Raw genomic sequence first — 56142 nt, 5'->3', positions numbered from 1 at the left:
TCAAAATCAACTATCACTCTTTTGATTTTTGCAGTATTAGTATAAATATGATATAATTAATAAAGAAGTTCGAATAAGTGATTCGGAGTGAGCATTGATTGCTCACTCTTTTTATTACGGAGGAAAGTACTTGGCGAAAGTTAAAGAAGCTGTTCTTGCAGAAATTATCCCAATTATAAAGTCACGTGGAGATGAATTGGTAGATAGTGAATATGTGAAAGAAAAAGGACAAAATTATTTACGCATATATGTGGATCGAGATGATGGAATTGATATGGATGAAATTGCTGGGCTTAGTGAGCTGATTTCTACTAAGTTAGATGAATTAAGCCCTGATCCATTTCCTGACCCCTATATTTTAGAAGTTTCTTCTCCTGGTATTGAGCGACCAATAAAAACTAATAATGATTGGCAAAAGGCTTTGAATAATTACATTCATATTGCACTTTATCAAAAAATCGATAACCAAAAAGAATATGAAGGTATTTTAAAGTCATATACTAATGACGAGATAAAATTGGAAATTAAAATTAAAACAAGGCGGAAGCAGTTAACTATTCCCCGTAAACTAGTTGCAAATGTTCGATTTGCAATTGAATTTTAGAAAGGTTGATTAAAACTTATGTCTAAAGAAATGCTAGAGGCGTTTGCTACTTTAGAAGAAACAAAAGGTATTAAGCAAGAGGTAATTGTTGAAGCAATTGAAGCAGCCCTCGTTGCAGCATATAAAAAGAATTATAACCAAGCAACTAATGTTGTAGTTAAATTTGATGAACGTAAGGGCGACTTTAGGTTAATGACTGAGAAGGTTGTTGTGGAAGAAGTTCATGATGATCGACTAGAAATTAGTTTAAAAGATGCTTTAGCAATCAACCGTGCATATGAATTAGGGGATACAATTCGCTTTGAAGTTGCACCAAAGAACTTCGGTCGCATTGCAGCTCAAACAGCCAAACAAGTTATCATGCAACATTTACGTGAGGCTGAAAGAAATCAGATAATTAGTGAATATTCAAAGTACGAAGATGAATTAATTACTGGAACAGTTGAAAGACGTGATAATCGCTTTGTCTATGTTAAAATTGGTAATGTAGAAGCTGTTATGCCTCGCAATGATCAAATGCCAAATGAAATTTATAATCCTCAAGATCAAATTCGTGTACTAGTAACTCATGTTGGTTCTGATTCCAAAGGAGCTCAAATTACAGTTTCACGAACTGCACCAGATATGGTTAAAAGATTATTTGAACAGGAAGTCCCAGAAATTTTTGATGGTACGGTTGAAATCATTTCTATTGCGCGTGAAGCTGGTGATAGAACTAAAATCGCGGTAAAATCAAATGATCCTAATATTGATCCTGTTGGAACCTGTGTTGGTCAACGTGGTACACGTGTGCAAAATGTTGTTAATGAACTTGATGGTGAAAATATTGATATTGTCAATTACGAGCAAGATCCGTCAGACTTTATTGCTAATGCCCTAAATCCTGCAGAAGTTATTGCAGTTCAATTTAGCGATGAAGCAGATGAAAAAAGTGCATTGGTAATTGTACCTGATTATCAATTATCACTTGCTATTGGTAAGAAGGGGCAGAATGTTCGCTTAGCTGCACGCTTAACTGGCTATAAAATTGACATTAGACCAGAATCTGAAGTTGAGTTTGTTGATGAAGTAAATGACAATACAGAAGAAAGCACTGACTCTGTATCAAATGAGAAGCAATCAGGTACTGACCATGAAGACCAATTGAGTGATATACAAGAGACTAAGCAAAATTTAGAAATAAATGAGCATATTGATAATGAATAAGGCAAGGAGGAATTTTTTTGAAAAAAAGAAAGATTCCAATGCGAAAAGATTTATTAACTAATAGTATGCAACCTAAAAAAGAGTTAGTTCGCATTGTAATTGATAAAGAAAAAAATGTTTTTGTTGACCCAACTGGTAAAAAGCCAGGTCGTGGTGCTTATGTTTCATTAGATCCTACTAAAATTAAGTCTGCACAAGAAAAAGGCGTGTTAGATCGCAGTCTCGGAACTAAAATTTCAGCAGCATTCTATGACGAGTTATATGCTTATGTCGATCATCAAAAGGCAAGAAAAGAATTATTTGGTGATAGTTAGATTTGCAAAGTAGACAAAAAGCGTTGAATTTGCTAGGTCTTGCGGAGCGAGCTGGGAAAATAATTTCAGGTCAGGAACTTGTTCTTGTGGGGCTCAAAGCAAAGAAAATCAAAGTTGTTATTTTGGCTAATGACTGCCATGAAGGTACAAGTGAAAAGATCAATAGAATTACTACCAAAAGTGGGATAAGTATTATTTCTGCTTTTAATAGTGATGAAATTTCACATGCAATTGGCAAAAAGCGTAAAGTATTAGGTATTACTGATATTGGTTTTTATAAAGCATTAGTACAAAAGATTAATGAAGGAGTGTGATTGGATGACTAGAACAAGAATTTATGAAATTGCAAAAGAGTTAGGCATCGAGAATAAAGTTGTGGTTAATAAAGCGAAAGAACTCGGCTTCGATGTAAAGAATCATATGTCATCATTGGAAGATTCAGAAGTGAATCAGATAAAGGGTAGTTTTCAAAACCCCGCTCCCACTAAAAAGGAAGAGAAATCCGCTTTGAAAAATAGTAAAATCAAAGTTTCTGTAACTTCAATTCGTAAAAACGAAAAAAAGGTTGATGAAAAAAAGACTACCAAAAAGCGGAATACTAATCGTGTAAATGATCAGGTTCATCGTGATCAAGCAAACAAAAAGCAAAAGATCAAAACAAATCATAATGAAAAAGCGTCTAAGCCGGCAGCACAAGACTTGCTAAAGCAATTAAAGCAAAAACAGCGAGTTGAAGAAAATTCATTAAATCAGCAAACAAAACAGGTTAGTCGGCATGATTTTGAAAAGTCAAATGAAGAAAAGCCAACTAAAAAAATAGAAGAAGTGAAAAAAATAAGTTCAAATGAAAAGCAAACTGTTAAAAAAGTAGCAGTTACTCCTAAGACAGTCGGTCCTAAAATAATTAAGCCTTCGCCAGCAAGAATGAAACAAAATCAGGCGTCTTCTTCGGTTAATAAGCACCGAGTTATTGAAGATAATACCGCGATAGAGCCTGTGAAAGATGAGAATCGGCGTGGTAATGGTCATACTCGCAATTCTGGTAAGCCTGGCCGTAAGGGAAAAAGCCAAAATTACGCTGGCAATAATTTTTCAAAGCATCAAGAAAAACGCAAAAATAAGGGTAAAAAGCGGCAATTTGAACAATTACCTAAAAAACAACCAACTCAACGCAAAGAGCGCCCATTGCCAGAAACTTTAGTTTATGAAGTCGGGATGAATGCTCAAGATTTGGGTAAATTATTGCATCGTGAGCCAGCAGAAATTGTTAAAAAATTATTTATGCTTGGAGTGATGACCAATCAAAATCAATCATTAGATAAAGATGCAATTGAGTTGATTGCGGCTGAATATGGGATTAACGCTGAAGAAAAAATTCATGAAGATATTTCCGACATTGATACTCTTTATGAAAAACAAATGGAAGCTTCGCAAAATTCGAAATTACAAGTTAAACGCCCACCAGTCGTTACAATTATGGGACACGTTGATCACGGTAAGACAACTTTATTAGATCGCTTACGCCATACACAAGTTTCAGCACACGAAGCTGGTGGTATTACTCAAAAAATTGGAGCTTATCAAGTTAAAATAGATAATAAGCCAATAACGTTTTTGGATACTCCAGGTCATGCGGCATTTTCAAATATGCGTGAACGTGGTGCAGAAATAACAGATATTGTTGTTTTAGTTGTTGCAGCTGACGATGGAGTAATGCCACAAACTATTGAAGCAATTGATCATGCTAAAAGTGCAAAAGTACCAATAATTGTTGCAATTAACAAAATGGATGTGCCTGGTGCTAATCCGGAACATGTTACCGAACAATTAATGAAATATAATTTAATACCAGAAGATTATGGTGGAGATACCATTTATGTTCAAATATCTGCTAAAACTGGTGAAAATGTTGATGAGCTTTTGCAGATGATTTTACTTCAAGCTGATTTAATGGAACTAAAGGCTGATCCTAAGCAAAAGGCTATTGGTACAGTAATTGAAGCTCGGTTATCTCGGGGACGTGGTCCAGTTGCTGATTTATTAATTCAGCAAGGTACGTTGCATACTGGAGATCCGATTGTTGTGGGGAATCGTTTTGGACGCGTTCGGGTAATGACCAATGATCGTGGACGTCAAGTTGAAAAAGCTACCCCATCGATGCCAGTTGAAATTACTGGGCTAAATGATGTGCCAGAATCTGCTGATAAGATAGTTGTCTTTGATGATGAAAAGACAGCACGTAGTGTCGGCGAACAGAGGGCGCAACAAGCATTACAGCAATCCAGGGAAAATGTACAACATGTAACCCTTGATAATCTTTTCGATACAATGAAGAAAGAGAATATGAAAGAAGTTGGTGTTGTCTTAAAAGCTGATGTTCAAGGATCTGTTGAAGCTTTACAACAATCATTTGAAAAAATTGACGTTGAGGGTGTCCGGGTTAATATTATTCACGCTGGTGTTGGTGCAGTTAATGAATCCGATGTAACATTAGCTGCCGCATCGAACGCATTTATTATTGGTTTTAATGTTCGTCCGACTGTAACCGCTAAGTCGCAGGCGGAAACAGATGGCGGAGTCGACATACGTTTATATAGTGTTATTTATAAAGCAATTGATGATGTTAAAGCCGCTATGCAAGGAATGCTTGAGCCAACATATGAAGATAAAGTTGTCGGGAATTTGACCGTGCGTGAAACATGGAAAGTTTCTAAAGTCGGCACTATTGCTGGAGCTTTTGTTGATTCAGGCTATATCTCACGTGATGCGGATGTTAATTTGATTCGTAATGGTGTTGTAATCTATACTGGTAAAGTTGGTTCATTAAAACGGTTTAAAGATGATACCAAAATTGTTAAGCAGGGCTTTGACTGTGGTTTAACAATCGAAGGTTATAATGACATTAAAATTGGCGATGAGCTGGAAGCAGTTGAACAACAGGAAGTTAAGCCACAAAAATAGTGTGATTAGGAGCAAAGTATGAAACATAGAATTGGTCGTGTTGAAGGCGAAATTCTGCGTGAATTAACTAAAATTTTACGAAAAGATATTCGTGATGCACGTGTTAAAGATGTAACGATTACAGCAGTTGAATGTACCAATGATTTGTCTTATGCTACTGTTTATTACAGCATTCTTTCTGAAAATCCAAAAAAGGAAGAAGAAACGGCTATTGGTTTGGAAAAAGCTAAGGGAATGATGCGTCATCTCTTAGGACAAATTTTAACTGTTTATAAAGTTCCAGAATTAATTTTTAAACGGGATAATTCAGTTAAATATGGTAGTAAGATTGATCGTTTAATTGCAGAAGTAAAAAAGCAAGATGCAGATCGCAATAATTAAGAAAAGCGCTGGTTAGCGCTTTTTTAGTAGGTAGGGAAATGATTAACGGAATATTAGTAATTGATAAAGAAAAGGGTATGACGAGTGCAGATGTTGTTTACCATTTGCGTAAAGTACTGCATATTAAAAAAATTGGCCATGCGGGAACTTTAGACCCTGATGTAACTGGAGTTTTACCGATTGCAATTGGACAAGCAACAAAATTGATTGAATTAATGCATCAAAAAAATAAAAAATATTGTGGTGCAGGCCTGTTAGGTTATGCCACGGATAGTTATGACACATCTGGTAAAGTGCTCGAAACTAAACGTTTAACAACGAAAATTAGTAAAGATACTCTGCAAACAAGGATGCAAGAGTTTATTGGAAAAATAGAACAGGTTCCACCAATTTACTCAGCTGTACGTTTAAATGGCAGGCACCTCTATGAATATGCACGCGAAGGTATTGCGGTTGAACGACCAAAGCGATCAGTTAAAATTTTTGCATACAACGCGGTTGATGAGCCTCAATTTGACTTAGAAAAGGGACAGGAAACTTTTAATTTTGAAATTGAATGTAGTAAAGGCACATATGTGCGTTCACTTGTCAATGACCTAGGCGAAAATATAGGTGTTCCGGCAGTAATGCAAACCTTACGAAGGACAGCAAGCTCAGGCTTTAATCTCAGTCAAGCTGTTAAACTAGATGAAATTATTAGCAATCCAGCTATAGCTGAAAAAGCAATACAACCAATCGAAGTATTTTTCAAAGATTATCAGACAATTGACTTGAACGAAAATCAATGGCTAAAGGTAAAAAATGGGGCAGCAATTGCTTTGAAAACGAATGCAAAAAAAGTTGCATTAAGGTACAATAATAAAGTTAAGGCGATTTATCAAGCCAGAGGTACAATGTACCGTCCTGAATTAATGCTTTTGCAAAATAATTAGATGAAATGAAGGTTCAACAGTGCAAATTATTCATTTATCTTATCCAGTTAAAAAGAATATTGTCCCGGGTAAAATTGTATTGGCTCTCGGCTTTTTTGATGGTGTTCATCGTGGACATCAGCAGTTAATAAAGGTCGCAAAGAACACTGCCAATAGTAAGGGCTTACCCTTAGTGCTAATGACATTTGATCGGCATCCTAAGGAGGTCTATCAAAACCAAGTAGTGAGTTATATTGATACCCTAGATGAAAAGATATATAAAATGCGGCAGCTTGGAGTAGATTATTTGTTGGTGATGCATTTTAATGAGCAATTTAGCAAAGTAAGTGCTCAAGAATTTGTAGATAATATTATTGTTAAACTTAATACTGAGACTGTTGTTGCTGGTTTTGATTATACCTATGGACCTAAAAATATTGCCAATATGCAGAATTTACCTAAATTTGCGCAAAACAGATTTGAGATTATTACAGTTCCGGAACAAACATACAATGACCAAAAAATTGGCTCAACAGAGATTAAAAGAGCTATTAAAAATGGAAAAATGGACTTAGTTAAAGACTTACTTGGCACACCTTATGTCATGTCCGGTTATATTGGGCACGGACTGCGTAATGGTCACAAGTTGGGCTTTCCAACTGCTAATTTAGTTTGGGATGAGAATAAGGTGATTCCTAAAGTTGGCGTTTATGCTACGAGGACAATGATTAATGGTAAGTGGTATGAATCAATGACTAGTGTAGGCTATAATGTAACAATTAACAGTGCCCAAAAAATATATATTGAATCTAACTTATTTGGTTTTAGTGAAGAGGCTTATGACCAAAAGATAATAATTAAGTGGTATAAGTATACACGCGGAGAAATAAAGTTTGCTAATTTAAATCAACTAAAAGAGCAAATGAAACAGGATAAATTAAAGATTACAGACTATTTTGAGCAGTACAGATAAGTTAAAATTGTTGCAAAAATTTATTTCAAAATAATTAGCACTCAGCTTGACATTCTGCTAAATACTAGTATCATAATAATTGTTAGCACAAAGCAAATAAGAGTGCTAAAAGTGAGGGCGATATTTATGTTGACCGAACGTCAAGAATTAATTTTAAAAACAATTATTAATAATTTTACACAGACACATGATCCTGTCGGTTCAAAAACTGTAATGAACCAACTGCCAATTAAAGTTTCCAGTGCAACTATTCGTAATGAAATGGCTCTTTTAGAAGACAAGGGCTTAATTGAAAAAACTCATTTATCTAGTGGCCGTTTACCATCAACTGATGGCTATCGGTACTATTTAGATAATTTAGTTGAGCCATTACGTTTGCCAGCATCAGTATATGATAGAATTATGCTACAATTTAGCCAGCCATTTCATCAAGTTAATGAAATTGTTCAAGAGGCGGCCAAAATTTTATCTGATTTGACTAATTATACTGCTTTTGCTGAAGGACCAGAGAGTAATTCTTTAACTATTACTGGTTTTCGAATTGTTCCATTAGTGAATAGGCAAGTTATGGCTATTTTGGTTACCAGTGATGGGAATGTTCACAGTCAAGTTTATCGTTTACCCTATAATATTGGTGGCGATGAAGTTGAAAAAGCTGTGCGAATGCTAAACAATGAATTGGTAGGTAAGACTTTAAACGAAATAAACCCGAGTTCATTGAGTCAAGATTTAAGTGAAAAATTTGGTCTTCATCATATCACTGAATTAATTGAATTGGTTGAAGATGTGGTTAAAGAGGCTACTAGTGAGCAAATGTATGTTGACGGGCAGCTAAATCTTTTAAATAACAGTTCACTAAGCGATGCTTCAAGTTTGAAATCGCTCTATGAATTACTGGGTCATGAAGATTTAGTTTCGAATTTAATGACTAATGTAATGAACTCAAGTGATAGTCACTCACCCATAAGAGTTAGTTTAGGTTCGGAATTATCTAATGATTTATTGAAGGATTATAGTCTTCTTACTGCAGAGTACAGTGTAGGGTCATATGGTAAAGGTATTATTGCTTTACTTGGTCCTAATAATATGCCGTATTCGCAAGTGATTGGCCTACTAGAATATTTTAGAAATGAATTAGCTAAAAAGCTACTGGAATATTATGGCAGATTTAAATAAAGGAGGTTAACTGTGAGTAAAGAAAAACAGACTAATGAAAAAGATTTTATAGAAAATCAACCGGCAACGGATGAAACGAAAGATTTTGAAGCTCAAGTAGATGATCAACAAGCATCTGAATCTGAAAAAGATAAAATCAAATCAGAGTTAACTAGGGTGCAGGAACAAAATAAAGATTTAGAAGATAAATATTTACGTAGTCAAGCAGAAATGCAAAATATGCAAAATCGTTATAATAATGAACGTGCACAATTGATTAAGTATGAATCTCAGTCTTTAGCTAAAGACATTTTACCGGCAATGGATAATTTAGAAAGAGCTTTAGCAATTGAAGTAGATGATGAAGCTTCAAAGCAGCTTAAAAAGGGTGTTCAAATGACTCTTGACTCCTTAATTAAGGCGATGAAAGATCATGGAATTAGTGAAATCGATGCTGAAGGTGTAGAATTTGATCCAAACTTACATCAGGCAGTTCAAACGGTTGCTGCTGAAAATAATGAGCAGAAGAATTATATCGTTCAGGTTTTACAAAAGGGTTATTTATATAAGGATCGCACATTAAGACCAGCAATGGTTGTTGTTGCACAATAATTGAAAGGAAGTTTTATTAATGTCAAAAGTTATCGGTATTGATCTTGGAACAACTAACTCTGCAGTTGCAGTTCTTGAAGGTAAGGAACCAAAAATTATTACTAATCCAGAAGGTAACAGAACTACTCCTTCAGTAGTTGCCTTTAAGGATGGTGAAATTCAAGTTGGTGAAGTAGCTAAACGGCAAGCAATTACTAATCCTAATACTATTTCTTCAATTAAGCGTCACATTGGTGAGGCTGGTTATAAAGTCAAAATTGGGGATAAGGCCTATACACCACAAGAAATTTCTGCAATGATTTTACAATATATTAAGAAATTTTCAGAAGACTATTTAGGTGAGAAGGTTACTGAAGCAGTTATTACGGTTCCAGCTTACTTTAATGATGCTCAACGTCAAGCTACTAAAGATGCTGGTAAAATTGCTGGTTTAGAAGTAAAACGGATTATTAACGAACCAACTGCTTCATCACTTGCTTATGGTTTGGATAAAGATGCTGAAGATGAAAAAGTTTTAGTATATGACCTTGGTGGTGGAACTTTCGATGTTTCTGTTTTGCAACTAGGTGATGGTGTCTTTCAGGTATTATCCACTAATGGTGATACACGTCTTGGTGGTGATGACTTTGATAATAAGATCATTGACTGGCTTGTTAAAGGCTTTAAAGATGAAAATGGTGTGGACTTATCAACTGATAAGATGGCACTACAGAGATTAAAAGATGCTGCTGAAAAAGCTAAGAAAGATCTATCTGGCGTATCTTCAACTCACATTTCACTTCCATTTATTTCTGCTGGTGAAGCCGGTCCATTACACTTAGAAGCTGATTTGACTCGTGCTAAGTTTGATGAATTAACGGCTGATCTTGTTGATCGAACTAAGATTCCATTTGATAATGCACTAAAAGATGCAGACTTAACTGTTAATGATATTGATAAGGTTATTTTAAATGGTGGATCGACTAGAATTCCAGCGGTTCAAGAAGCAGTTAAGAAGTGGTCTGGAAAAGAACCTGACCACTCAATCAATCCTGATGAAGCTGTTGCCTTAGGTGCTGCTATTCAAGGTGGTGTTATTTCAGGTGATGTTAAGGATGTCGTTTTACTCGATGTTACTCCACTTTCACTTGGTATTGAAACCATGGGTGGTGTCTTCACTAAATTAATTGAAAAGAATACCACAATTCCAACGTCTAAGAGTCAAATCTTTTCAACTGCTGCTGATAATCAACCTGCTGTTGATGTCCACGTTTTGCAAGGTGAACGTCCAATGGCTGCTGATGATAAGACCTTGGGTCGTTTTGAACTGACTGATATTCCTGCCGCACCTCGTGGTGTTCCACAAATTCAAGTAACCTTTGATATCGATAAGAATGGAATTGTAAACGTTTCGGCTAAAGATATGGGTACAGGTAAAGAACAAAAGATTACCATTAAGAGTTCATCTGGTTTATCCGATGAAGAAATTCAAAAGATGCAAAAAGAAGCTGAAGAGCATGCCGAAGAAGATAAAAAGAAGAAAGAAGAAGTTGACTTACGCAATGAAGTTGACCAATTAATTTTCTCAACTGAAAAGACTTTGGGTGAAGTTAAGGATAAAGTTTCTGAAGACGACATTAAGAAGGTTCAAGATGCGCTTGATGAATTGAAGCAGGCACAAAAGGACAATAACTTGGAAGAAATGAAGACTAAGAAAGATGCACTATCAAAAGTTGCTCAAGACTTAGCGGTTAAGTTATACCAAGCTAATGGTGGAGCTCAAGGACAACCTGGTGCTGAAGCTGATGGTCAAAATGGCAATGCAGGTGATGGTTCAGCTAGCGATGGCGAATTTCATAAAGTAGACCCTGACAAGTAATGGGTTTATAATTGAATAAATTAGAAAAGAACTGCCATGAAAGTAGTTCTTTTCTTTTGGAAAGTAAGGAGCTTTTAGATGGCACAAGAAGATTATTATAGTGTGCTAGGTGTTGATCGAAATGCCAGTGATAAAGAAATTAATTCTGCTTATCGTAAATTAGCTAAGAAATACCATCCTGATATCAATCATGAACCAGGTGCAGAGGAAAAATACAAAAAAATAAATGAAGCTTATGAAGTTCTTCATGACCCACAAAAGAAGAGTCAGTACGATCAATTTGGTGCAGCTGGTGTGAATGGCCAAGCTGGCTTTGGTGGTGCAGGTCAAGGCTACGGTGACTTTAGTGGTTTCGGTGATTTTGGTGATATTTTTAACGATTTCTTTGGTGGCGCTTCTAGTGGACAGCGACGAGCAGATCCGACTGCACCAACACGCGGCGAAGATTTAGACTATACCCTAACTATTGATTTCATGGATTCTATTACTGGTAAAAAAACGCAAGTTTCATATACTCGTAGTGAAATTTGTGGGACATGTAAGGGAAGTGGTGCTGAAAAGGGTACCCATCCAATTACTTGTGACAAATGTAATGGAACAGGTTATATGACGGTTACACAGAAATCGATGATTGGGATGATTCGACGGCAAACAGTTTGTGACAAATGTAATGGACGAGGGATTATTATTGAACATCCTTGTGGTACGTGTCATGGAAATGGTGTTGTAGATGGTAAAAACACTATAGAAGTTAATATTCCAGCCGGAATTGACAATGGTCAGCAGTTACGCTATGAAGGTCAAGGGGAAGCTGGTAAAAACGGTGGGCCTTATGGTGATTTGTATATTTCATATCGAATAAAACAGTCCAAGGACTTTAAACGAGAAGGGAATACAATTTATACAACGGTGCCAATTTCATTTGCTCAGGCTACTCTTGGGGATGAAATTACAGTTAAAACTGTTCATGGGGAGCAAAAATTAAAAATTCCTGCTGGTACCCAGCCTAATAAAAAATTCACATTAAGAGGTGAGGGAGTTCCATATTTACGTGGTAATGCATGTGGTGACCAGATAACGACAGTTGAAGTACAAATTCCTAAAACTCTTAACGAAAAACAAAGAGCAGCCTTGGTTGACTTTGTTAAGGCTGGCGGGGGATCCATTAACCCACAAGAAAAAGGTTTCTTTGAAAGATTAAAAGAAAAACTGCAATAATTAAGAAAACGCAATTTAGTTATTGCGTTTTTTTATTCTGCTAAACTGTCAATGAAAATCATAGCATTTAAAAATGTTTGCTAGATAATTAATTTAATTGATTTTAGTAGTAATAATTACTTAAAAGTTAATGTTAAGACTTTATTCTGAAACATAGGTCTAACGTGCAGTTATTTTTTCAATATGGGGGTATGGTATAATTGTCTTACACAGAAAGAAGAAAGTAGTCTTCACAATAATATAGTAAATAATTATTAATCTGAAAGTAATTAAGAAATAAAAATTGCATCAATCAGCATTAAAACGTTGATTGGTCAATGACAGAAAAAACAAAAGGATGCAAATGATTTATGGATCTAACAAAATTAGAAGATTATAAAAAACATATTCGCAACTTTTCAATTGTTGCTCATATTGATCATGGTAAATCAACGATTGCTGATCGAATTTTGGAGTTAACCGATACGGTTTCAGAGCGGCAGTTAAAGAATCAAATGTTAGATGATATGCCACTTGAGCGTCAACGAGGAATTACAATTAAAATGAACTCAGTTGAAATTAAATATCATGCTCAAAATGGTGAAGATTATATTTTTCATCTTATTGATACACCAGGCCATGTTGATTTTTCTTATGAAGTTTCAAGGTCACTAGCTGCTTGTGAAGGAGCGCTTTTGGTCGTTGATGCTTCTCAAGGTGTACAGGCACAAACCTTAGCCAATACATATTTAGCCATTGATGATGATTTAGAGATTTTGCCAGTCATTAATAAAATTGATTTGCCGTCAGCAAATCCCGAGCAAGCAAAAGAAGAGATTACCGAGATGTTAGGATTAGATGCGTCTAATGCGGCTGAAGTTTCAGGTAAAACTGGGCAAGGTATTGGTGATTTATTAGAAAGAATTGTACAAGATATTCCTGCTCCGGATGGTGATTTAGAGGCACCACTTAAGGCTTTGATTTTTGATTCAAAATATGACGACTATCGTGGGGTCGTCTTATCAATTAGAGTCGAAGATGGAATGGTTAAACCTGGTGACCATATTAAAATCATGAACACGGGAAAAGAGTATGAAGTAACTGAGGTTGGTGTTTCTAGTCCGCATCCCGTGAAAAAAGATCTTTTAATTGCTGGAGATGTTGGCTATCTAACAGCTAATATTAAGTCAGTTCGTGAAACTGGGGTGGGAGATACAATTACTTCAAGCGAAAATGCGACAGCTGAACCACTTCCTGGCTATCGTCAAATCCCACCAATGGTTTATTCGGGTATGTATCCAGTTGATAACTCAAAATATGACGATTTGAAAGAGGCACTTCAAAAATTACAATTAAATGATGCTGCACTGGAATTTGAACCAGAAACTTCTACTGCATTAGGATTTGGTTTTCGTTGTGGCTTTTTAGGTCTATTGCATATGGATGTGGTTCAAGAAAGATTAGAGCAAGAATTTAATTTAGATCTAATTATGACAGCCCCTTCAGTCGATTATCATGCAATTATGAACGATGGCTCTACAAAAGTGATTGACAATCCATCTGATTTGCCTTCAGCTGGAGAATATCGTGAAGTTCAAGAACCTTATGTTAAAGCAGAAGTAATGGTACCAAATGACTTTGTAGGTCCGGTAATGGAACTTTGTCAACGTAAACGCGGTGAATTTGTTACAATGGATTATTTAGATAAATACCGGGTTAATGTAATTTATAATATGCCTTTAGCCGAAATAATCTATGATTTCTTTGATGATTTAAAATCGTCTACTAAAGGATACGCGTCACTAGACTACGAAATTACTGGCTATCGTGCAACCGATTTAGTCAAGATTGATATTTTGCTAAATAAACAAGTTATCGATGCCTTGAGTTTTATTGCTCATCGCGATGAATCACAAAATAGAGCAAGACAAATGACTTCAATGCTAAAGAAGCTGATTCCAAGGCAAAACTTTGAAGTTGATATTCAAGGAGCAATTGGAGCAAAAATAATTTCGCGAGCAACAATTAAGCCGTATCGTAAAGATGTTACTTGGAAAATTCATACAGGTGACCCTGATCGTCGGGCAAAGTTACTTGAAAAACAAAAACGTGGTAAAAAGAGAATGAAGGCTGTTGGACAAGTTGAAGTTCCCCAAGATGCGTTTATGGCAGTTCTAAGAATGAATGACGATGATTTAAACTCAAAATAAATTTTAACAAGATATTTTAATTCCAAAGATTTAATATGGTACTGTGACAATTTTTAAGTTCCAGCATCGCAATATTTAACTTTGGAATTTTACTATTTTAGAGAAGGCATAATTAAGTAAATGATAAAGTGGAAAGAGCGCACTAGTAAAGAATTAGCTCCTGAATTAGTTGAAAAATATCAGCTAAAACCCATTGCTGCAAAATTGTTTGCATTGCGCAATCTAAATACAGCAGAGAAATTAGAATATTGGTTAAATGCTACCGAAGAAGATTTAGCTGATCCTAATTTAATGCATGATATGGCTAAAGCAGTCGCACGTATTAATTTAGCTATTGAGGATAATGAAAAAATAACTATTTATGGCGATTATGATGCAGATGGAATAACAGCTACTGCTATTATGATGGAAACACTGGAAATTTTAGGGGCTGATGTGCACTATTTTATTCCTAATCGTTTTGAAGATGGTTATGGGCCCAATTTAGCGGCATATAAGAAAATAGTTGCTAATGGGACTAATTTAATTATTACCGTTGACAATGGTATTACTGGAGTAGAAGAAGTAGCTTATGCCAAGCACAAGGGTGTTGATACAATAATTACGGATCATCACAAAATGCAAGAAAATGTACCCGATTGTTATGCCCTAGTGCACTGCAACTATCCGGGACAAAAATATCCGTTTGATGATTATTGTGGCGCGGGAGTTGCTTATACAATTTGTCGTGAATTGATGCAAGATCCGATGCCTGAATTATTAGAGCTTGCGATGATTGGCACAATTGGCGACATGGTGAAAATTTCAGGTGAGGGGCACATTGTTGTCAAACGTGGTTTAGAAGTACTAAATCAAACCGATAGACCTGGGCTGAAGGCACTAATTAAAAATTCAGGATTGCAAAGTGGTCAAATTGATGAGAATGATGTTGGCTTTAATATTACTCCCAGATTAAATGCAGTGGGAAGACTCGATAATGCTAGTTTGGCAGTTGAACTATTGTTGTGTGAAAGTGAAGCTGAAGCGCAAAAAATAGCCGATAAGATTGAAAACCTTAATGAACAGCGTAAAGATTTAACAGCTAAAGTATATAAGGCATGCTTACAGCAAGTAAAAGTAAATAATTGGCAATCAAGAAAAACACTTGTTATCTATTCAGCTGACTTTCACGAAGGTGTCTTAGGACTGGTAGCTAATAAAATTGCCGAAGAGTTACATAAACCAACAATTATTTTAACTAAAAATAAAGCAGGAATTATCAAAGGTTCAGGACGTTCAGTTGCAAATTTTAATATTTTTAATGCGTTAGATAGCTTAAAACAAAATTTATTTCTTAAATTTGGTGGTCATGACTTTGCTTGTGGGCTATCAATGGAAGAAAGCAAAATTGCTACCCTTAGAACCGAATTTGAAGCTAGTTACGATATTCATGAAAGTACAATAGTTAAGTATTATGATTTTGAATTACCATTTACGCATCTTTCTCTTGATATTATGCACCAAATTAATCAAGTTGGACCCTATGGAACTGACAATGTAAAGCCAATTTTCAGTATTTCTAATTTAGAAATCAGCAGTTGCTTTTTTATGGGTAAGGATAAGAACCATATTAAATTAACATTAAGCCAAAAAAATAATAAATTAGAGGTAGTGGGCTTTAATAAAAAATACATAACTAAAGGTTTATTACCATATATAAACCAATTGTTTATCCAACTTGGTGAAAATAATTATCGTAATCAAGTTAAATTACAGGGAATAATCGAAGGAATTGTTTTTTCAGCACCTAAATTTTTGTTTTCAACTCCAGTAATTGATTTGCGTCAAGAAAAGCATGTAATGGGCTTTGCTGATCGCTATCTTTTATTTGACAAACAAAACTTAGAAGTGGCAAATAATAGTTTTGATATTGATTCTAAAAAAATCACCCTAATTGATGAATATGATAATGACAGTGATCGTGAAGTTGTGGTCTTTCTTGATACACCTCATAATCAGGCTGAATTGGATCAAGCCTTGACTAAAAATTATAAACAGCTTTATTTACGCTTTCTGCTAGATCAATTACCAATTAAATTAATGCCGGCAAAGAAATATTTTGAAGTGCTTCTTAAATATGTATACCAGCATCCAGGATTAGAAATTAATGAATATCGACAGGTGGCACCATTTTTAGGTATTGATTATCAGAATATACTATTTATTATGCGTGTTTTTTATGAATTAAAATTTATTACAATTAAGCAAAATAAAATTTGGGGTATTAAAAATCCAGAAAAAAAAGCCTTGACTGCTTCAAAGTATTTTTGTGCTATTCAATCACAGCTTAATTTTATTCAACAATTACGACAAATGCCAAGTGAAAAGTTGCTAATGTATGTTAATCAGCAATTAAAGAACAATAATTAATAGCATTTAATGCTTTTAAGATAAAAGTCTGGTAGAATAGATAAGTCAAAGAAGCTGTAGCAAGCAATTGAATTTGGAGGTTTTTTTCTTCTTATGGCAAACGTTTTTGAAGATCATATTGCAAGTGTCAAGGATTTCCCGAATAAAGGAATTACTTTCCGCGACATTACACCCATCTTGCAAGATGGGAAGTTATTTCGAGAAGCTACTCACCAATTGGCGGAATACGCTAAAAGTAGAGCGGCTGATGTAATTGTAGGCCCTGAGGCACGCGGTTTTATTGTTGGCTGTCCAGTAGCAACTGAATTGGGCTTAGGTTTTGTTCCCGCCAGGAAGCCACAGAAACTACCACGTGAAGTTGAGCGCGCATCCTATGATTTAGAATATGGTTCCAATATTTTGGAAATGCATAAAGATGCAATTAAACCCGGACAACGAGTAGTCATCTGTGATGATTTGCTTGCTACGGCTGGAACTTTAAGAGCATGTAAGGAACTTGTTGAAGAACTAGGTGGCGAACTAGTAGGAGCTGCTTTTTATATTGAACTACCTGATTTAAAGGGTAAAGAGAAGTTGCCAGGCTTAGATGTCTTTTCTCTTGTTCAGTATCATGGAGCTTAAGAACAATAAAAAAGGCTTGATGCACAAGTGTATCAAGCCTTTTATTTATAGGACTCTGGTATTTAAAAGTAGGGATCAACTTAATTTTCTTAAACAGAACGTAATCATCGCAAACTTTTTTTAATTTTAGAACGAAATCTTTTTACAAATAGTGTTCAAGTATTTATAATGGTACGGTATCTCAAAAAAAGGAGCATAAATAATTTGAAATTAAGAAAAGCAACCATGGCTGATTTTGACCAAATTATGACGATTTTGAAAGATGGCGCTAACCAGTTAGCTGAAAGAGGAGTTGATCAATGGCAAGGAGATTATCCTTCTAAAGCTCAAATTAAAGAGGATATTGAACATGGTTCAGCATACCTAGCTTCTTCAGCAGATAATGAAACAATTGGGGCAATTTCTATTGTAAACGCTCCTGATCATGCTTACGATAAGTTAGTTGGTCAGTGGTTATGTAATACTGGTAAATATGTAGTCATTCATCGAGTAGCAATCCATTCAAATTATGCAGGGAAGGGCTATGCAACAGAATTATTAAGTTCTGTTATTAATTATATTCTCGATAATAGAACAGATATTGATTCAATTCGCATTGATACTCACGAAGATAATAAGGCAATGCAACATTTAATTAATAAGATGGGCTTTACTCGAGTAGGTACTTTGCATGGTGTATATAGATCAAATGAAACATCTTATGTGTATGAATTAAAGAGCAATAATTAATAAAAGGTTCCGTTAACTTTGGGAATCTTTTTTAATTTATTGTTGTTTTTTTAGCTAGTTTTGTAGTATATTTAAATAAACTGTTTAAACAATAACTACTAAAACACAAATTATATATTGATTTATTGCAAAAAACAAAACAGTTAAAGCTTATTAAATTAAAACCGTATAACTCGATAAAATCAACAATTTTAAGGGGGTGGTTAGAGGGTCATTGATATATTATGATTTATGTTAATGATTCAAATTTTAAATAAACTAATTAAATTTCCTGATTAATTAAATATTTTTTCCTATTTTTAATTTTTATAACCAAACACATATACAAACACATATACAAACATATTTTATTAGGCGAGGATAGTCAGGAACGCCTGATAATCTTTAAAAGCTGAGTACGTCAAAATAGCGTGCTCAGCTTTTTTAATTATTAAAGAGGCAACAAGAAGCAGCTCATATTTGAGAGACAATAAAAATCGCTCCCAAACTTATCACAAGAGATATTTGGAGCGATCTACTTCAATTTTAGTTATTTATTTTTCATAATTGGTTGATAAAATAAATCAATTAAGATTGCTGCTATTAAACTAATAAAAATAGTAATTAGCAAATTTATCCAATTAATCTGAGTCATCGCAATTCCGCTCAATGCAAGCACAATTGTTAGAATAATATCTCCCATTTGCGTTAATCCAACGGCTTTAGAAGGATAGTCTTGCCAAAAGTAATGCTTTGTTCGAGTTATTAAAATAATAAACATTGCACTTAAAACTAGATATACATAGACCATAGTTGAAATAGTACCATGACTAAAGTTATGGTTATTTAAGTACCATATACCTGCTATGCCAATTAGGGTCCAGCCGAATGCTAGTGAAAAAGCAATTTTAGCTAACTTAGCCATATCCCAATTTTCTGGTTGGTAAGTGATGTGGGTGCGATCAGTACCAATCATCATTGTAACCATGTTATTCATAATGGTATAAATAACCATTGCATTTAAGGCCATAGGGATATAATCGAAAAATAAATAGCCAAAAGTAAGTAGCATAGTGAGTTGAGCAGTTCTAGCTAATTTTGTTAACGACCAGGTAGTCATTCGCTGATATACCCGATGTCCAGCGTCTAGAATTTTAACAATGGATGTTAAGCCATCATCAAGAAGAACCATCTTACTGGATCGTTTGGCAACGTCGGCTGCATTTGAAACAGCGATTCCAACCTCGGCTTGTTTTAATGCAGGAGAATCATTGACACCATCCCCAGTCATTCCTACAATATAACCTTTTTTTTGAAAAAATTTGACCATTCGTAATTTATCTTCTGGTAAAACGTCAGCAATTCCAGCAAGATGTTGAATATCAGTTTGATCATTAAAATCATGAATAGAAATAACTTTTCCGCTTAAGTTAACTTGTTTTGCAACAGACTGAGCGGTTTTTTGGTTATCACCAGTTAGCATAATTGGCAGAACACCACGTTTTTTAAGTTCAGCTAGAGCAGCTTTTGAGTCAGATCTTACTTTATCTTCTAAAATAAATACTCCCGCTAAAATATCATCAATTAACACAGCAACTGACCGTCCTGAACTAAAATCAACATCTTTAACTTTGGTTAGGGCAGTTGAATCAATTAAAGATAATTGCTTGAATGACCCTAATTTAACATTATGGTTATCAACATTGGCCATTGAATAGCCTCTTGCAGAGGTAAAAGGAGTAAAGTCCTTACTAGTTTTAATCTGTAAGTTGCAGTTGGAAATATAATCGGTAATCGCAGTATCAATAATTTTTTTATTTCTTTGATCAATGGCGGCAGAAGCAAGTTCTAATACCGTATCATTGCTCATCTCACTAAAATTAGTCCATTGAGAAACAGCTGTTTTATTTTCGGTAATTGTTCCAGTTTTATCTAATAAAATCAAATTTAAATTAGCTGCATCTTGAATACCGGTTAAATCAGATGTCAAAACCCCCTCTTTGCTTAATCTAGTAGCTTCAAAGGAATTGGAGAGGGCAAAGGTTGAAGGCATCGCAACAGGTATGGAGGCAATAAACATCATTGCCAAAAATGGTAGCATATCAATTAAATTCTTCAAATCACCACCTTTAAAGAAGGAAGCAATCACGATTACTAAAGTTAAAATTCCATCAAGGATACAGAGATAATAAATAATTTTAGTTAATAGTTGTTGCAAGTGACCTGGAGCAGCTGAATTATTAATTAAATTAATGGTTTTCCCAGAACGTGAATTTGCCCCAGTTGCGGTTACACGAGCTAGGGCACTTCCTTCGGTTACAGTGGTACCCGCAAAGGCGATATCTGTAATGTTCTTTTTTACGGTTTTTGCTTCACCCGTAATAGAACTTTCATCAAAAGAAACTGGACTATCAAGTATTTGAACATCTGCCGCTAGCACATCGCCAGATTGGATACTAATCAAATCGCCTGGAACTAAATATTTGGAATCAATAGTTTTCCAAATTCCATCGCGTTGAACTGATACCAGCGGGGTTAATTTATGAGAAATAGTGTTTAAAACACGGCGAGATTGCTTTTTCTTTGAAGCACCATTCCAAGCAGCAAATAGTAACATTAATAAAACGAAAAAAGATTGGATCCATTTGCCTAAGAGACACTCAAGAAGTAAGGCAGCTTCTAAAATCCAGGCGGATAGATTCCATAATTTAGCTAAAAATTCTTTAAAAAAGTTAAATTGAGGTTCGGGTACTTCGTTTAACCCATTTTTTGTTAGTAATTCATCTGCTTCGGCTTGACTTAAGCTAGCAATTTTTTCAGACATAATTTTCCTTCCTTAACAAGTAATTCTTTATTTAAGTTAGCATAAATATGCCCCGTTTTCTAGCAAATAAAACGGCATGGTTTTACTTACAACAAATAGGGCACAAAAAAAGCTTGCTTATAGGCAAGCTTTTTTATGATAAGACTAATTAGTCCTTGTTAACGTTATCTGGGAAAGTAGCTAAACGTTCACCTGCACCAAGTTCTTCTTCGATTTCAAGTAAACGGTTGTACTTCTCAACACGTTCTGAACGAGCTGGAGCACCAGTCTTCAATTGACCACCATTAATTGCAACAGCGAAGTCAGCAATGAAAGTATCACCAGTTTCACCTGAACGGTGAGAAATCATGGTGTTGTAACCATTCTTACGTGAAAGACGAATAGTTTCCAAAGTTTCAGTAACAGTACCAATTTGATTCAACTTAATTAATGATGCATTACCAGCACCTTCCTTAATAGCTTTAGCTAAAAGTTGAGGATTAGTACAAATGAAGTCATCTAAAACGATTTGAATTCTATCTTTGTGAGTTTGAGTAAATTTAATCATTCCTTCAACATCATTTTCATCGTATGGATCTTCAATTGAAATTAATTCAGGGAATTCATCAAGTAACTTGTCGTAGTATTCAGCTAATTGATCGTCGTCAAAGACTTTACCTTCAAAGTGGTATTTACCATCTTCTTTGTTGTAGAAGTATGAAGCAGCACAGTCACAAGCAATTGCAATATCTTCACCAGGCTTATAACCGGCCTTAACAATAGCATCGTGTAAAGCTTGCAAAGCTTCTTCAGAGTTCTTCATGTTAGGAGCGAAACCACCTTCGTCACCAAGACCAGTTTCGTAACCCATGTCTTCAAGAACCTTCTTTAATGTGTGGTAAGTGTTAACAATCTTTTCAAAACCGTCACGGAATGAAGTCTTTTTAACTGGGGTAATCATGAATTCTTGAACATCGATACCGTTGTCAGCGTGCTCTCCACCGTTAATAACGTTGTGGAAAGTTTGAGGCATTTCAAGGTCAGTTCCACCAAGGTAACGGTATAAAGGTTGATGAGTATCTTTAGCAGCAGCAGCAGCAGTAGCCATTGATACACCCAAAATTGCATTAGCACCAAGCTTAGCCTTGTTAGGGGTACCATCTAATTCAATCATAACACGGTCAATATTTGCTTGATCGTGAGGATCTAAACCCTTTAAAGCTTCGGCAATCTTAGTATTAACGTTTTCAACGGCTTTGGCAACACCTTTACCGCCAACACGATTATCACCATCACGCAATTCAACAGCTTCGTTTTCACCTGTTGAAGCACCAGATGGAACTTCGGCCTTGCCTACAACACCATTTGAAAGCGTAACAAATGCTTCAACAGTTGGATTACCACGTGAATCATAGATTTCCAGTGCATGAACATTTTCAATGACTGATTTTAACATCTAAAAACCTCCTAAATAATAAATGCTGTACTAATTAGTACATACATTAGTGGAGCAGAGCTCCAAGTCTACATGACAAATTTTAGCCTAAGTTTGTGATTATGTAAACATTTGTAACCGTTTTCTAGTATTAAAAATTTTATAAGCATTTATTCGCTTTTTTAGTCGATTTGCATTATTATTTAACTATACAATCTTAACTTTGATTGGTTTATTTTTGATAAGGATATTCAATAAATGGAAGAAGTAAAATTAATAATCGATTCTAGTGCTAATGAAAAGATAAGTGAAAGACTGATAGTCGTTCCTTTAACAATATCAATTTCAGGTAAAGACTTTATAGATGATGAACATTTAAATATGGCTGATTTTCTTGATTCAATGGCGAAAAATACCGAAGAGGGAAGGACATCTTGTCCAAGTATCGATGAGTGGCTTAAAGCCTTAGAAGGTAGTAGCCGAGCAATTATGTTAACAATTACTAGTGGACTTAGTGGTAGTTTTTCTTCAGCTTATCAAGCAAAGCAGATATATGAAAAAGATAATCCTAATAGTCGGGTCATCGTTATTGATTCTAGAACTGCTGGACCAGAGGTTTCAATGATTCAACGTGAAATTGAACGCTTGGTTGATGATCAAACTAGGTTTGTAGATATAGAACAAAAAATTTCGGAATACAAAACGCATACGCACTTATTGTTTGTGCTACAATCCCTACATAATTTAGCTTTAAACGGTCGTGTAAGTATGGCAGTAGCTAAAGTAGCTAAAATGTTAAAAATCAATCTTGTTGGGACAGCTAGTGAGCAAGGGAAATTGGAACCAATTGCTAAAGTACGTGGTATGAAGCGTTCTTTAAATGAAATATTAAAATTGATGAATGAAATGAACTATCAAGGTGGGCGAGTAATCATTGATCAGTGTAATAATGAAAAGGATGCGCAAGTACTTAAAGAAAAAATTCTCATATCATATCCGCAAGCAGAAATAATAATTCGACCAATGCATGGCCTATGCGCTTTTTACGCAGAAGCTGGTAGTTTAATGGTTGGTTTTGATGAGCAGTAATTTTTAAATAGCGAAAAGCAGTTCAACATAACGATGATGTGAACTGCTTTTTTGGTAATTATTTTATTACACTTTAAAAAAATGACGGTTAAGATACATTGATAGTAATTTTGGCAATTAGTAAAAGACCAATTTGAGTAAAACCTTAAGAAGTAAACCATAAATCGTATCCGATACTATGAAATATGTCTTATGCTATTTAGCTAAGATAGTATTATTGTTCTAATAATTTAGTATTTATAAAAAAGCAAGAAAAATTTGCTGTGATAAGGTAAAACAGAAGACAGCTAAAGAAGTTGCACCAATAACGTCTGAAGGATAGTGGGCTTTCAAACTAATCCTTGATATCACTACCATTATCCAAATGACAGCTAGTGTAATTATTAACCCATTACCAAATTTTGTTCCAAAAATTTCCCAAATAATTAAGATCATACTAGTAGTTCCTAAGACATGACCACTAGGAAAACTATAACCTTCTTCAAGACTGGAGTGCATGAGTGGACGCTTGCGGTGCATCCACTTTTTTAATAGAAGCCCACTTAAATCGGTAAAACCAAGAGTAAATAAAACCCAAAGTGCGGCTAAATTCTTTTCTTCATTAATTAGGAAACTAGCCAAAAAAATATCCCAAACTACTAAGAGTTTTGGATCATTGATGAAAGTAATTATTTGCCAGCTAAAACCATCATGTTGCCCAACTAATTTGTGATGGAGCCAATGGTCAAACAGATTAAATCGACGTGAGTTTCTAACATTAAAAATAAGTAGTACCAGTATTAGAGCGGACATAATTGCAACCCAGATGTTTAAATACAAGATAAATCCCTACCTATCAAACTTTAACTTTATTTGACTGTATTTTAACAGTTACCAAGGTTTCAATATACTTTAAAGTACACTCTTGAGTAAAAATTAAGAAAATTGCTAATTATAAATGCTTTTTGTCACTAACTTGTTATTGGTTTAGTTAGAATTATAAACAATTAATTTTAAAAATTTGTCAAATTTAATTGAATATTCCTAGGCAAAAATATTTTTTGCTTCATTAAAATATTTCTGCATGACTTAATAAATCAAGCTCTAATGCATGTCTTAGAAACTTAGCTTGAAAAAATGCCAACTTTGATTATAAGATATTATAATCTTAAAAGTCTAAATAGGAGAAATTAGAGGATGAAAAAACAAGAAAGTTTTACTGAATTACTCTAACTTGTTTTTGTTTAGTTTTGTGAAAGTACGATTTTTTAGATTATTTAGTTAACTTTTTTTAAATAATATTAATCTAAGAGAGGAATTAATTATGAAAAATGCAACAAAAAAAATACAATTTTATTTGCTAAAAAATGCGGATTTAATTGAAATACGCGGAGGCAAACATTCTGAAACAAATTTATTAAATAAATACATACATAAATACATGGGTTTTTTCAGAAGTCTCAAAGACTAAAGAAATTAAAGCTAAAGGGTTTTTATTATAATCAAAAATAATTTTGTTCTACTTAAAATTAATAAAAACATATTACTGCTATCTATAGACTTATAGCAAAGATTGTCTAATGAAAAAGTTGATTAATCTAAGAGAGAAGTAGGCTAGAAATTATTTTTTGTGAGTTTTTTTATATTAAAAGGACTAAAAAAAACTATTGTTGTAATAATAAATGTGGTAATCAAAACATATGTAATTGAAGCTAGAGTAACTAAAATATTATTTATATAATCTGTCGAATAAGAAGAAAAAAGGTAGTTGTTTTTAAATAATAAACAGCAATTTAGTATAAGAAAAACAAAAATAGAACATAAAAGAAAGACAAGTGCTTTTGGTTTAGAAAATTTACTCCATTCAGAATAAAAATTAAGATAAACAATATTGATTATAAAAGCTATAAATGGAGTATATTTAATAATCAATTTAAATCCAAAAAATCTCAGATAAGTCATTACGGCAAATGCACATAATAATAAATATAGTATAACGGTTAACGGCTTATTTTTCTTTTTTACATTATTGTCTTTTTTTAATTTTGTATCTTGTATACTACCTAGTTCATCAAGTGAAATTTCAAATATACTACAAAGTTTAGAAAGCATTTCAATATTTGGTGTACTACGATCATTTTCCCAGCTTGATACTGTTTTACGAGAAACTAGTAATTTTTTAGCCAATTGTTCTTGTGTAAGACCATATTTAATACGATAATGTTTAATTTTGTCTCCTAATTCCATCTTTATGACTTTCTATTAAAAAATTTAAATCATGTGTACATACATAGTGACATTCAAGCATTAAAGGCAGTCGATTCTGTAATTCACGCTTTCGGTGGTAAAGAACACACCATTAGCCTGTTAGGTCATGTCAAGTTAGCTACTGGTACCACAGACATATTTAAAAACTTGTCTAGTCCAATAACTAAACCAATCATGGCAACTCTAAACGACGGTAATGACTCACCACAGACCGATAATAAAGAAATGCTAATCCATGCCGATGGTTCAGCTGGTATTATCCAGGGCAGAAACACTCAAGCCGTGCTTATGTCTGGTGACAATGTTATTAACGACCGTGATACAGCGCTATTAATGGGCATGATGGGTAATTACCACTTTGCAGGTGGCACAATTGGCAACATTTTCGGCAGTATTGCTAATAATGTTGGCTCCGCTTTCAATGGTGCAGTCAATTGGGTTAAACAGACCGCTGGAAATCTCAAAAAATACTATGACTTAGCGACTAAAATTGTTATTCACCCAATCAAGTATGTTGAATCACTGTTTTCTTGGTCAAACCCTAAGGGTGTAGCTGGTGCCATGGCTACTCTTGGTAAAGACGCATTTGGAAAAGTCGAGAACAACGTCAAAAACTGGAGGTCAGCACTGTGGAGTATGGCGTCAAACAACTTAGACGGTGGTGGAGCTAGTTCAGCATTACTCAAGGCGGTTGAAAAGTACGGAGAAGGCAAGCCACATGTCTGGGGTGCTACTGGTGCAGACAGTTTCGACTGTTCAGGACTGGTAATGTACGCACTCAAAAAGGCTTTTGGTATTAATTACCCTCACTTCTCTGGTTCACAATATGCGATGAGTCAGCATATTTCGAAATCACAGGCACATTCAGGTGACCTAGTCTTTTGGGGTGCTGGTGGGTAGTGAACACGTTGGTGTATATGCGGGGGAAAAAAGTATTTCTCAGCAGAATCACCATCACAAGGCTTCCATATGAACACACTTGATAGTGTTGTTGGATATGGAGCGCCTAAATTTGGGCGAGTTAAAGGATTACACCAGTCAACGGACGATACCAAGGCAACTAATGGCTTACAGAACTTTGTCAAAAATGAAGTCGGGACTGGTTTCTTCAAATTCATTTCAAAACTTGGCTCAATGTTTGGTGCCAGTGAAGATAACACCACTCAACCGTCAGGTGGACACAAAGATTGGTTAGGGGAAGCAGGTTTTAAACCGTCTGATTTCGGCTATATCAATTACATAGTCAGCCATGAGTCAGGTTGGAACCCTAGAGCAACCAACCTCCAAAGTGGTGCATACGGTATTCCACAGTCGCTACCAGGTTATCAAGAATGGCAGCAGCCAGGTAATTCTTACTATGCACTGATGGAACATACTTTAATCAAACGAATAGTGACTTATACCCCGCAATATTTTGCCTGGGTAACCAATTTTGCCTTACCGTTTTCCAACAATTTGAGTGAGCGAAGTCTGCGCGGCGTCAAGAGCAAAATGAAGGTAGCTGGGCAGTTTGAAAATATCACCAGCAGTAAGAATTACGCGACGATCCGCAGTTACATTGAAACAAGTTATCGCAATGAGAAGAATCCTACTAAGTCCTTAGAGAAATTAATGGCCAGCAAATCGTATCAAGTTAAAGAGCTACTGCAAAAGTAGGCTTATTTAACGTACAGAAAACCCAGTATTGAACAAAGATACTGGGTTTTTTGAGCTTGGCTGTGAATAGTAACAACAAATAAGTATTTTTCCTTGCATAATAATAATAAGTGTGTTAAAAGATGATTGTAAAAGTAATTTGAAAATAATTTCAGATCAAAAAAGAGGCCTATAGTATGAAAACCTTTAAAAAACTTTTGGCATGTATTAGCTTGCTTATATTTGGAGTAGGAATTACTGGCTCAAATTTTATTCAAGCAAATCAAATTAAGGCAGATACTGACTACATTACACCTTCTGAGCCATGGAGGTACAAATATAATTCTGCTTATTACTATGACTTGTCAACTTCGAGTTATTATCAAGATGTTTGGAATAGTGCGATTAATTCGTGGATTAGTAACGGATTTTATTGGCAGGAAGCTTCAAATAGTTCGAAAACTACTTTAAGTAGTTATGATGGATCCGATAATTTGAGTATAGCCGGAAAAACAAATACGCAATATAATAAAAGTACTGGACAAATCATTAGTAATCAAGTTCTTTTAAATAGAGCTGCACTTACAGCTTATGGTTATTCAAAGAGTGAACGTGTTAATGTCGCTGAACATGAATTAGGACATGCACTTGGACTTGCTCATAATGAGCCCGACAGCATATCAGTTATGAACCCTGCTAACAGATCTTATAGTATTCAAGATTGTGATGTTCGTGGTATGAATGCAATCTATTCTACACCTGCCCTATTCTCCGTGAGAGATTCAGGAGATATTATAACTGTTACTACTTATATGAAAATTGTCCCAAAGAGCAATCGTTAGTGTAAGTGTAATGGATTAATTGATTTTTAATTACTTTTACACACGTTGTCCCTTAATTAAGCATTTAACTAAGGGACATTTTTAAAGTTGTAAATTTATGTTGGTTTCAGAAGGGAGTTGAAAATAATATGCGACTGAGCAAAGAAAAATTAGTATTAGGATGTATAATATTATTAGGGTTATGCATTTTTGGGAGTCAAATATCTCATGCAAAAACAGTTCCTCAAATAAGTAAAACGACTTTGACTTTCAATAAGAAGGACAATGAAGCTAAACTAAAAGGTAAAGCTAAAGGTATTAAAAAGTTAAAGGTGCTATATAATAGAAATGTAATTAAAACAGTTAATATTAGTAAAAAAGGACGCTTTTCTTCAAATTTGAAATTTAGTGGCTATAAAGATGTTATCTTATGTGGTTTAAATAAGTCTGGTAAAGAAATAGTAACTAGACGAAAACTAAGCAGTAAAAATTATGCTTCACCTAAACCGATGATCAATGAGATTGAACGAAAAAATGGTGCAATTTATTTTGACGTGAATGTCAATGAAAATAGTACTCTTATTTTTTATTATAATGGGAAGAAAATTTATACAACTAGAATGAATAAAACAAATTCTCATGACATGACAGTAGCTTTTTCAGATTTTAATCTTACTAATGATTCAAAATACATTTTTGTTAAACAAAAGCAAGTAGGTAAAAAGATTAGTCGGGCCATCAAAACATTAATTCCGGATGAGGGGCAATCTATCGTTTCAACGTATAATTAGACAAAACAAGGGTTCAATGTCATTAAGTAAAAGATTAAATATGGATAAATTAGAGAAAAAAATACTTTTTTAAAATTCGATTCCCGTTTATGGTTCTGTGTTTTCATGGTATTGCAAGATTTAAATTTTAATTATGGGGGTAACGAATCTGTAAGTGTTATGGGCCCACTTTTTGTTTTTGATGTATTTGCAGAAATATGGACTGGCTTTTGTTATCAATGTGCTATCATTAAAGAAATTAACGCTAATAATATCAACGATTCAATGAAAAGATGGATTTTAATTAATACATCTATAAGAATGAGCTTGATTATTGTTAGTATCATGCTTTCAATTTGTACTTATACTAAAATGAAATTTAATCTTTGGTCAGTATTAATATTTTCAATAATAGCTAGCTTAATAGGAGATGGACTTCAAGTTTGTTTTTTAATAAAGAAAAACTGTTGGGAAAATTAATGTTACTTTGAATTTTCGAATAAGTTTCAAAAATCGCGAGAAAAATGTTAATAATAATTGTTTGTCTTTGCTTAAATTCTTTTGCATCAAATAATAATCCGTTTTTCAAAAAATTTATTAAGCGATTTCTACATGACTTAATAAATCAAGCTCTAATGCATGTCTTAGAAACTTAGCTTGAAAAAATGCTAACTTTGATTATAAGATATTATAATCTTAAAAGTCTAAATAGGAGAAATTAGAGGATGAAAAAACAAGAAACAGTTTTCGAGGCGTTAAAAGATATTTATCATCATCTGAAAGAATGGTCAGATCCTAGCTCTGCTTTAAAAAAGGGTAATCTCTTGCCACTGGCGATTGTAATTTTTTGTTTTCCAATTCCAAACGCAATTTTTTTACAAAAAAATGATTTTAGAAGTGGTTTAATTGCCCTAGTATCTCTAATTATAGCTTCTGCTGATATTTTTATTTATCAGCACTTATTGAAAAAAAGTATTGATAATGGTATGTATACCCAAAAAATTAAACATTCAAGTATGATAGTATCTGGTTTAAGAGGACTAGTTATTGCAATAGCTGGAATAGAAGTAATTCAGTCTTTCGCAAAAGTTAAAATAAATCTAGGGTTAGTAGTTCTGCTGGCGATTGTAGCAAGTGCGATAGGTGTCGGCCTTCAAAAATTGTTTATTAACCACCATTCTTAGTTTTTTGATAAGTATGTAAAAATTGAATATGAGAGAAACAAATAATGAACAAGTTAAATAAAAGTAAATTTTACATTTGCAATAACAAAGATTTAGGTAAAATTAATAGTGGGGTTAAAAGAGCGACAATGATGCTATAGATTTTTAATTACTATTGGAAAATTAATTAGAAATCTTCAAAATGTTTTTTCCTAAATTATAGAATGAAGTTGGACATTTGCCCTGATTAGAAAATAAAAAGTTACCATAGAACTTGCTTAATTCTAACATATCTAGGCGGCATCTAAAGGGTCGACATCTTGCTTTTCGACTGGGTAAGGGCATGGGTCCTCGCATCAAATAAGGTTTCCAGGTTATGTGAAGGTATATTTGAGGAAGAGGCAATAAGATAATTATTGGATATTATAATGACAGAATTAAAAAGTAAGAAAAAAGAAACTAGTAATAAAACTAGTTTCTTTTTTTGCTGAAAACGAGCCCAGTCATTGAATAATAGTAAATAGATGACAGACAAAGCTATGTTAATGAGTGGAGGATATACCAATATAATACTGTGTCTTAATATTTTGAGTTTTAGTAATATCTTGGTGCAGTAAGTAATCTAAAGTAATATTAAAAATGTCGCTTAATTTTAATAAAGTTTCGAGATCAGGCACACTACGATCATTTTCCCAGCTTGAAATTGTTTTTTTTGATACAAGTAGTTGATTGCCAAGTTGCTCTTGAGTAAGCCTGTTTTTGGTACGATAAAACTTAATTTTTAAACCACCTTTTCAAAATTTCATATACATATAAATATATATTAAACCATTTTTTAACTAAATTTAAAAATCAATTTGGTCTTAATAATTTGTACCTAGCACTAACTACCAATTATTCATAGACTGTTGTTAGGTCTACTTTAAATTGTTAATAGATGTTGCTTAACTATAAATGATCAAAAAATCCTTCTAAATAGAGTCTTTTGAACTATGTCTTAGAAACTTAGCTTGAAAAAATACTTGCTTCAAGCATAAAATATTTGGCGTAAAGTGTTTTCATTACAAACTAAGATTGCATCATAGGAGTTCTGAAAGATATATTTTCTCACATTTTAAAATGGGAAAACCAAAATTCTGACCAAACTGGAATAAGAGATACATTTTTAAAATTAATGACTATTTAAAAGGAAGTTTTAATTTATATAGCTACAATGAATACAATCTTTATTTAGTTGAGGCTCAAACCAAATTATCAGCTAAGCAGGCGAAAATAATTCGCTACGGCATGAAGGGTGATGCAGCAATTCTAATAAAAAAAGAAAACGCTCTATCTTATTTTATAAATCAATTATTTAGAAAAAATTAAAAAGGCGGTTTTATATGCTGAAAATTGAACATCTTAGTAAAAAGTTTGGTAACAAGGTCGCACTAGATGATATTGGTTTTGTAGCTGAACCAGGTAAAATTTTAGGACTAATTGGTCAAAATGGTGCAGGTAAAACTACAACTTTTCATAGTATTTTGAACTTTATTAGCTATGACGGTAAGATTTCCTGGGAAAATAAACAGATAACTGAAGATAATTTTGATCAAATTGGTTATTTACCTGAAGAGCGCAGTTTGATGCAAAAGTTGACGCTTCAAAACCAAATTATTTATTATGCTCAACTTAAAGGGATGAAAAAGCAAGATATTTTAAGTAAAATCGATGCTTGGCTAGATCGCTTTGAGGTCAATGGAAATAAATCTGACAAAATAAAGACTTTATCAAAGGGTAATCAGCAGAAAGTACAGCTGATTTGTACTTTGATTCATCAACCAAAATTAATTATCTTAGACGAACCATTTAGTGGGCTTGATCCAATTAATGCGGAATTACTAAAAACAGCAATTCTAGACGCCAAGAATAATGGAGCTATCATTATTTATTCAAGTCATGATATGGTGAATGTTGAGGAAATTTGCGATTCACTTTTGATGCTCAGAAAAGACCAAGTGGTTTTAAAAGGTCCGGTTGAAGAAATTCGAAATTCGTTTTCTAAAAATGAAATTCTTGTCAAAACAGCTACACCGCTAGCAGAACTAATTAAATTGCCACATGTTCAAACTGTTGAGCAGAGGAAAAATAATCGCTATTTATTAAGAATAGATGACGAAAAAAGCGGTCCAGAAGTCTTTGCAGCTTTGACAAAAGATCAGTATATTGAAGAATATCAGCAGCAAGCACCAACTTTAGCTGAAATTTTTCGGATGAAAGCGAGTGAGAAGAATGCGTAAATTTGCTATTGTTGTTTGGCACACATTTTGCAAACAAGTAAAATCATGGTCTTTCGTGATGTTATTTTCAGTACCACTTTTGCTCTTAGCTGTTACATTTGGAACCGAATACTTCATTATTAACAGCATGGGTGACACTTATGCTGTTGTCAGCAATAATCCGGATATAAGTAAACCTTTTGTAAAAGCTAATGTTGAAGATTACGTTGATGACACTATCAAAACAGTTTCAATTGCTAAAAAGAGTTTACAAAATGTTGATATTGACGGTTATGTTGATATTGAAGTTAAACGTGGTCAAATTCAAGCCGATTACTTTGGTACTAAGAAAATTGATTCAAAGTTTAAAAAGAGATTAGTAAAATACCTGAAGCAACTTCAAAATGAGCGTAGCAAGAAAGATTCTAAACTAAACTCATCTCAGACTCATCTGACTCCAGTATTAAGCGAGCACTTGCAGAAGATGACCATTAATCTCGGTGAAGATCCTTATCTATTTTTATCGACTATATTTGGAATTATGTTTGTTATCGTTGGTATTTATACTAATATTACCGCACAAGAAATTGCTGCTGATAAAGGGACAAAGATAATTGAGGTTATTTTTTCAAGCATTTCTGCCGTTAAATATTTCGCTGGAAAAATTACTGGTATTTTAGGGCTGGTAGTTTTTCAATTATTGATTTATTTAATCATTGGAGCTACTGGGCTAGAAATGATTAAACATATACCGCAAGCTGCTCCTTTTATGGCGCAAACTAATTTATTAGCTTACGCCCGAGCTATTGTCCAAAGTCTTTTAGGAATTAAACTAGTATATCTTTTATTGGGAATAATTCTATTCATGATTTTAGCGGCATATTGTGGAGCAGTGGTCAAACGGACAGAAGATGCTTCAAAAGCTGCACAGCCAGTTACTTACTTCTCATTTGTTATCTTATTTATTGGATTAACATCAAGCAATATCAGTACACTAAAGAATCCTATTATAATTTTTTTATCCTTTATTCCTGGATTCTCATCGTTTTTCATGCCTTTACGCTTAATTACTAAAACGGCTAATAATTGGGAGAGTGCCTTTTCTTTGCTTATTTTAATTGGATGCATTGGTTTACTAATATTTTTTGTTGGCAAATCATATAAACGGTTAATGTTGCAAAACGATAGTAAGCCATTTTGGCAAAAATCAAAGAAGTCATAGTTAAAATGGACAACAATTATAAGAACAAATTTGGCAAAATTGTAAAATTAATTTTGCAGTTTTGCCAATATCATGTATAATTATGGTTGTTGTGGAGAGTTGGCAGAGTGGTAATGCACCGGACTCGAAATCCGGCGAACCAAGTATTCCTTGGCGCGCAGGTTCAAATCCTGTACTCTCCTTAATACAGTGCTTGAAAGCATTGGTATAACAGCATTTAAAATATAAATGTTCGCCAAATGCTCGCCGAAGTAATAAAAATGACTTATCTAAATTAATAGATAGGTCATTTTTATATCTCATTAAGTATGTTCTCAATTTTGTCATCTTGTTGAGCCTTATATTCTTCTAACATGTAAGCATATGCTTTGGCTGTTATAGTCATATTTGAGTGTCCTAAACGCTTAGAAATAGCATATAGATCAATTCCTTTAAAAAGAAGCATAGCCACATGTGTGTGTCTTAGACTATGAAAATGGAAACCACTTCGATTAATATTGCATTCTTTTAAGTGGATGCGCAAAACTTTATTTATGCCAGCGGGTGATGGAAGCTTACCATTTTTGTCTGCAAAGATAAATTTTTGATTATTAGTGTTAAGCTGTTGCAATAAATTTAGCAAACTATTATTGACTCTAATCGTTCTAACAGAAGAAGGGGTTTTAGGTTCTTTAAGCTTGTTATTGATATAATCGTAAGTCTTAGTGATTGAAATGGTATTTCTTTTAAAATTAATATCTGTCCATTCAAGAGCCATGATTTCGCCAATTCGCATTCCAGTATAAAGTGCAGTTATTATCATGTAGCGACTCGTAAAACGTGGATTAATTTTATTTTTTAAATTTGCAAGTAATGCAACAACTTCTTTATTAGTTAAATAATCAACCGTTCTAGTTTTGTCTTTATCCCAAATCAAATTAATTCGTTTAGTAAAATCAGTGGTAATAATCTTATCAGCAATTGCGTCATTCACGCAAGCGCTAATTGTACTATGATTTTTTTGTACTGTTATTTTAGCGTGTTTGCTACCATATTCGTTAATAAATTTTTGATATTGAGATCGACTAATTTTACTTAGTTTTTGATTTTTAAAATATTCTTTTAGGTGCTTGTAAATTTGGTAATATCTATCAACAGAAGTAGTTGTCTTACCGGGGATGCGATAAGTTTGGGCCCAATCTAAAAAGTATTCAATAAAAATAGGGTCATAATTTGTTATTTGATTTTTATCTTTAGCAACTTCGAATTCATTAGCCCACTTTTTAGCTTGAGTCTTAGTAGCAAAGCCACTTTTGGTTTTATACTTCCTAGTATTGTCTGTGTCATACCACGACACTTGTGCCTGCCAACTGTTGCCGCGTTTTTTGAAATATGCCATATTTATTTTCCTTTTAAAATTTGCTAAAATAGGGTAGACAAAAAGCTTTGGCTAATTGTCTACAATGTGAAGCCTTTAAGAATAGTTTTCCAGACGAGTTCTTAAAGGCTTTTTGTTATATTTTGATAAAATTGTATTTATTTTCTGAAAATTCTAGATTAACTTTTGGACTTGAAAAGAAAAGTTCTTCTTTTTTACCTCTGTTTTTATTGTTAGCAGTATAGTTTAATGAATATAAATATTTTTGTTGAACAGTATTATAAAAATCTAGAATAGGTTTGGCATTATCATAGGTTAATATCCATTTATAATCAGATAATTCAATTATGTTTTTGGCCAATTTTTCATGTCCATGATGATCTAGAGATGAAAAATATAAATTTTTACCTTGATAATAGTAAGGTGGATCAAAAAATATAAAAGAATTATCCTTATCGGTTGATCTTCTAATTTCTTTAATTAATTCAATTGCGTCAATATTAGTTAAATTAATTCGATTTTTATTTGATGAAATAAACTTGATTTTTTTGACTAGAGCATCGATGTTGAGTCGATCATATAATTTGGTGTTGCTTGTTTGATGATAACCACCAATAGGGCCACCACTTATAATTCCACTTCGATTGGTTCTATTTAAAAATAAAGTGGCAAATGCACCATCGAATGAAACTGGGTTGTTTTTTTCTTTAAGATATATTTCTTTTTGCTTTCTCCAAAAGTTTATCAATAATTCAGTGTCATCTATTCTATTCTTGTATGAAAACGGTAATTCAATTAGCTTTGAAATTAAAAGCTTAGGTGAATTTAATATATGATACCAAACAGAGTAAATAGATGGGTCAAAATCATTAATCCAAATATTATCTACTACATTGTTTTTGATAAGTTTTAATGGAATTCCAGCGCCGCCAGCAAAAGGTTCTATGTATGTTTTAACGGGGTGATTCAGTTGGATTAAGCTAAAAACAAAATCATAAAATTGTGTTTTCCCACCTGGATATCTAAAAGGTGATTCTATTTTAGGCATAATTATCGCCTCCTCAATGAGAAGTATAATGTAAATAGGTGACTTTGGCCAGACTTATCTATAGATTATTACTTTTGATCATTTTGCTTGCATTATTTATTTTATTTATAAATTCTTTCATAAAATCAACAAGTTCGTTTTGAACTTCTGTTTGATTATAATAGTCAGTTAATATATCTGTTTCTTTTGAAAAATCAAAAATTTCTGTTTGTAATTTTTTCTTTAAATTGCTTTCAAAAAATGATTTGTCTATATTCTTTGATTTTGTTTCAAATTTGTTCTGTATTTGGTCTGTGGTATACATGGTATGTATTTTGCTGTTCTTATCCAAATCTCTCCAAAATTTATAATGTTTAGAAGGATTATTTGCATATTCTCGTATAATATTAAATAAAAATAATTCTGGTGGAAAAACTGTAGGCAAAGAAATAGCATTAAATAAATCATTTTCTCTAGGTGCAATCTCTTTTAAATATTTCTCATCCATGTATGCTCTTTTTATATCAAGATTACCTTCAAGATGACCATCACCATCTAGCAACAAAACTACTTGCTTAAAATATGCATCGTTGACTTGTAATTGTCGTAGTTGTTCTTTACCTAAGTGGAGTGCTATAGGCTTGAAATTTGGTAAATTGGGATATTTAGTATTGTCAATATTATTAATAATAAAGAGATCTTTATATGCTTTTATAAGCAAATTTAATGTAGCTACAGTTTGATCATCTTCTGCATATACTTTAACCATAGGTATACTAGACCTTGTTTCATCATATAAATTTGCCTTTAAAGAAGTATAGTCTTTAAAGTATGTTGGAGCAGGAATATTTCTATCCTTAAAATACACAAGTTGATAATCTGAAGGATTACTAGATTGTAATCTCAAAATTTCATTTAAAACGACTAATGAATGAGAAGTTAAAATAATTTGTAAATTTAATTCTTTACTTAAATTATCTAAAAGACCGATTAAATTAATTATGGCACCTGGATGTAAAGAGGCGTCTACTTCATCTATACATAAAACTCCTCCAGTATAGTTTTTGTTAGTAATTTTTAAATTATAAAAATCTAAAAGGCAAGAAATAATAGAACTTAAATTGTCTTCGCCTACAGAAATAGTTTCATTAGTAGTTCCAATTATATCCATTTTTATATGCACTTTTTTGGTAACTGCTTTTGTAACTAAGGACATTTGATCTGTCTTAAAGTCAATTGAGCCAGGTAAAACCATGTTATAAAATTCTGCATATTTTTCGTATAATTTGTTTTTATAAATGTTTGAATTTCTATATATAATGTGATACTCATTATGTTTCGATAATTCATGCTCCCCTAATGGATATAATCTTGAAAGACTTAAATAAATAGTAGGAATGGGGGCACGTGATGAATCACCAATATTTAATTTTTCTTTTAATACTTGAGCAGCTTTTTTATTTGATAAGTTACTACCTTCAGGTGAACAAGTACGTGGTAAAGGACGAATACCTCTATTCGTTTTTGTATCATCCCTAAAACTTATTCTTTTGGCAAAAGAAACTTTTGCTGTAGAGAAGGTAATTGAAAGCTTGTAGTCTTTAAATTTTTCTGTTGGAGATATTTTGAAATATTCATTAAATTCTGGCTGAAATTGTGCACCATTCAATCGTTTAGCTTTTGTTCCAGTTGTGGAAGCAATAAGTGATAATAAGCTTGATTTACCAACACCGTTGACCCCTGATAAGACAGTGATTCTAGAGCCCAATCTAAAATTAAATTTTTTAAATTTTCTAAAATTTTCAACATAAAAATTATCGATCTTCATCATTATATCTCCATATCTCCAAAATATCTTCTTCCGCTTAGTGTCACTTGCGTTATGGACGTAAAATTAATCGGTTTAAATTTATACTACTATTTTAAGCGTGTTGTTATATTAGCCTTCAAGATTCAAATTCGACCCGAGTCTTGAATGTTTTTTTCTTTTTAAAACAATAAATCGTTGTGTTTTCTAAATAATTCAACCATAGAATCATACATGCGTACCGGTATACCGTAGGCACGCATAAATTCACTTGGTTCATTAAAGCAATCATATTGTCGTGTGGCGTAGTCAAAGATTAGGTTCAGTGAATACAAGTCAGCATGATGCTCTTTAGATGTTAAAGCATTACCACAATAATAAGAAAGACCAACGTCTCCATCCATTAGATGTCCTATTTCATGGCCAATAATGAAAGGTAATTCAGATTTATTTTTCCAATTAGTGTTAATAATAATTAAATTTCTAGTTTTATCAGCAAGGGGGCGATACTCTTCATCTTTAGAAATTTGAGCAACGCCAAATCCTTGTGAAAAAGCGAAGTCAAACAAAAATTGCATTAAGTCAGTCAAAAAATCACCGCTTCCTACCGTGTTCAATATCAGAATCCATCAAATTTTTTATAATATCTAGATAATCATCTGGAATAGGGCGACCGCGATAAGATAATAATTCGTCGTTTTCTATGTCTACTGCGTGATGATCTTTAGAAACAGGTGAGGAATCGTCAGTGTTGCCCAAAAGGTAATCGGTGGAAACATCGAAATACTTAGCGACTTTCGATATTTTGTCTATTGAAGGGTTGGACGATTTCCATGTTGAAATTATTCCATTAGAAAATTGTAAAGACCTTTCAAGCTCCGCAAGGCTAATTTTATGCTGACTTGCTAACTCATAAATTCTACTATATATGGTAGAGACGGTGGCTTTGTTTTTACGTTCCATATTAATCTCCGAAAATATTTTGTGTTTTATTATTGACTTCGAAAATAATCGGTGTTAATATTTAAGTGTGCTTAGGGAAGCATGAAAGCATTCAAAAAATCAATACCGAAAACGGCTATTAGAGCCTTATTTGTTACGCTTTAATAATAGAATATTTTCGGTACCGTGTCAATGAAGAATGTATATTTTCTTAGAAAATTTTAGATTTTTTAGAAGAGAGGCGAAAATATGTCGTTATATACAGCAGTTAAAACTGTTGCTAATCGAAATGATAAGTCGATTTATCAAATAGAAAAAGACTTACGTCTATCAAATGGCTCGATTAGTAAATGGAATAAAAGTGTTCCAAGAGCAGACTCATTGCAAGAAGTTGCAGATTATCTTGGAGTAACTACACAGTATTTATTTAGCTTAGCTAGAAAGGATAAAGTCAATGAATGATTTAAAAGTTATTGGGAAAGAACATATCGGAAAAATTGAGTTTACTGGAATTGAAGGTGGATTTGGCAAGAACAAAAAGGCAATGCTTGTTAAAGACATTGCAAAAATACACGATAGTACTACTAAGCGTATCAATGAATTGATTAATCGAAATATTGGTCGTTTTAAAAATAATATTGACGTTATTGATCTTTTGACGAGCAACAAATTTAAGGTCGTTTTGAACGACCTTAAATTTTCAGCAAAAACAATTAGCAATTCAAAGAATGTTTATCTTTTATCCGAACGTGGTTATGCTAAATTGCTGAAAATCTTAGATGATGACAAAGCATGGGACATATACGATGAGTTGGTAGATAACTACTTCAATATGAGAAAAACAATTAAAAATGATGTATCAATGTTTGATGAACTAAGCCCGGACTTGCAAATGTTCAAAAAGATTTTTGATAATGCTGCTGAACAACAATTGGCAATCAAAAAGGTTGACCATAAGCTAGACAATATTACTGAGATTGTTAGCTTGAGTACGACCGGCTGGCGTAAAACAGCGCAGAGCCTTATTCATAAAATGGCTAAAACAGAAGGTGGATTTGGAGCATATCAGCAGATCCAATCAGATATTTATAAAGAAACTGATGAGCGAGCTGGTTCAAGTCTAAAGACGCGATTGACCAACAAGCGTAAAACTATGGCACTAAATGGAGCAAGTAAATCAGCTATTGAAAAAGTCAACAGATTAGATGTACTTGCTGACGATAAACGGCTGCTACAAATTTATATGGGCGTAGTTAAGGACTTCGCCATTAAATACAAAGTTTGGGAAAAGGAATATTAATTTAGGAGTTCAAATATGAAGTATACAAAAGAAGAATTTGATAAGCACGATAAAGAAATGATGAATGATGTTGCTGAACTTGAGCAATTAGTTGAGTGGGCACAGCAAGACAATACTGCATTTACTGAAATAGATGGCGTTAAGTATGGTTCAGCTCATCTATGGCGTGAGGTTGCAGAAAAGGCATTAGATTTAGCAAATCAGCAAGAATGGTTTGATCGTTATGAAGCTAAAGAGGTGTAGTTATGGGAAAAGACAGCACTAAAAAAGAGCAATCAAATGATTACTCGAAAATTTTAAAACAAAATACAAAAAGTTATGGCGTTATCTTTTATGCTCATGATAGAGACAACAGCAAAGTACCTTTAGCCACAATGTCATTGGAGCCAAATGAACTAAAACGGGCAACTTTGATTGATGAAAAATATTCAAGAATTTTAACAGGAATAGCTAAGGAATGTGGTCTGTCACAAAAGATTTATGTGTGGATTGATGGAACCGAATTCAAAATTAAGAAGCCAGAAGAGCTTAATCTAGAACGATTAAAAAATATTATTAATGATTCAAAAAATGATATTGCTCAGTGAGAACAATATCAGTCATAACTACTTAATATTTTCTAAGTAATTGTATCCAGACATAGTTACATTATCAACTATAAAGTCGAGCATACCAAAGCCTAATGTTGGTGCCGGCTTACCTTCAATATAGCCTCTATCTAAAAGCATAGATAATGCGCTTGAAATAGTCTCTCTATCATATTTTCTAAGCGTATCTGTTTCAACAATAGCGTTTAGATGTAGTGGTCTATTATTTTGAAGGTTTTGCTCAAGATAGAGCAAAACGTCACGAATGCAGTCTTGATCAAGTTTCATATAATCACCTCCTTAGTTGAGATGACTTAATTATATCAAGAAAGGAAGAAAACTAATGGAAACGAAAGATGTCATTGAATTGCTAATTCCAACTACTACGCTAATTACCGCTATGGATGCAATCATGAAGGAGCGTGGTTACGTTCCAGCTGAGTCACTGGTGGGCAAAACCATCAAGACGAAAGAATTTAGCGAAAATTATTGCGGAAATAGAGCACCTGAGTGGATACGGACGTTTGTTTTTGACGCATATCCTGAAGTGGACGTTAAAAATGGCGGTTGGGTAGTCCATCCTCGACGCACTAAGAATGGAAAGACAACAATTATTTTTGAGAATAGGGGAGCCAAATGGATGGAAGAACACCAATTAGAAATAGACTGGGATGCAAAATTACCATGATTGAAAGGATATTGAAAAAATGGGCAAACTTTTTAAGCACCTACACAGACATCGAACTGCACACCAGAAAGTCACTGACAATCTCATTATTACTAGTCATTGTTGGGCTGGTATTAACGATTTGTCTACTATCGCAACCGGAGTTGATTCCCGGAACATAAAAAGAGTCCGACGGCAATCGGGCTCAAATCTAAAAAAATAACAACTAAGGAGATTATAACACAAATGAAACTTTTTGAAATTAATGATGCGATTAAGCAGATTATGGATAGAGATGACCTTGACCCTGTAGCAATGAAAGACACGCTTGACTCACTTGAATTAGCACGTGATGAAAAGCTAGATAGCTTAGCAGCTGTTATTGAAAAGTGCTGTGCTGAAGATGATTTCTTAACGCAAAAGATTAGAAAGCTGACCGATCAGAAGCATTTTAATGAAAATCGTATTAACAACTTGCAAGAGTATATGACCAGTATCTTAGACGAAGCCAAAATAAAGAAGCTGCAAACTAAGAATCATATCTTAAAGCCACGCAATTATCGGGATAAGACAATTGTTTCAGATGGTAATTTATTACCGCAGGAATACAAGATTAAAGAAGAAGTCATCAAGATTGACCGAAAGAAGATTTATCAGGACTTGAAAGACGGTAAAGAAGTTGCAGGAGCACACTTGAAGCCTAACCGTAAGACAGTAATTAGCTAAGGGGGAGTAGCACAATGACGGAAGATAAAAAGAGTGTCTTTGCTACCTTATCGGAAATTGACGTTAGTCCTTATTTGGATAAAAAGGGCAGGCTAGATTATCTTAGCTGGGCGAATGCATGGAAACTTGTTAAGCGAGCATATCCAGATGCAAATTACAAAATTACAGAATTTCCTGAGTATGTCTTAACTAAAGATGGTTGGGTAGCAACAGGTAGGGATGTTGATTATCGGCAAACTGCTGCTGGATATGAAGTTGAAGCAGTAGTGACCATTGAGGGACAAGATTACAGTTCAAAATTGTTTGTCATGGATTACCGCAACAAAGCTTTATCTAAAGCAACTTATTTTGACATTAATAAGACGCAACAACGAGCTTTGGTAAAGGCTTTAGCAATTGCTGGCTTAGGCTTAAGTGTCTATGCAGGGGAGGATTTACCTGAGGAGAAGAGCAATGAGCAAGCATCTAAATCACGGCAAGCAACATCAACTAGAAAACAGCCAGCAAAGCCACAATTTACTGACCAACAATTATTGGATTATGAAATTACTGACAAAAAGGGCACTGTCAAACTAGTTCAAGTGGTAGCAGAAGCTATTAATGGTAACCCCGATAGTGCAGCAACGATTAAAAGTTTAGGTGGCGAAAGTCACGAAGCTTATAAGCAAATTTACGCTAGGAAGCTATATAAGAGTTGGTTAGACACGCAACAGGTAGGGGAGTAATCAAATGAAAGCAAAATGGTTATACAGCAAACACCCGATTGTCATTGATACTGACCTCGCAGTTGCACTAGGGTCAAATGGCGATAGAGAAGCAATGGTTTTGCAACAATTAAATTATTGGCTGCATTCAAACATAGCTAAAAAAATTGATAGCAGAATGTGGATTTACAACTCGTTTGAAAATTGGCAAAAAGATAACTTTCCATGGTTATCGGTTCGAACTGTTAGAAGAATTTTTAACAATCTAGAGGAAAAAGGGATTGTTTTAACTGGAAATTTTAATAAAGCAGGATTTGATAAGACCAAATGGTACTCGATTGATGAAGATGCACTGAATGACTTAATGAGCAATGCATGTGGACAAAATGGCCGCTCGATAGTGACAAAATGTCCACATGGAGATGGACAGAATGACCACACCAATACCAGAGACTACACAGAGACTACTACAGATAAAGATATATATAGTTCCGCCAAGGCAGAACCAGCTATCTACAAAGAAGTGATTGACTATCTTAACGAGAAGGCAGGCACTAAGTACAAGTCATCATCTGCGTTCAGCAAGCGATTGATAGATGCACGGGTCAAAGAAGGGTACTCATTAGAAGATTTCAAAATGGTCATCCAAAACAAGTGCGCAACTTGGCTACACGATTCTAAGATGAATAAGTATCTCCGACCTCAAACGCTGTTTGGGACTAAGTTTGAGGGGTATCTCAACGAAAAAACGCCGAATGTACCCCAACACGCTGATTTTGCTCCAGATGCATTTACTAACGGTGAGATTGAGGGCGTTAATGAGGATGAATTACCGTTCTAGGAGGATAAAATGACAGGAATTACACAGGAAACTATCAGGATGATTGAGCATCGCCTCCGTAAGTCGGATAAGACGTGCCCTAAGCATCCCGAAAGCCACTTAGTCTATCTAAGCGGAATTGACAAAGTAACACCATTCTGTGAAGTTTGCCAGCATGAGCAAATCCAAGAACAGGATAGACGGATGCATGAGAACTTGCGAATACAGCAAAACAAGGGCTTTTTAAAGAGGGCGTCATTAGTTGACCGTAGAGATGTGTTCAGCTGCACTTTTGATGATTTTAAAGCACAAAACAATTCTACCGAGGCAGTAGCAAAGCAGAGTGCTCGACTAATTGCAGGAGCATATCTTAAATATCCTGACAAAAAGGGGAATAGCTTGTTTTATGGCAATGCTGGAGCTGGAAAGACTCATTTAGCTATGGCTATTTTAAACGCCGTTAATGACAACGCAGAGCCAATGCAGAAGTGTCTATTTCTAAGTGTCAATAAATTAATCCGAGAGATGAAAAACTGGTTTAACGACAAAGCCTGCATTTGGTCACCTAAGCATGTGACTGATGTAGTTAAAGCAGCCGATTTGGTAGTTTTAGATGATTTGGGCGCTGAGAGTGCCAATAGTGAAGCTACCAGTTTTGTGCAAGACACTATCTTCGATATTTATGAAAGCAATCAGCGCATTATTACGACCACCAACTTGAGCATGGATGAACTCTACCGAACATACCACGCTAGATTGGTTAGCAGAATGCAGGAAGGAGACAAGGGTCATGTCATTGATTTTACGAGAATCGCTGACAAGCGCTCAAGGCTATAAGTGGGCGTCTGACTGGGACAGCATCTACTCAAAAATATGGCACGAGAGGGCAGAACGACAATACGAATACGACTGTGAGCATGGTATTGGCGCTTTTCAAAGAAAAGAACAAGAAGAACTACAAAAGGCACATCAGTTTTTTGTGGATTTTGAAAAGAAGTATATGGGGGATTAACAATGGTTAACGAAGTAACATTAACGGGCTTTATGGCAAGTGATGCAGAAAAGATGTTTGAAGATGGTTGTTGGACTTACACTCGCATGTCTGTTCGATGCGATGAAGTAGTAGCCGAGTGCATTACAACGAATTTAAGAGTCAGCGATTTACTGCTAACTATCCAGCGTGGCGACCCGATCACTGTAAAAGGCAGTCTAACTAACGACTATCGTGTGCAGGTAAATTGGGTTAGTAGTCCCAAATTTAAATATCGGCGAGTACCCGACAATGTGCAAGATATTGATGATGTCTGGTGGGATTAACAATGAAAAAAATAAGATGTGAATTGTGCGACAGAGAATTAAGTGAGAATGACGATGTTTGGGTTATGAAAGGCGCCGTTTTTGATGAAACAACATGTTTTTGTTCTTACTCGTGCGTTGAAGGCTATTTAGTCGAAGGTTTTTTAACTTTAAATGATGTAGATGTAATGAAAGTGCATGACTTAAAGGAGGACTAGCAATGACACACGTTAAAAAACTATATCGCAAAAACAACGACGGAAAGTACGTGTTTCGAGGGCACGTGCCGGATAACTACCCGCTTGATGAAAACGAAAAATTCGAAGATACGGAGGTAAATAAAAATGGAAAATAAAAAAACGACACAATCCGATAAAATTGGTACGTTTAAGATAGATGAAAACGGAAAATTGGTTTGGGAAGATGCTACTTATGGACGTACAGTTTTTACAGCCGAACAGGTTGAAGCAATCAAATTTTTAATTAATTTTGTATAACGATTTGAGTTAGTTTTTTACCAAAAGTTGTGAATTCTATAAGCCCCTTTTTAATAATTGGAGTTGAGCTTGGATTTAAGGATTTGACCCAATTACTCCAGCTTAAAAATTCATTTGATTTTTTAGCAGAATCGTAGAATGACTCATTTATATCAGCTGTCAAATATGTTTCATCATCTTGAGTAATAATTCCTAACGACACAAAATTATTTAAACTTAGTTCATTTTGAAACCAACAAGCTGTTGAATAATTTGGAGCAATAAAATGATCTCCTTCTGTATTGCCTGCACCACGGCTATCTATCTGGTTAAAAAATATAACAGTAGGTATGCTATTCAAATTATTAGTAGAAATTTGCATAAGAAACTTAGCATCTTCTGGACCGAATAGTGATAAAACATTTGAAAATCTAGGTGATAATCCTTGATTATTCCTTTTGTCTATAGAAGCAGCAATAAGTTTAGCAAACATTTCTCTTAGGTTATCATCACTTATTTGATATTTAGAATCCTCTATGGTTTTCATAGCTAAGTTTAGTTTAGAAAAATTCCTATTTTCTTCAGGAATTTTATTTACATTATCAATAATTGACTGCTTAAATTTTCTTATATATGCATTAGCCCATGTTGTGCCTAAGTTTATTGGCGATAATAATAATTCTGAAATACCACCTAAGGTGTCACCAATATTTTTAGCAATAGGGTTCATCAATCGTTCTTGAGTATTTTGAGGTAAAAAATTAAGTGGATTTTCTGGGTCCATAAAAAATCTCCTTTTAAAAAATCAATTCAATACTAAATATATGTACTATTATACACGAAGGTACAAGATGTTGTGGAATAAAATACAAATTGTTTTAAATAAAAAGCATTGGTCTTTAGCAAAATTAGCCAGGGAATCTAATGTAAATTATGAAACATTGAAAAAATATAAATTTGCTGGGCAGGAACCTGGCTTTAGTAAAGTATGTAAAATTGCTGATGCGTTAGGTATCAGCTTAGACGAATTGAGGTAATCAATGGAATTAAATAATGATTGGCAAAGTAAATTTGAAAAAAGGGCAAGTAATACGAAAGCTTGGGGCGTATTTTTAGTGGTTGCTGTAATTGCTTATTTCATATGGCAAAGTAAAATAGCGTTGTTTGCCCCACTATGCTCAGCGTTTTTCTTTATCGAAAATATAGTAGTTGCTTACTATTCTTATAGAAAAAAGGAGAGCCAAAATGATTAATAGAACGGTATTAACTGGTCGCTTAACACGTGACCCCGAATTACGTACTACTGGGAGTGGAATCTCGGTTGCTACGTTTACTCTTGCTGTTGATCGTCAGTATACTAACGCTCAAGGTGAAAGAGAAGCTGATTTTATCAGTTGTGTCATTTGGCGCAAGGCTGCAGAAAACTTCTGTAACTTTACGTCAAAAGGGTCACTTGTTGGTATTGATGGCCGAATTCAAACTAGATCATACGATGACCAAAACGGACAGAAGGTGTATGTGACTGAAGTAGTCGTTGATAGCTTTTCATTGTTGGAGTCGAAAAAGGATAGGCAGAATAGCGCAAATACGGGGAATGACGGCGGTTATAGTAGCAGTGGTGGCAATACAGGTAACAGCAATAATAGTGCTCCGCAAGACCCATTTAGCGGTTCAGGCGACACAATCGATATTAGTGACGATGATTTGCCATTCTAGGAGGAAACTATGGAGCGTTATTTGAAGTTTATTGTCCCTGGGGAACCTAAAAGTAAAGCAAGACCACGATTTTCTAGGCAAAATGGTCATGTAATCACCTACACTCCAGATGATACTCATGATTATGAAAATCAAGTCAGGTACAGTGCTCAGGCAGCTAGGCAAAAACACAACATAAATAAGCCAATATCGCAGGATATGGCTATTTCAATCAAAGTGTATTTTGGAATACCGACTTCTTATTCAAAAAAGCGCAGGGCAAGGTGCTTAAGCGGGGAAGAGAGACCAACTAAAAAGCCTGATAGCGACAATATAGCGAAGATTGTGCTAGATGGGCTTAATCCCAAGATGAAAGTTAATCACGCATTGCACAAGGCTGTGTGCATAAGCGAAGGGCTATATAGAGACGATAAGCAAGTAGTCGATTTGACCGTTGAAAAATGGTACGGAGAAAAGCCACAAGTAGAAGTGACAGCCTTGTGGCATGAAGAATGAGGAAGGTGATTAGTGATGAGCAGTACTATACCATATAACTTGTTACACTATCTTGAAGATAAATATAAAAATAAGGGCTATATTCCTGAAAATGACGAAATGTTAATAAAGCTACGTAACAAACTTGAAGGACTTGAGAACCGAACAAAAATCGATAGATACCGTGACAATGTTGCAAGACTGTTGGACGAAGGATACGGCATAAGGAGTATTGCTGAAGCAATGGATACTTCAGACGATGTGATTTTAAAGGTTATTCGTGAAAATAAGCTTGTTGCTCATCCACAATTTAAGTATTTAGCGATAAGCGAAGTAACTTATGCCAAAATCTACAGTACAACTTACACTGGCTACAGTTATATGGTCAATTGTCCATCTTTTATTGGTACAAAGATAAATTTATCCCATGCAGGGTATGAACTGATTAAGAATAAAAATAAGTATAATTGGCAAGACATTGATTTGGGTGATTTGTATATTGTTAACGGTAAGATAAATAAAAAATAAGTTGGTTAGGATGATGATTGGAGTTGAACAATTAGTTTTGTTTAAAAAAGCGAAGTTAGATAAAGCCAAAACAGCACAGGCAGTTAAGGATTTTTTTACAGAAGACTTTGGTCATTATCTTAATCTGGCCAACAAACATTTGAGTGATATATCTAGTCCAACACTTGACCCTAACAATGTTGGCGGACATGATGGGCTTAATCATCAAGACGAGCGAATGACAGCTAATCTTGATGCTCAAGCTTGCGTGCTGGCAGTAGATCATACTATCAGTAGTTGCAGCCACATTAGTGGGACTATCCTTTATCTGTATTTTATTAAACACTGGTCTAATGACCGAATTAGGTCTAAGTTGGGATATCAAAGTACCAGATTTAATGAGGTAAAGAATGATGCATGTGTTGAATTCGCTGAACGCTTTGATTTCTGGCGAAAAGAAGATGGTTCATCAATTGAAGATTTACAAGTTTTTGAGAGTTTAGAAACAGCTGAGGGAATTTCAAAAAGCGGTCATTAAACGACATAAGAGCGGTCAAAGAGCGACAGTCAAGCGGTCATAATCTATTGTATTATGGTATTGTCGAAAGATTAGGGAATTGTCTTTCGATGATACTTTATCTATAAATATCTATAAATTTTTCCTCATTGATGGTACCTCCTTAAATGCAAAGACAAAGCAAAGAGCTGCGGTAATGGTTGTAAGTAGGTTCGATTCTTGCTGCCGCAATAGCGATACGTAACTCCCTACTGCGCACGAGGATAGTAAGAACAATACATATACCAATTAAAATCATTATATAATTATTTAAATAACACATAATATGCTACAATATAAATATAGTTCTATAGAAATAGAGGTATATGTATTGAAAAAATAAATAGATTATTGGTACTAGTTACTATGATGTTAACTATTTCTTTGTTATCTTTAAGTGGCAACAAGATTGAAGCAGCAAAAAGTAGTGTGAAAGTAAGTGTTAAGTCGAACACCAAATCCATGGGACCGGTGAAAAATACTAATTCAGCAGAAACGTTTTCTACAATGACTGGTCCGGCAGGAATTTCAAAAGTTACTCATGTCAGTAGAAATCAATTTTATGTATACATTAAAATGACTAATCCGATATTCTCTTTTTATACATTAAATTTGAAATTAAGAGTACATTATTATAATGGTAAGACAAGAAATGTAAAAGTGGCACATGGAGATAATGAGGTTATAGGTAAAGCTTGGACTAAAAATGTCTATATTCCAAAAGTAGGTAATCATGGATATGTTGAACTTGTTGGAAATGCTATTTCTGATGGAACTTTAGTTGTATCAAAATGTATGAAACCTAGGGCGGCTTTTTAATTATGAACACAAAAAAACAAGAAAATTTGATTATTTATTTTAAGTATCTCAGTGAAAAAAGAAAAATAGAATATCATTTGGAAAAATCAATTGATAATAGCATATATTTTTGGGTATATTCAGATAAAGATTTTTTAATTGTTTTGCAATGGCTAGGTCTTGTAGGAGCTTTTTTCACTTTTAGTAAAACAGCAAAGCCTGATGAAGTCCATGATTTTATGTATGATATCACTATTACAGATTACGGCTATGACATGGAAGAAACTTTGAGAATGGCTTCAGATAATGGGGTAGACTTATCTAAATATTTAAAATGAAGCAAGCAATAGCACTCTATATACCTAATGGGGTGCTTTTTTTAATGTTCAAAATCAGGAGGTGGTGAAATGATGTGAGTGAATTAAGAGGCAAACATAAAAATTAGCAGAATTATATATCGAAAAATGAAAAGTATTTTTACTAAAATATCTTAGTAAAAATATTATTCTCCTATTTACATTATACACAAAAATGTGTATAATAAAAACAGTAAAGAAAGGGGTAAAAGATGATGCCGATGAAACCCAAAGAAATCGTGAAATTGCTTAAAAGTAACGGTTTTAAAGAAAAGTCACAAAGAGGTTCACATTTGAAGCTCTACAATTCTAATACTAACGTGACTGTATTCGTTCCAATACATGCAAAGGAACTAAAAAAAGGGTTGGAACAAGCAATTCTTAGAGAAGCAGGGCTTAAATAAGCCCTTGTTTCTCATACCCCATAGGAGGTTGTAAAAATGGAAAAAGTTTTAGTGTATCCAGTCGTCCTGCACCCAGAGGAAAAAGGCTATACTGTTGAAATTCCTGATATTGAAGGCGGCTGGACTCAAGGCGAAGACATGAAAGAAGCACTGATGATGGCTGCAGATCTAATCGGATTGGCCCTTGAAGATAAAACAGAGTATCCACTAGCGTCTGATTTGGATGCTATTAAAACTGATAAAGATGACATTAAGACAATTGTCAGTGTTGACATGGATGAATATCGGCGTAAAAACCCTAAAACAATCAGAAAAAACGTTTCTGTGCCTGAGTATCTTGTTAAATTGGGAAAAGAGCAGCACGTTAATTTTTCTGCTCTTCTAACGGAAGCTTTAAAAGCCAAATTAGAAGTTTAAACAAGTGCTTCAGAGCCGAGCTAATAAGTTCGGCTTTTTTTATGCTCAGAAAGAAGGTGATAAGTACTTGAAGTTAAACTTAAAACAGCAAAAGTTTGCAGATGAATATTTGATTTCTGGTAATGCCACAAACGCCGCAATTAAAGCTGGTTACAGCAAAAAAACGGCTGGGGTTATTGGTGCTGAAAACCTTAAAAAACCTAAAATTATTTCTTACATGGAAGAGCGAAAAAAAGAAATTGAAAGCAAAAAGATTGCTAAGCAGAAAGAGATCTTCGAGTACTTAACTTCAGTTATGCGAGGCGAGCAAACGGAGACTGTAGCGACTGCTAAGGGCATTTTTAAGGGTATTGAAGTTTCGGCTAAAGACAGAATTACTGCTGCTAAAGAATTGCTTAAACGGTATCCAAGTGACCCTATTTCTAATGCGCAACTGCGTAAAATGATTGCCGAAGCTAAGATGGCTGAATATAAAGTTGAGCAGTTAAACAGTGATGATCTAGACACGACAGTCAACATCAATTTCAATATTCCAAAGGAGGACGACAATGCAAGTGAGTCTTAAAGATAATATCTCGCCCGCATTCTATAGACTTTTCTGGGATATTCATAACAAAAAACATGCCAATTATTGGCTCAAAGGAGGACGTGGTTCGACCAAGTCCTCTTTTATTTCGCTCATGATTGTTTTAGGAATTATGCAAGACAAAGATGCTAATGCAATTGTTCTTCGTAAGGTGGCAAACACATTACGTGATTCTGTATTTGAGCAATATTTGTGGGCAATTGACCTTTTACACGTTGATGAATACTGGCAATCGTCAGTTAGTCCGATGCAATTAACCTTTAAACCAACCGGTCAACAGATTAGATTTAAGGGTGCAGACGACCCACGTAAGATAAAGTCGCAAACGTTTAGACAAGGTTACACCAAGTTCAAGCATTTCGAAGAGGTAACGGAGTTTAAAGGAATGGAAGAGATTCGCTCAATTAACCAATCTCTTGGTCGTGGTGGGTCTGGTATTATTACCTTTTATTCATACAACCCACCAGCCAGACAATCTAATTGGGTTAATCAAGCAGTTGATAGTGAACAAATGCGTGACGATACACTAGTGAACCTGTCAGATTATCGTTCAGTGCCTAAAAGTTGGCTTGGAGTCGAATTCCTTGCTGATGCGAAACAGCTTGAAAAAGACAATGAGAAAGCCTATCGACATGAGTATTTGGGCGAAGTCACTGGTACAGGTGCGGAAGTATTCAACAATATCACTACCAGACCAATTACAGACGATGAAATTTCTAGGTTCGATAAGGTTTACTACGGCTTGGACTTTGGTTTTGCTAAGGACCCGACGGCATTCGTCAAGATTTATTGGGATTCAGCAAGACGTCGTGTTTTCATTTTTGATGAGTTCGAACGTGTTGGCTTAAAGGTGCGTGACGCTGTTGCAATGATAAAGCAACGTAATCCCAGAAATGAACCATTAACAGCTGATTCAGCCTCCCCTGATATGATTGCGGAATACCAAGACCAGGGACTGAACATTTATGGTGCAATCAAAGGCAGAGGTTCACGTGATCACGGCTACAAGTGGCTGGAAGATTTACGTGAAATTATCATTGACCCCAACCGTTGTCCCGATGCCTGGCGTGAATTTACTAGTTATGAATTTGAAATCGATTTGAATGGCAATTACAAGTCAGGTTATCCTGATGGCAACGACCATACTATGGATGCGACCCGATATGCTCTTGAAAGTTTAATCAGGAAAGGAGGTTTTATTAAATGGAATTAGAAGCAATGAAAAAATTGCTGCAAAACACGCAAACAAGGCGAGTTAATTTTAATGCTAAATATGCTAAATCTAAAAGTTATTACCTCAATGAGAATGACATCACAATAAAAAACAACGGTGAGTCTAAAACTAAAGATGACGATGCGGCAAAGAAGAGCAAAAATCCGTTAAGGCCAGCTGATAACCGTGTGAGTTCTAACTTTCATCAATTGCTAGTTGACCAAGAAGCAGGCTATTTAGCTACCAAGCCACCAACTATTGATGTGGGTGAAGATAAGCTAAATGACCAAATCAAAGATACTTTAGGCGACAACTTTGCTTTAAGATTAAATGAATTGGTTGTTGATGCAGCTAATGCTGGTATAGCATGGCTACATTATTGGCTTGATGAAAATAACCAGTTTAGATATGCGATTGTGCCACCGGACCAGATTACACCGATATACTCAACTGATTTAAATCGTAAGTTGGTTGCCTTGAGGCGCTCATATAAAGAACTTGAGCCAGAAACCGCTAAAACTTACTGGGTACATGAATATTGGGATGATGAAACAGTCACGGTTTTTAAATCACGTGACGAGCAATTTAACAATTTAGAGCCAATTAATGATCGCTTTACGATTTATGATGCGTCAACTGATGATGCCGCAGGTACTTCAAGTGTTAATCATCATGGTATGGGACGGATACCGTTTATTGCGTTTCCTAAGAACAAGGAACAGCAACCTGATTTGTTTCATTACAAGGGCTTAATTGACGTTTATGACAAAATCTATAACGGCTACGTTAATGATTTAGATGATATTCAACAAATATTTTTAATCTTAAAGAATTACGACGGTCAAGATTTGGATGAATTTAGGGAAGACCTCCAACGGTATAAGTCCATTAAAGTTAGGAGTATGGGCAGTGGCAATGATTCAGGTGTTGACCAATTAGCCATTAATATTCCAACTGAGGCCCGTAACTCAATGCTAGAAACAACTAAGACCAACATATTTGTTCATGCACAAGGAATTGACCCAACGGACTTTAAGACTAACAATGCAACTGGGACTGCAATTAAGATGCTGTATTCTCACCTTGAACTAAAAGCAGCTAAAACCGAAGCTTACTTCAGAGATGCATTAACCGAGTTAGTTAGAGCTATCCTGCGTTGGCTGAATGTTCCAGATGCGGATAGTAAACGGATTAATCAAACTTGGACCAGAACAGCTATCCAAAACGATGTTGAACGAGCTCAAGTGGTCAGTCAATTAGCTAACTGGACGAGTAAAGAAGCAATCGCTAAAGCTAACCCAATAGTTGAAGATTGGCAGCAAGAGTTGAAAGACCAACAGGAAGACCTTAAGAATCGTAATGATGAGTATGGTAACCCTGTAACCCTGACAACCTAAACGGCGGCGGTGACAATAATGACGACCAAGAGAGAAGTTGATTATTGGAAACGTCGTTTTTTGTATGAAAAAGAACAGCAACTCCAGAACACTGCTGAATATGAGTCAGCCATGAGGGCTCGTTTAAAAGAGGTTCAGCCAATACTAGAGCAGGAAGTTGAATACTGGCTCAATCGTTATGCCAACAATCAAAAAATCAGCAAAGAAGATGCTCGTAAAATCTTGAGCACAATTGGTACTCGTGATTGGCACCTGACATTGAAGGAGTTCAAGCGTAAGGCTAAAGAAGGTGGCTTTGATAAAGAACTAGATGCCGAATATTTCAAAAGTCAATTATCAAGACTTGAGAACATAGACGAGCAATTAACCAGTCTATTAGCTCAATACGCTACATCTGAAACAAATAAATTGGAGAATAGTTTAATTAACCAATTTAAGCAAACTTACATGCACAGCATTTATCTGACGCAATTGGAGAAAGCTAAATTATCCAGTAACTTTGCTAACGTAAATGAGTACCAGGTAAAAGCAATTGTGCGTAAACCATGGCGTGGCAGTGACTTTTCAAAACGTATATGGAAGAATTACACGGAAATACTGCCAAATGAGTTAGGTGATGCATTGTTGCGTGGTTCTGCGTTGGGCCATTCCCATGAGCAGATATTTAAAATGATGCGCCAACGCTTAAAAGATGTTGAAGATTACCAGCTGCACAGGTTAATTATTACTGAAATGGGACATGTTGCCGAAACTGCAACAGCTGATGCTTACAAAGAAGAAGGAGTTGAACAGTATCAATATTTGGCCACTTTAGAAGCACACACGTGTGAAGAATGTGCACATTTAGATGAGAAAATTTTTGATTTAAAAGACAAAGTTGAAGGATTGAACTATCCGTTAATACATCCATATTGCAGATGTACCACAATGCCTTACATTGAAGGACTGCCTGACAGTTCTGAACGCTGGGCTCGTGATCCTGAAACCAGCAAGGGTGAATATGCTGAAAATATGACCTTCAACAAGTGGAAAGAACAGTATTCTGATAACACTTGGAAAATTGGATCATCAGCAAAACTAACAATCCCTGAAAAGCAAGGACTGACTAATTATCTTTCATCTTGGGCTTACGATATTAACGATAAATTACGAAAAGGTTTAGAATTAAGTGATTATGACAAAGAAAATATTATAAATCTTGATTCGGCTTTGGGTAAGTTACCTAAATATCACTCAGACAAGCCACTGCAACGATCACTTAGATTTTGGAATGAAGAAGAACTGACTGACTTTTTGAGGGAAAGAAAGCCAGGCACAATAGTAGCAGAGCCTAGTTACATTTCTACAAGTAAGGGAATCTATGATGAAAATGATAACGTTCAAATTATTATTAGAAGTAGTAAAAGTGGCGTTGATTTATCAGATTATGGATTGGCCGAAGAAAAAGAGGTACTATTTGGACGTAACACAAAATTCAAAATTCTAAAGGGCTATACTAAAGGTGAACAGATAATATTGGAGGTTGAAGAAATTGACTAGGAAAGAGCCTTATTCAGACTTGCGCTGGTACTTACCTACCGGTGGCAAGGTAATTGGAAGAGATCATCCAGAAACCGAGGAAGAAAGAAGGCAGACAGAGGAACTGATTAAGTTTGCTAAGAACCTTCCTAAATCAGCTTTTGATAATGAGCGCAACAGAAAATTGAGAGAACAAATAAAAGCGGCAAACAAAAAATACGGTTTGCCAGAAGATGAGAATCTATAACTAGAAATTAAAGCAGCTTAACAGCTGCTTTTTATTTTGCCCCGAGCATGGCGTAAAAAGGCTTATTTTTTATACCTTGATTTGTGTTCGCCACACGTAAAAGATCGCGAGAAAGGAAATAAGATGAAACATGAAGAATTAAAGAAATTAGATTTAAACGATGAACAGATTGACAAGGTCATGGGTCTGCATGGTGCTGAAGTTGAGGCAATGAAAGCTAAGACAGATGAGCTAGGCAAGACCAATGAGTCGCTACAGAGCCAGATTGCAGAGCGTGATAAAGATTTAAAGGCGTTAAAAAAGCAAGCTGGAGATAACGAAGAACTGAGTAATCAATTCAAAGAATTGCAATCCAAGTATAAGCAAGACACTGAGAACCTGAGTAAGGAATTAAAGCAGACCAAGCTAAACAGTGCAGTCGATACAGCCTTAGCTGGTGCCAAGGTGCGTAATACAAAGGCTGCTAAAGCTCTCTTGAACATGGAAGAAGTTAAGTTAAACGACAAGGGCGAAGTTGAAGGTCTAGATGACCAAATTAGTTCATTGCAAAAATCTGATAGTTACCTATTTGATCAGGGGCAGAAAGAGCCTTATCAACCACAAGGTGGAGGAGCTAAGACTGACCCTGATTTGGTAGCAACTATGGCTAATATATTTAAAGGAGAAGATAAATAATGCCAG

At 34.6% G+C, this 56142-nt stretch carries 69 protein-coding genes and 1 tRNA gene (2 of these 70 cut by a window edge); 58 read left to right on the top strand and 12 right to left on the bottom strand.

All coding sequences use genetic code 11. The features are described 5' to 3' along the window. From F5ESL0225_RS04720 to F5ESL0225_RS04640, 17 genes are all read left to right on the top strand, one after another. Positions 1–25, top strand: partial view of a PolC-type DNA polymerase III gene (locus F5ESL0225_RS04720; RefSeq protein ID WP_122047968.1) — the 3' portion only. Its footprint begins 4283 nt before the window's first position; only the last 25 of its 4308 coding nucleotides appear in the window; its start codon lies beyond the left edge, outside the window; it ends in the stop codon at positions 23–25. A 105-nt stretch (positions 26–130) separates the two neighbouring features. Next, a complete protein-coding gene (gene rimP, locus F5ESL0225_RS04715; protein ID WP_090092189.1) occupies positions 131–604 on the top strand; it encodes a ribosome maturation factor RimP in 474 nt (157 codons plus the stop codon). Between the two features lie 18 nt (positions 605–622). Further along, positions 623–1810, top strand: a complete 1188-nt coding sequence (nusA, locus tag F5ESL0225_RS04710) for a transcription termination factor NusA (protein WP_122021847.1) — start codon at positions 623–625, stop codon at positions 1808–1810. A 17-nt stretch (positions 1811–1827) separates the two neighbouring features. Beyond that, positions 1828–2124 carry an RNase P modulator RnpM gene (gene rnpM, locus F5ESL0225_RS04705; protein ID WP_090092186.1) on the top strand — a complete coding sequence of 99 codons (297 nt, stop codon included), beginning with the start codon at positions 1828–1830 and terminating at the stop codon, positions 2122–2124. A gap of 2 nt (positions 2125–2126) precedes the next feature. Further along, positions 2127–2438, top strand: a complete 312-nt coding sequence (locus F5ESL0225_RS04700) for a ribosomal L7Ae/L30e/S12e/Gadd45 family protein (protein WP_122021846.1) — start codon at positions 2127–2129, stop codon at positions 2436–2438. 4 nt (positions 2439–2442) lie between these two features. Next, complete coding sequence (infB, locus tag F5ESL0225_RS04695) at positions 2443–5085, top strand: translation initiation factor IF-2 (RefSeq protein ID WP_122021845.1); 2643 nt, start codon at positions 2443–2445, stop codon at positions 5083–5085. 18 nt (positions 5086–5103) lie between these two features. Beyond that, the gene (locus tag F5ESL0225_RS04690) at positions 5104–5466 is read left to right on the top strand and encodes a ribosome-binding factor A (protein WP_090092181.1); all 363 of its coding nucleotides are present in this window, start codon (positions 5104–5106) and stop codon (positions 5464–5466) included. Positions 5467–5504: 38 nt separating this feature from the next. Beyond that, a complete protein-coding gene (truB, locus tag F5ESL0225_RS04685; protein WP_122047967.1) occupies positions 5505–6398 on the top strand; it encodes a tRNA pseudouridine(55) synthase TruB in 894 nt (297 codons plus the stop codon). Positions 6399–6417: 19 nt separating this feature from the next. After that, positions 6418–7350 carry a riboflavin biosynthesis protein RibF gene (gene ribF / locus F5ESL0225_RS04680; protein WP_122021843.1) on the top strand — a complete coding sequence of 311 codons (933 nt, stop codon included), beginning with the start codon at positions 6418–6420 and terminating at the stop codon, positions 7348–7350. A 126-nt stretch (positions 7351–7476) separates the two neighbouring features. Continuing rightward, positions 7477–8526, top strand: a complete 1050-nt coding sequence (gene hrcA, locus F5ESL0225_RS04675) for a heat-inducible transcriptional repressor HrcA (RefSeq protein ID WP_122024718.1) — start codon at positions 7477–7479, stop codon at positions 8524–8526. A 12-nt stretch (positions 8527–8538) separates the two neighbouring features. Then, a complete protein-coding gene (grpE, locus tag F5ESL0225_RS04670) occupies positions 8539–9117 on the top strand; it encodes a nucleotide exchange factor GrpE (RefSeq protein ID WP_122021841.1) in 579 nt (192 codons plus the stop codon). A 19-nt stretch (positions 9118–9136) separates the two neighbouring features. Continuing rightward, positions 9137–10975, top strand: a complete 1839-nt coding sequence (gene dnaK, locus F5ESL0225_RS04665) for a molecular chaperone DnaK (protein WP_090092174.1) — start codon at positions 9137–9139, stop codon at positions 10973–10975. A 78-nt stretch (positions 10976–11053) separates the two neighbouring features. Then, positions 11054–12193, top strand: coding sequence for a molecular chaperone DnaJ (dnaJ, locus tag F5ESL0225_RS04660; RefSeq protein ID WP_122021840.1), 1140 nt, complete (start codon positions 11054–11056; stop codon positions 12191–12193). A 350-nt stretch (positions 12194–12543) separates the two neighbouring features. Beyond that, entirely contained in the window at positions 12544–14382 is a 1839-nt protein-coding gene (lepA, locus tag F5ESL0225_RS04655; RefSeq protein WP_122021839.1) for a translation elongation factor 4, read from the top strand. A gap of 123 nt (positions 14383–14505) precedes the next feature. Further along, on the top strand, positions 14506–16791 hold the full coding sequence (gene recJ / locus F5ESL0225_RS04650) for a single-stranded-DNA-specific exonuclease RecJ (protein WP_122047987.1): 2286 nt from the start codon (positions 14506–14508) through the stop codon (positions 16789–16791). A 93-nt stretch (positions 16792–16884) separates the two neighbouring features. Beyond that, a complete protein-coding gene (locus F5ESL0225_RS04645) occupies positions 16885–17412 on the top strand; it encodes an adenine phosphoribosyltransferase (RefSeq protein ID WP_090092169.1) in 528 nt (175 codons plus the stop codon). 168 nt (positions 17413–17580) lie between these two features. After that, positions 17581–18141, top strand: a complete 561-nt coding sequence (locus tag F5ESL0225_RS04640) for a GNAT family N-acetyltransferase (RefSeq protein ID WP_122021838.1) — start codon at positions 17581–17583, stop codon at positions 18139–18141. A 529-nt stretch (positions 18142–18670) separates the two neighbouring features. On the opposite strand, the gene F5ESL0225_RS04635 is transcribed toward F5ESL0225_RS04640, so the two are convergent. Continuing rightward, a complete protein-coding gene (locus F5ESL0225_RS04635) occupies positions 18671–20944 on the bottom strand; it encodes an HAD-IC family P-type ATPase (RefSeq protein ID WP_122047966.1) in 2274 nt (757 codons plus the stop codon). Positions 20945–21092: 148 nt separating this feature from the next. Further along, the gene (eno, locus tag F5ESL0225_RS04630; protein ID WP_118897025.1) at positions 21093–22379 is read right to left on the bottom strand and encodes a phosphopyruvate hydratase; all 1287 of its coding nucleotides are present in this window, start codon (positions 22377–22379) and stop codon (positions 21093–21095) included. A 237-nt stretch (positions 22380–22616) separates the two neighbouring features. Between eno and F5ESL0225_RS04625 the strand changes: the two genes are divergently transcribed. Next, positions 22617–23447, top strand: a complete 831-nt coding sequence (locus F5ESL0225_RS04625) for a DegV family protein (protein ID WP_122021836.1) — start codon at positions 22617–22619, stop codon at positions 23445–23447. 237 nt (positions 23448–23684) lie between these two features. Here the strand turns inward: F5ESL0225_RS04625 and F5ESL0225_RS04620 are convergent, their stop codons facing one another. Continuing rightward, positions 23685–24239: a phosphatase PAP2 family protein gene (locus F5ESL0225_RS04620; RefSeq protein ID WP_122024782.1), complete on the bottom strand. Its 555-nt coding sequence runs from the start codon at positions 24237–24239 to the stop codon at positions 23685–23687. Between the two features lie 511 nt (positions 24240–24750). On the opposite strand from F5ESL0225_RS04620, the gene F5ESL0225_RS08450 reads away from it, so the two are divergent. Then, positions 24751–24897, top strand: coding sequence for a hypothetical protein (locus F5ESL0225_RS08450; RefSeq protein WP_158592493.1), 147 nt, complete (start codon positions 24751–24753; stop codon positions 24895–24897). A gap of 143 nt (positions 24898–25040) precedes the next feature. Here F5ESL0225_RS08450 and F5ESL0225_RS04615 read toward each other — a convergent pair whose 3' ends face one another. Further along, on the bottom strand, positions 25041–25673 hold the full coding sequence (locus F5ESL0225_RS04615; RefSeq protein ID WP_090092160.1) for a helix-turn-helix transcriptional regulator: 633 nt from the start codon (positions 25671–25673) through the stop codon (positions 25041–25043). A 33-nt stretch (positions 25674–25706) separates the two neighbouring features. Between F5ESL0225_RS04615 and F5ESL0225_RS04610 the strand changes: the two genes are divergently transcribed. The 5 genes from F5ESL0225_RS04610 to F5ESL0225_RS04585 all read left to right on the top strand — a co-directional run bounded on the left by F5ESL0225_RS04610 (position 25707) and on the right by F5ESL0225_RS04585 (position 30104). After that, positions 25707–26594 (top strand): C40 family peptidase, encoded by an 888-nt coding sequence (locus F5ESL0225_RS04610; RefSeq protein ID WP_122021835.1) that lies wholly within the window; start codon positions 25707–25709, stop codon positions 26592–26594. A 69-nt stretch (positions 26595–26663) separates the two neighbouring features. Continuing rightward, positions 26664–27350, top strand: coding sequence for a hypothetical protein (locus tag F5ESL0225_RS08405; RefSeq protein WP_199692499.1), 687 nt, complete (start codon positions 26664–26666; stop codon positions 27348–27350). Between the two features lie 176 nt (positions 27351–27526). After that, on the top strand, positions 27527–28171 hold the full coding sequence (locus F5ESL0225_RS04600) for a matrixin family metalloprotease (RefSeq protein WP_122021834.1): 645 nt from the start codon (positions 27527–27529) through the stop codon (positions 28169–28171). A gap of 128 nt (positions 28172–28299) precedes the next feature. Beyond that, entirely contained in the window at positions 28300–28941 is a 642-nt protein-coding gene (locus tag F5ESL0225_RS04595) for a hypothetical protein (RefSeq protein WP_122021833.1), read from the top strand. 704 nt (positions 28942–29645) lie between these two features. Further along, on the top strand, positions 29646–30104 hold the full coding sequence (locus tag F5ESL0225_RS04585) for a hypothetical protein (RefSeq protein WP_122047965.1): 459 nt from the start codon (positions 29646–29648) through the stop codon (positions 30102–30104). Between the two features lie 521 nt (positions 30105–30625). On the opposite strand, the gene F5ESL0225_RS08565 is transcribed toward F5ESL0225_RS04585, so the two are convergent. Further along, on the bottom strand, positions 30626–30862 hold the full coding sequence (locus F5ESL0225_RS08565; protein ID WP_122047964.1) for a helix-turn-helix domain-containing protein: 237 nt from the start codon (positions 30860–30862) through the stop codon (positions 30626–30628). A 603-nt stretch (positions 30863–31465) separates the two neighbouring features. On the opposite strand from F5ESL0225_RS08565, the gene F5ESL0225_RS04575 reads away from it, so the two are divergent. The 3 genes from F5ESL0225_RS04575 (at position 31466) to F5ESL0225_RS04565 (ending at position 33745) form a co-directional block, all read left to right on the top strand. Then, complete coding sequence (locus F5ESL0225_RS04575) at positions 31466–32362, top strand: ABC transporter ATP-binding protein (RefSeq protein ID WP_122047963.1); 897 nt, start codon at positions 31466–31468, stop codon at positions 32360–32362. Continuing rightward, positions 32355–33563, top strand: coding sequence for an ABC transporter permease (locus F5ESL0225_RS04570; RefSeq protein WP_122047962.1), 1209 nt, complete (start codon positions 32355–32357; stop codon positions 33561–33563). The genes F5ESL0225_RS04575 and F5ESL0225_RS04570 overlap by 8 nt, the downstream gene beginning before the upstream one ends. 93 nt (positions 33564–33656) lie before the next feature. After that, positions 33657–33745, top strand: a tRNA-Ser gene (locus F5ESL0225_RS04565). Positions 33746–33855: 110 nt separating this feature from the next. On the opposite strand, the gene F5ESL0225_RS04560 is transcribed toward F5ESL0225_RS04565, so the two are convergent. The 5 genes from F5ESL0225_RS04560 to F5ESL0225_RS04540 form a co-directional block, all read right to left on the bottom strand. Beyond that, complete coding sequence (locus F5ESL0225_RS04560; RefSeq protein ID WP_122047961.1) at positions 33856–34941, bottom strand: tyrosine-type recombinase/integrase; 1086 nt, start codon at positions 34939–34941, stop codon at positions 33856–33858. A 115-nt stretch (positions 34942–35056) separates the two neighbouring features. Then, positions 35057–35968 (bottom strand): DNA adenine methylase, encoded by a 912-nt coding sequence (locus F5ESL0225_RS04555; RefSeq protein WP_122047960.1) that lies wholly within the window; start codon positions 35966–35968, stop codon positions 35057–35059. 58 nt (positions 35969–36026) lie between these two features. Continuing rightward, complete coding sequence (locus F5ESL0225_RS04550; RefSeq protein ID WP_122047959.1) at positions 36027–37778, bottom strand: AAA family ATPase; 1752 nt, start codon at positions 37776–37778, stop codon at positions 36027–36029. 158 nt (positions 37779–37936) lie between these two features. Then, complete coding sequence (locus F5ESL0225_RS04545; RefSeq protein WP_122047958.1) at positions 37937–38344, bottom strand: M48 family metalloprotease; 408 nt, start codon at positions 38342–38344, stop codon at positions 37937–37939. Positions 38345–38348: 4 nt separating this feature from the next. Then, positions 38349–38717 carry a helix-turn-helix domain-containing protein gene (locus F5ESL0225_RS04540; protein ID WP_122047957.1) on the bottom strand — a complete coding sequence of 123 codons (369 nt, stop codon included), beginning with the start codon at positions 38715–38717 and terminating at the stop codon, positions 38349–38351. 228 nt (positions 38718–38945) lie between these two features. Here F5ESL0225_RS04540 and F5ESL0225_RS04535 point away from each other — a divergent pair, with 228 nt between their 5' ends. Genes F5ESL0225_RS04535 through F5ESL0225_RS04520 form a run of 4 tightly spaced genes read left to right on the top strand, consistent with a single transcriptional unit; the run spans position 38946 to position 40583 of the window. After that, positions 38946–39158, top strand: coding sequence for a helix-turn-helix transcriptional regulator (locus tag F5ESL0225_RS04535; protein ID WP_122047956.1), 213 nt, complete (start codon positions 38946–38948; stop codon positions 39156–39158). Beyond that, positions 39151–39996: an ORF6N domain-containing protein gene (locus F5ESL0225_RS04530; protein ID WP_122047955.1), complete on the top strand. Its 846-nt coding sequence runs from the start codon at positions 39151–39153 to the stop codon at positions 39994–39996. The genes F5ESL0225_RS04535 and F5ESL0225_RS04530 overlap by 8 nt, the downstream gene beginning before the upstream one ends. A 15-nt stretch (positions 39997–40011) precedes the next feature. Beyond that, positions 40012–40239: a hypothetical protein gene (locus F5ESL0225_RS04525; RefSeq protein WP_122047954.1), complete on the top strand. Its 228-nt coding sequence runs from the start codon at positions 40012–40014 to the stop codon at positions 40237–40239. A gap of 2 nt (positions 40240–40241) precedes the next feature. After that, positions 40242–40583, top strand: a complete 342-nt coding sequence (locus F5ESL0225_RS04520) for a hypothetical protein (RefSeq protein WP_122047953.1) — start codon at positions 40242–40244, stop codon at positions 40581–40583. Positions 40584–40601: 18 nt separating this feature from the next. Here F5ESL0225_RS04520 and F5ESL0225_RS04515 read toward each other — a convergent pair whose 3' ends face one another. Continuing rightward, the gene (locus F5ESL0225_RS04515; protein ID WP_122047952.1) at positions 40602–40871 is read right to left on the bottom strand and encodes a DUF2513 domain-containing protein; all 270 of its coding nucleotides are present in this window, start codon (positions 40869–40871) and stop codon (positions 40602–40604) included. A 79-nt stretch (positions 40872–40950) separates the two neighbouring features. Between F5ESL0225_RS04515 and F5ESL0225_RS04510 the strand changes: the two genes are divergently transcribed. From F5ESL0225_RS04510 to F5ESL0225_RS08355, 10 genes are all read left to right on the top strand, one after another. Then, positions 40951–41271 carry a DUF771 domain-containing protein gene (locus tag F5ESL0225_RS04510; protein WP_233554101.1) on the top strand — a complete coding sequence of 107 codons (321 nt, stop codon included), beginning with the start codon at positions 40951–40953 and terminating at the stop codon, positions 41269–41271. A 225-nt stretch (positions 41272–41496) separates the two neighbouring features. Further along, positions 41497–41976 (top strand): siphovirus Gp157 family protein, encoded by a 480-nt coding sequence (locus tag F5ESL0225_RS04505; protein WP_122047951.1) that lies wholly within the window; start codon positions 41497–41499, stop codon positions 41974–41976. A 14-nt stretch (positions 41977–41990) separates the two neighbouring features. Beyond that, positions 41991–42701, top strand: coding sequence for a DUF1071 domain-containing protein (locus F5ESL0225_RS04500; RefSeq protein WP_122047950.1), 711 nt, complete (start codon positions 41991–41993; stop codon positions 42699–42701). Between the two features lie 4 nt (positions 42702–42705). Beyond that, the gene (locus tag F5ESL0225_RS04495) at positions 42706–43521 is read left to right on the top strand and encodes a conserved phage C-terminal domain-containing protein (RefSeq protein ID WP_122047949.1); all 816 of its coding nucleotides are present in this window, start codon (positions 42706–42708) and stop codon (positions 43519–43521) included. Positions 43522–43530: 9 nt separating this feature from the next. Further along, positions 43531–44337, top strand: a complete 807-nt coding sequence (locus F5ESL0225_RS04490; RefSeq protein WP_122047948.1) for a DnaA ATPase domain-containing protein — start codon at positions 43531–43533, stop codon at positions 44335–44337. After that, positions 44291–44512 carry a hypothetical protein gene (locus tag F5ESL0225_RS04485; RefSeq protein ID WP_122047947.1) on the top strand — a complete coding sequence of 74 codons (222 nt, stop codon included), beginning with the start codon at positions 44291–44293 and terminating at the stop codon, positions 44510–44512. Before F5ESL0225_RS04490 ends, F5ESL0225_RS04485 begins: the two co-directional genes overlap by 47 nt. An 86-nt stretch (positions 44513–44598) precedes the next feature. Continuing rightward, positions 44599–44817 (top strand): hypothetical protein, encoded by a 219-nt coding sequence (locus F5ESL0225_RS04480; protein ID WP_147441726.1) that lies wholly within the window; start codon positions 44599–44601, stop codon positions 44815–44817. Between the two features lie 2 nt (positions 44818–44819). Then, positions 44820–45014, top strand: a complete 195-nt coding sequence (locus F5ESL0225_RS04475) for a hypothetical protein (RefSeq protein ID WP_122047945.1) — start codon at positions 44820–44822, stop codon at positions 45012–45014. A gap of 2 nt (positions 45015–45016) precedes the next feature. After that, positions 45017–45151 carry a hypothetical protein gene (locus tag F5ESL0225_RS08520; RefSeq protein ID WP_255409651.1) on the top strand — a complete coding sequence of 45 codons (135 nt, stop codon included), beginning with the start codon at positions 45017–45019 and terminating at the stop codon, positions 45149–45151. Next, complete coding sequence (locus F5ESL0225_RS08355; RefSeq protein ID WP_158592396.1) at positions 45141–45293, top strand: hypothetical protein; 153 nt, start codon at positions 45141–45143, stop codon at positions 45291–45293. The genes F5ESL0225_RS08520 and F5ESL0225_RS08355 overlap by 11 nt, the downstream gene beginning before the upstream one ends. Here the strand turns inward: F5ESL0225_RS08355 and F5ESL0225_RS04470 are convergent. Then, positions 45280–46056 (bottom strand): DUF4393 domain-containing protein, encoded by a 777-nt coding sequence (locus F5ESL0225_RS04470; RefSeq protein WP_122047944.1) that lies wholly within the window; start codon positions 46054–46056, stop codon positions 45280–45282. The genes F5ESL0225_RS08355 and F5ESL0225_RS04470 overlap by 14 nt on opposite strands. A gap of 67 nt (positions 46057–46123) precedes the next feature. Between F5ESL0225_RS04470 and F5ESL0225_RS04465 the strand changes: the two genes are divergently transcribed. The 17 genes from F5ESL0225_RS04465 to F5ESL0225_RS04385 all read left to right on the top strand — a co-directional run. Next, a complete protein-coding gene (locus F5ESL0225_RS04465; RefSeq protein ID WP_122047943.1) occupies positions 46124–46309 on the top strand; it encodes a helix-turn-helix transcriptional regulator in 186 nt (61 codons plus the stop codon). A 3-nt stretch (positions 46310–46312) separates the two neighbouring features. Further along, positions 46313–46525 (top strand): hypothetical protein, encoded by a 213-nt coding sequence (locus F5ESL0225_RS04460; protein WP_122047942.1) that lies wholly within the window; start codon positions 46313–46315, stop codon positions 46523–46525. Next, on the top strand, positions 46518–46988 hold the full coding sequence (gene ssb / locus F5ESL0225_RS04455; protein WP_122047941.1) for a single-stranded DNA-binding protein: 471 nt from the start codon (positions 46518–46520) through the stop codon (positions 46986–46988). The genes F5ESL0225_RS04460 and ssb overlap by 8 nt, the downstream gene beginning before the upstream one ends. A 9-nt stretch (positions 46989–46997) precedes the next feature. Continuing rightward, positions 46998–47483, top strand: coding sequence for a RusA family crossover junction endodeoxyribonuclease (locus F5ESL0225_RS04450; protein ID WP_122047940.1), 486 nt, complete (start codon positions 46998–47000; stop codon positions 47481–47483). 15 nt (positions 47484–47498) lie between these two features. Then, positions 47499–47990: a hypothetical protein gene (locus F5ESL0225_RS04445; RefSeq protein ID WP_122047939.1), complete on the top strand. Its 492-nt coding sequence runs from the start codon at positions 47499–47501 to the stop codon at positions 47988–47990. 10 nt (positions 47991–48000) lie between these two features. After that, on the top strand, positions 48001–48507 hold the full coding sequence (locus tag F5ESL0225_RS04440; RefSeq protein WP_122047938.1) for an ArpU family phage packaging/lysis transcriptional regulator: 507 nt from the start codon (positions 48001–48003) through the stop codon (positions 48505–48507). A gap of 369 nt (positions 48508–48876) precedes the next feature. Then, entirely contained in the window at positions 48877–49344 is a 468-nt protein-coding gene (locus tag F5ESL0225_RS04435; protein ID WP_122047937.1) for a hypothetical protein, read from the top strand. 2 nt (positions 49345–49346) lie between these two features. Beyond that, on the top strand, positions 49347–49661 hold the full coding sequence (locus F5ESL0225_RS04430) for a hypothetical protein (protein ID WP_118898226.1): 315 nt from the start codon (positions 49347–49349) through the stop codon (positions 49659–49661). A gap of 233 nt (positions 49662–49894) precedes the next feature. Then, positions 49895–50083 carry a type II toxin-antitoxin system HicA family toxin gene (locus tag F5ESL0225_RS04425; RefSeq protein WP_122047985.1) on the top strand — a complete coding sequence of 63 codons (189 nt, stop codon included), beginning with the start codon at positions 49895–49897 and terminating at the stop codon, positions 50081–50083. A 36-nt stretch (positions 50084–50119) separates the two neighbouring features. After that, a complete protein-coding gene (locus F5ESL0225_RS04420) occupies positions 50120–50500 on the top strand; it encodes a type II toxin-antitoxin system HicB family antitoxin (protein ID WP_122025198.1) in 381 nt (126 codons plus the stop codon). A gap of 4 nt (positions 50501–50504) precedes the next feature. Further along, entirely contained in the window at positions 50505–51065 is a 561-nt protein-coding gene (locus F5ESL0225_RS04415) for a terminase small subunit (RefSeq protein ID WP_370466400.1), read from the top strand. Then, entirely contained in the window at positions 51049–52299 is a 1251-nt protein-coding gene (locus tag F5ESL0225_RS04410) for a PBSX family phage terminase large subunit (RefSeq protein ID WP_122047936.1), read from the top strand. The genes F5ESL0225_RS04415 and F5ESL0225_RS04410 overlap by 17 nt, the downstream gene beginning before the upstream one ends. Further along, entirely contained in the window at positions 52290–53696 is a 1407-nt protein-coding gene (locus tag F5ESL0225_RS04405; protein ID WP_122047935.1) for a phage portal protein, read from the top strand. The genes F5ESL0225_RS04410 and F5ESL0225_RS04405 overlap by 10 nt, the downstream gene beginning before the upstream one ends. 18 nt (positions 53697–53714) lie before the next feature. Then, positions 53715–55235, top strand: coding sequence for a minor capsid protein (locus tag F5ESL0225_RS04400; RefSeq protein ID WP_122047934.1), 1521 nt, complete (start codon positions 53715–53717; stop codon positions 55233–55235). Beyond that, positions 55228–55461 (top strand): hypothetical protein, encoded by a 234-nt coding sequence (locus tag F5ESL0225_RS04395; RefSeq protein WP_122047933.1) that lies wholly within the window; start codon positions 55228–55230, stop codon positions 55459–55461. The genes F5ESL0225_RS04400 and F5ESL0225_RS04395 overlap by 8 nt, the downstream gene beginning before the upstream one ends. Positions 55462–55584: 123 nt before the next feature. After that, positions 55585–56136 (top strand): phage scaffolding protein, encoded by a 552-nt coding sequence (locus F5ESL0225_RS04390; protein WP_122047932.1) that lies wholly within the window; start codon positions 55585–55587, stop codon positions 56134–56136. After that, a protein-coding gene (locus F5ESL0225_RS04385; RefSeq protein ID WP_199716446.1) for a capsid protein crosses the window boundary here: on the top strand, positions 56136–56142 show its 5' portion. The gene runs 962 nt beyond the window's last position; 7 of the gene's 969 nt are visible here — the first part of the coding sequence; its start codon is at positions 56136–56138; the stop codon falls past the right edge of the window. The genes F5ESL0225_RS04390 and F5ESL0225_RS04385 overlap by 1 nt, the downstream gene beginning before the upstream one ends.

Source organism: Lactobacillus sp. ESL0225 (assembly GCF_003692905.1).
GTDB lineage: Bacteria > Bacillota > Bacilli > Lactobacillales > Lactobacillaceae > Lactobacillus > Lactobacillus bombicola.
This window is presented reverse-complemented; position numbering and strand designations above follow the sequence as displayed.

Bases quoted from the DNA above. Each gene is read 5' to 3' on its own strand.
- F5ESL0225_RS04500 (WP_122047950.1), top strand. From the start codon at position 41,991: ATGACGGAAGATAAAAAGAGTGTCTTTGCTACCTTATCGGAAATTGAC.
- truB (WP_122047967.1), top strand. From the start codon at position 5,505: ATGATTAACGGAATATTAGTAATTGATAAAGAAAAGGGTATGACGAGT.
- eno (WP_118897025.1), bottom strand. From the start codon at position 22,379: ATGTTAAAATCAGTCATTGAAAATGTTCATGCACTGGAAATCTATGAT.
- F5ESL0225_RS04460 (WP_122047942.1), top strand. From the start codon at position 46,313: ATGGAATTAAATAATGATTGGCAAAGTAAATTTGAAAAAAGGGCAAGT.
- ssb (WP_122047941.1), top strand. From the start codon at position 46,518: ATGATTAATAGAACGGTATTAACTGGTCGCTTAACACGTGACCCCGAA.
- F5ESL0225_RS04410 (WP_122047936.1), top strand. From the start codon at position 51,049: ATGCAAGTGAGTCTTAAAGATAATATCTCGCCCGCATTCTATAGACTT.
- F5ESL0225_RS04690 (WP_090092181.1), top strand. From the start codon at position 5,104: ATGAAACATAGAATTGGTCGTGTTGAAGGCGAAATTCTGCGTGAATTA.
- F5ESL0225_RS04515 (WP_122047952.1), bottom strand. From the start codon at position 40,871: ATGAAACTTGATCAAGACTGCATTCGTGACGTTTTGCTCTATCTTGAG.
- F5ESL0225_RS04520 (WP_122047953.1), top strand. From the start codon at position 40,242: ATGGGAAAAGACAGCACTAAAAAAGAGCAATCAAATGATTACTCGAAA.
- F5ESL0225_RS04470 (WP_122047944.1), bottom strand. From the start codon at position 46,056: ATGGACCCAGAAAATCCACTTAATTTTTTACCTCAAAATACTCAAGAA.
- F5ESL0225_RS04535 (WP_122047956.1), top strand. From the start codon at position 38,946: ATGTCGTTATATACAGCAGTTAAAACTGTTGCTAATCGAAATGATAAG.
- hrcA (WP_122024718.1), top strand. From the start codon at position 7,477: ATGTTGACCGAACGTCAAGAATTAATTTTAAAAACAATTATTAATAAT.
- F5ESL0225_RS04525 (WP_122047954.1), top strand. From the start codon at position 40,012: ATGAAGTATACAAAAGAAGAATTTGATAAGCACGATAAAGAAATGATG.
- F5ESL0225_RS04550 (WP_122047959.1), bottom strand. From the start codon at position 37,778: ATGATGAAGATCGATAATTTTTATGTTGAAAATTTTAGAAAATTTAAA.
- F5ESL0225_RS04485 (WP_122047947.1), top strand. From the start codon at position 44,291: ATGTCATTGATTTTACGAGAATCGCTGACAAGCGCTCAAGGCTATAAG.
- F5ESL0225_RS04390 (WP_122047932.1), top strand. From the start codon at position 55,585: ATGAAACATGAAGAATTAAAGAAATTAGATTTAAACGATGAACAGATT.
- F5ESL0225_RS04560 (WP_122047961.1), bottom strand. From the start codon at position 34,941: ATGGCATATTTCAAAAAACGCGGCAACAGTTGGCAGGCACAAGTGTCG.
- F5ESL0225_RS04615 (WP_090092160.1), bottom strand. From the start codon at position 25,673: ATGGAATTAGGAGACAAAATTAAACATTATCGTATTAAATATGGTCTT.
- F5ESL0225_RS04595 (WP_122021833.1), top strand. From the start codon at position 28,300: ATGCGACTGAGCAAAGAAAAATTAGTATTAGGATGTATAATATTATTA.
- F5ESL0225_RS04450 (WP_122047940.1), top strand. From the start codon at position 46,998: ATGGAGCGTTATTTGAAGTTTATTGTCCCTGGGGAACCTAAAAGTAAA.
- F5ESL0225_RS04625 (WP_122021836.1), top strand. From the start codon at position 22,617: ATGGAAGAAGTAAAATTAATAATCGATTCTAGTGCTAATGAAAAGATA.
- F5ESL0225_RS04540 (WP_122047957.1), bottom strand. From the start codon at position 38,717: ATGGAACGTAAAAACAAAGCCACCGTCTCTACCATATATAGTAGAATT.
- F5ESL0225_RS08405 (WP_199692499.1), top strand. From the start codon at position 26,664: ATGAACACACTTGATAGTGTTGTTGGATATGGAGCGCCTAAATTTGGG.
- F5ESL0225_RS04645 (WP_090092169.1), top strand. From the start codon at position 16,885: ATGGCAAACGTTTTTGAAGATCATATTGCAAGTGTCAAGGATTTCCCG.
- F5ESL0225_RS04425 (WP_122047985.1), top strand. From the start codon at position 49,895: ATGCCGATGAAACCCAAAGAAATCGTGAAATTGCTTAAAAGTAACGGT.
- F5ESL0225_RS04555 (WP_122047960.1), bottom strand. From the start codon at position 35,968: ATGCCTAAAATAGAATCACCTTTTAGATATCCAGGTGGGAAAACACAA.
- F5ESL0225_RS08450 (WP_158592493.1), top strand. From the start codon at position 24,751: ATGAAAAATGCAACAAAAAAAATACAATTTTATTTGCTAAAAAATGCG.
- F5ESL0225_RS04445 (WP_122047939.1), top strand. From the start codon at position 47,499: ATGAGCAGTACTATACCATATAACTTGTTACACTATCTTGAAGATAAA.
- F5ESL0225_RS04570 (WP_122047962.1), top strand. From the start codon at position 32,355: ATGCGTAAATTTGCTATTGTTGTTTGGCACACATTTTGCAAACAAGTA.
- F5ESL0225_RS04505 (WP_122047951.1), top strand. From the start codon at position 41,497: ATGAAACTTTTTGAAATTAATGATGCGATTAAGCAGATTATGGATAGA.
- F5ESL0225_RS04635 (WP_122047966.1), bottom strand. From the start codon at position 20,944: ATGTCTGAAAAAATTGCTAGCTTAAGTCAAGCCGAAGCAGATGAATTA.
- F5ESL0225_RS04620 (WP_122024782.1), bottom strand. From the start codon at position 24,239: ATGTCCGCTCTAATACTGGTACTACTTATTTTTAATGTTAGAAACTCA.
- dnaK (WP_090092174.1), top strand. From the start codon at position 9,137: ATGTCAAAAGTTATCGGTATTGATCTTGGAACAACTAACTCTGCAGTT.
- F5ESL0225_RS04475 (WP_122047945.1), top strand. From the start codon at position 44,820: ATGAAAAAAATAAGATGTGAATTGTGCGACAGAGAATTAAGTGAGAAT.
- infB (WP_122021845.1), top strand. From the start codon at position 2,443: ATGACTAGAACAAGAATTTATGAAATTGCAAAAGAGTTAGGCATCGAG.
- F5ESL0225_RS04440 (WP_122047938.1), top strand. From the start codon at position 48,001: ATGATGATTGGAGTTGAACAATTAGTTTTGTTTAAAAAAGCGAAGTTA.
- F5ESL0225_RS04490 (WP_122047948.1), top strand. From the start codon at position 43,531: ATGACAGGAATTACACAGGAAACTATCAGGATGATTGAGCATCGCCTC.
- F5ESL0225_RS04400 (WP_122047934.1), top strand. From the start codon at position 53,715: ATGACGACCAAGAGAGAAGTTGATTATTGGAAACGTCGTTTTTTGTAT.
- dnaJ (WP_122021840.1), top strand. From the start codon at position 11,054: ATGGCACAAGAAGATTATTATAGTGTGCTAGGTGTTGATCGAAATGCC.
- F5ESL0225_RS04495 (WP_122047949.1), top strand. From the start codon at position 42,706: ATGAAAGCAAAATGGTTATACAGCAAACACCCGATTGTCATTGATACT.
- nusA (WP_122021847.1), top strand. From the start codon at position 623: ATGTCTAAAGAAATGCTAGAGGCGTTTGCTACTTTAGAAGAAACAAAA.
- F5ESL0225_RS04585 (WP_122047965.1), top strand. From the start codon at position 29,646: ATGAAAAAACAAGAAACAGTTTTCGAGGCGTTAAAAGATATTTATCAT.
- F5ESL0225_RS04465 (WP_122047943.1), top strand. From the start codon at position 46,124: ATGTTGTGGAATAAAATACAAATTGTTTTAAATAAAAAGCATTGGTCT.
- F5ESL0225_RS04430 (WP_118898226.1), top strand. From the start codon at position 49,347: ATGAACACAAAAAAACAAGAAAATTTGATTATTTATTTTAAGTATCTC.
- F5ESL0225_RS08520 (WP_255409651.1), top strand. From the start codon at position 45,017: ATGACACACGTTAAAAAACTATATCGCAAAAACAACGACGGAAAGTAC.
- F5ESL0225_RS04640 (WP_122021838.1), top strand. From the start codon at position 17,581: ATGGTACGGTATCTCAAAAAAAGGAGCATAAATAATTTGAAATTAAGA.
- F5ESL0225_RS04530 (WP_122047955.1), top strand. From the start codon at position 39,151: ATGAATGATTTAAAAGTTATTGGGAAAGAACATATCGGAAAAATTGAG.
- lepA (WP_122021839.1), top strand. From the start codon at position 12,544: ATGGATCTAACAAAATTAGAAGATTATAAAAAACATATTCGCAACTTT.
- F5ESL0225_RS04405 (WP_122047935.1), top strand. From the start codon at position 52,290: ATGGAATTAGAAGCAATGAAAAAATTGCTGCAAAACACGCAAACAAGG.
- F5ESL0225_RS04480 (WP_147441726.1), top strand. From the start codon at position 44,599: ATGTCTGTTCGATGCGATGAAGTAGTAGCCGAGTGCATTACAACGAAT.
- F5ESL0225_RS08355 (WP_158592396.1), top strand. From the start codon at position 45,141: ATGGAAAATAAAAAAACGACACAATCCGATAAAATTGGTACGTTTAAG.
- F5ESL0225_RS04575 (WP_122047963.1), top strand. From the start codon at position 31,466: ATGCTGAAAATTGAACATCTTAGTAAAAAGTTTGGTAACAAGGTCGCA.
- F5ESL0225_RS04600 (WP_122021834.1), top strand. From the start codon at position 27,527: ATGAAAACCTTTAAAAAACTTTTGGCATGTATTAGCTTGCTTATATTT.
- F5ESL0225_RS04420 (WP_122025198.1), top strand. From the start codon at position 50,120: ATGGAAAAAGTTTTAGTGTATCCAGTCGTCCTGCACCCAGAGGAAAAA.